Annotated in this window: 52 protein-coding genes (2 of these 52 running past the window's edge); 28 read left to right on the forward strand and 24 right to left on the reverse strand. The window is 54.1% G+C overall.

From position 1 onward, the window contains the following. The 5 genes from VFO10_RS05405 to kynU all read left to right on the forward strand — a co-directional run. Positions 1-3087, forward strand: the 3' portion of a protein-coding gene (locus VFO10_RS05405) for an ATP-binding protein (RefSeq protein ID WP_325137835.1). Its footprint begins 345 nt before the window's first position; only the last 3087 of its 3432 coding nucleotides appear in the window; its start codon lies off the left edge, out of view; its stop codon occupies positions 3085-3087. Between the two features lie 54 nt (positions 3088-3141). Then, positions 3142-5025 (forward strand): 7TM diverse intracellular signaling domain-containing protein, encoded by a 1884-nt coding sequence (locus tag VFO10_RS05410; protein ID WP_325137837.1) that lies wholly within the window; start codon positions 3142-3144, stop codon positions 5023-5025. A 332-nt stretch (positions 5026-5357) separates the two neighbouring features. Beyond that, positions 5358-6323: a hypothetical protein gene (locus VFO10_RS05415; protein ID WP_325137839.1), complete on the forward strand. Its 966-nt coding sequence runs from the start codon at positions 5358-5360 to the stop codon at positions 6321-6323. 544 nt (positions 6324-6867) lie between these two features. Next, a complete protein-coding gene (locus VFO10_RS05420) occupies positions 6868-7992 on the forward strand; it encodes a fatty acid desaturase family protein (protein WP_325137841.1) in 1125 nt (374 codons plus the stop codon). Positions 7993-8147: 155 nt separating this feature from the next. Next, entirely contained in the window at positions 8148-9440 is a 1293-nt protein-coding gene (gene kynU / locus VFO10_RS05425; protein ID WP_325137843.1) for a kynureninase, read from the forward strand. Between the two features lie 40 nt (positions 9441-9480). On the opposite strand, the gene VFO10_RS05430 is transcribed toward kynU, so the two are convergent. From VFO10_RS05430 to VFO10_RS05440, 3 genes are all read right to left on the reverse strand, one after another. Further along, positions 9481-10860: a C1 family peptidase gene (locus tag VFO10_RS05430; protein ID WP_325137845.1), complete on the reverse strand. Its 1380-nt coding sequence runs from the start codon at positions 10858-10860 to the stop codon at positions 9481-9483. A gap of 136 nt (positions 10861-10996) precedes the next feature. Continuing rightward, complete coding sequence (locus tag VFO10_RS05435; protein WP_325137847.1) at positions 10997-12067, reverse strand: amidohydrolase; 1071 nt, start codon at positions 12065-12067, stop codon at positions 10997-10999. Continuing rightward, entirely contained in the window at positions 11982-12359 is a 378-nt protein-coding gene (locus VFO10_RS05440) for a hypothetical protein (RefSeq protein ID WP_325137849.1), read from the reverse strand. The genes VFO10_RS05435 and VFO10_RS05440 overlap by 86 nt, the downstream gene beginning before the upstream one ends. A gap of 478 nt (positions 12360-12837) precedes the next feature. Here VFO10_RS05440 and VFO10_RS05445 point away from each other — a divergent pair, with 478 nt between their 5' ends. Continuing rightward, the gene (locus VFO10_RS05445) at positions 12838-13017 is read left to right on the forward strand and encodes a hypothetical protein (RefSeq protein ID WP_325137851.1); all 180 of its coding nucleotides are present in this window, start codon (positions 12838-12840) and stop codon (positions 13015-13017) included. A 25-nt stretch (positions 13018-13042) separates the two neighbouring features. Here VFO10_RS05445 and VFO10_RS05450 read toward each other — a convergent pair whose 3' ends face one another. Beyond that, on the reverse strand, positions 13043-13240 hold the full coding sequence (locus VFO10_RS05450; RefSeq protein ID WP_325137853.1) for a hypothetical protein: 198 nt from the start codon (positions 13238-13240) through the stop codon (positions 13043-13045). A 280-nt stretch (positions 13241-13520) separates the two neighbouring features. Between VFO10_RS05450 and VFO10_RS05455 the strand changes: the two genes are divergently transcribed. Then, on the forward strand, positions 13521-14561 hold the full coding sequence (locus VFO10_RS05455) for an alkaline phosphatase D family protein (RefSeq protein WP_325137855.1): 1041 nt from the start codon (positions 13521-13523) through the stop codon (positions 14559-14561). Positions 14562-14805: 244 nt separating this feature from the next. Then, entirely contained in the window at positions 14806-15915 is a 1110-nt protein-coding gene (locus VFO10_RS05460) for a hypothetical protein (RefSeq protein WP_325137857.1), read from the forward strand. Between the two features lie 74 nt (positions 15916-15989). Here VFO10_RS05460 and VFO10_RS05465 read toward each other — a convergent pair whose 3' ends face one another. Together VFO10_RS05465 and VFO10_RS05470 are read right to left on the reverse strand one after the other, a co-directional pair. Beyond that, positions 15990-16556 carry a hemerythrin domain-containing protein gene (locus VFO10_RS05465; protein WP_325137860.1) on the reverse strand — a complete coding sequence of 189 codons (567 nt, stop codon included), beginning with the start codon at positions 16554-16556 and terminating at the stop codon, positions 15990-15992. Between the two features lie 106 nt (positions 16557-16662). Continuing rightward, positions 16663-17625, reverse strand: coding sequence for a DUF1853 family protein (locus VFO10_RS05470; protein WP_325137861.1), 963 nt, complete (start codon positions 17623-17625; stop codon positions 16663-16665). Here VFO10_RS05470 and VFO10_RS05475 point away from each other — a divergent pair. From VFO10_RS05475 to VFO10_RS05485, 3 genes are all read left to right on the forward strand, one after another. After that, positions 17624-17815, forward strand: a complete 192-nt coding sequence (locus tag VFO10_RS05475) for a hypothetical protein (RefSeq protein ID WP_325137863.1) — start codon at positions 17624-17626, stop codon at positions 17813-17815. The genes VFO10_RS05470 and VFO10_RS05475 overlap by 2 nt on opposite strands. Positions 17816-17959: 144 nt before the next feature. Then, complete coding sequence (locus tag VFO10_RS05480) at positions 17960-18949, forward strand: DUF4421 family protein (RefSeq protein ID WP_325137865.1); 990 nt, start codon at positions 17960-17962, stop codon at positions 18947-18949. Between the two features lie 121 nt (positions 18950-19070). Then, the gene (locus VFO10_RS05485) at positions 19071-20225 is read left to right on the forward strand and encodes a tetratricopeptide repeat protein (RefSeq protein ID WP_325137867.1); all 1155 of its coding nucleotides are present in this window, start codon (positions 19071-19073) and stop codon (positions 20223-20225) included. Here the strand turns inward: VFO10_RS05485 and VFO10_RS05490 are convergent. Next, positions 20208-20735 (reverse strand): WbuC family cupin fold metalloprotein, encoded by a 528-nt coding sequence (locus VFO10_RS05490; protein WP_325137869.1) that lies wholly within the window; start codon positions 20733-20735, stop codon positions 20208-20210. The genes VFO10_RS05485 and VFO10_RS05490 overlap by 18 nt on opposite strands. Before the next feature lie 25 nt (positions 20736-20760). Beyond that, entirely contained in the window at positions 20761-21219 is a 459-nt protein-coding gene (locus VFO10_RS05495; RefSeq protein ID WP_325137870.1) for a hypothetical protein, read from the reverse strand. A 174-nt stretch (positions 21220-21393) separates the two neighbouring features. Between VFO10_RS05495 and VFO10_RS05500 the strand changes: the two genes are divergently transcribed. Continuing rightward, positions 21394-22170, forward strand: coding sequence for a transporter substrate-binding domain-containing protein (locus tag VFO10_RS05500; RefSeq protein WP_325137872.1), 777 nt, complete (start codon positions 21394-21396; stop codon positions 22168-22170). 3 nt (positions 22171-22173) lie between these two features. Here the strand turns inward: VFO10_RS05500 and VFO10_RS05505 are convergent, their stop codons facing one another. Then, on the reverse strand, positions 22174-22638 hold the full coding sequence (locus VFO10_RS05505) for a GNAT family N-acetyltransferase (RefSeq protein ID WP_325137874.1): 465 nt from the start codon (positions 22636-22638) through the stop codon (positions 22174-22176). 229 nt (positions 22639-22867) lie between these two features. On the opposite strand from VFO10_RS05505, the gene VFO10_RS05510 reads away from it, so the two are divergent. Next, positions 22868-23470, forward strand: coding sequence for a DUF488 domain-containing protein (locus VFO10_RS05510; protein WP_325137876.1), 603 nt, complete (start codon positions 22868-22870; stop codon positions 23468-23470). A 7-nt stretch (positions 23471-23477) separates the two neighbouring features. On the opposite strand, the gene VFO10_RS05515 is transcribed toward VFO10_RS05510, so the two are convergent. After that, positions 23478-25466 (reverse strand): PQQ-binding-like beta-propeller repeat protein, encoded by a 1989-nt coding sequence (locus VFO10_RS05515; RefSeq protein WP_325137878.1) that lies wholly within the window; start codon positions 25464-25466, stop codon positions 23478-23480. 146 nt (positions 25467-25612) lie between these two features. Further along, the gene (locus VFO10_RS05520; protein ID WP_325137879.1) at positions 25613-26884 is read right to left on the reverse strand and encodes a HAMP domain-containing sensor histidine kinase; all 1272 of its coding nucleotides are present in this window, start codon (positions 26882-26884) and stop codon (positions 25613-25615) included. A 178-nt stretch (positions 26885-27062) separates the two neighbouring features. On the opposite strand from VFO10_RS05520, the gene VFO10_RS05525 reads away from it, so the two are divergent. Next, a complete protein-coding gene (locus VFO10_RS05525; RefSeq protein ID WP_325137881.1) occupies positions 27063-27872 on the forward strand; it encodes an SOS response-associated peptidase family protein in 810 nt (269 codons plus the stop codon). On the opposite strand, the gene VFO10_RS05530 is transcribed toward VFO10_RS05525, so the two are convergent. Further along, the gene (locus VFO10_RS05530; RefSeq protein WP_325137883.1) at positions 27869-29806 is read right to left on the reverse strand and encodes a serine protease; all 1938 of its coding nucleotides are present in this window, start codon (positions 29804-29806) and stop codon (positions 27869-27871) included. The two genes, VFO10_RS05525 and VFO10_RS05530, sit on opposite strands and share 4 nt — an antisense overlap. A gap of 376 nt (positions 29807-30182) precedes the next feature. Then, the gene (locus tag VFO10_RS05535; RefSeq protein ID WP_325137885.1) at positions 30183-30392 is read right to left on the reverse strand and encodes a hypothetical protein; all 210 of its coding nucleotides are present in this window, start codon (positions 30390-30392) and stop codon (positions 30183-30185) included. Positions 30393-30534: 142 nt separating this feature from the next. Between VFO10_RS05535 and VFO10_RS05540 the strand changes: the two genes are divergently transcribed. Then, positions 30535-31389 carry a LamG domain-containing protein gene (locus tag VFO10_RS05540; protein WP_325137887.1) on the forward strand — a complete coding sequence of 285 codons (855 nt, stop codon included), beginning with the start codon at positions 30535-30537 and terminating at the stop codon, positions 31387-31389. A gap of 5 nt (positions 31390-31394) precedes the next feature. Here VFO10_RS05540 and VFO10_RS05545 read toward each other — a convergent pair whose 3' ends face one another. Further along, positions 31395-32759 (reverse strand): hypothetical protein, encoded by a 1365-nt coding sequence (locus tag VFO10_RS05545; protein WP_325137889.1) that lies wholly within the window; start codon positions 32757-32759, stop codon positions 31395-31397. Between the two features lie 235 nt (positions 32760-32994). On the opposite strand from VFO10_RS05545, the gene VFO10_RS05550 reads away from it, so the two are divergent. Together VFO10_RS05550 and VFO10_RS05555 are read left to right on the forward strand one after the other, a co-directional pair. Further along, positions 32995-33618, forward strand: coding sequence for a hypothetical protein (locus VFO10_RS05550; protein ID WP_325137891.1), 624 nt, complete (start codon positions 32995-32997; stop codon positions 33616-33618). Between the two features lie 120 nt (positions 33619-33738). Next, a complete protein-coding gene (locus VFO10_RS05555) occupies positions 33739-34524 on the forward strand; it encodes a tetratricopeptide repeat protein (RefSeq protein WP_325137893.1) in 786 nt (261 codons plus the stop codon). Between the two features lie 3 nt (positions 34525-34527). Here VFO10_RS05555 and VFO10_RS05560 read toward each other — a convergent pair whose 3' ends face one another. After that, on the reverse strand, positions 34528-35382 hold the full coding sequence (locus VFO10_RS05560; RefSeq protein ID WP_325137895.1) for a hypothetical protein: 855 nt from the start codon (positions 35380-35382) through the stop codon (positions 34528-34530). A 215-nt stretch (positions 35383-35597) separates the two neighbouring features. Here VFO10_RS05560 and VFO10_RS05565 point away from each other — a divergent pair, with 215 nt between their 5' ends. Genes VFO10_RS05565 through VFO10_RS05575 form a run of 3 tightly spaced genes read left to right on the forward strand, consistent with a single transcriptional unit; the run spans position 35598 to position 38204 of the window. Then, a complete protein-coding gene (locus VFO10_RS05565) occupies positions 35598-36377 on the forward strand; it encodes a hypothetical protein (protein WP_325137897.1) in 780 nt (259 codons plus the stop codon). Next, positions 36355-37047: a hypothetical protein gene (locus tag VFO10_RS05570; RefSeq protein ID WP_325137899.1), complete on the forward strand. Its 693-nt coding sequence runs from the start codon at positions 36355-36357 to the stop codon at positions 37045-37047. The genes VFO10_RS05565 and VFO10_RS05570 overlap by 23 nt, the downstream gene beginning before the upstream one ends. Then, positions 37044-38204, forward strand: a complete 1161-nt coding sequence (locus VFO10_RS05575) for a hypothetical protein (protein WP_325137901.1) — start codon at positions 37044-37046, stop codon at positions 38202-38204. The genes VFO10_RS05570 and VFO10_RS05575 overlap by 4 nt, the downstream gene beginning before the upstream one ends. Here VFO10_RS05575 and lon read toward each other — a convergent pair. The 4 genes from lon to VFO10_RS05595 form a co-directional block, all read right to left on the reverse strand. After that, on the reverse strand, positions 38191-40569 hold the full coding sequence (gene lon, locus VFO10_RS05580) for an endopeptidase La (RefSeq protein ID WP_325137903.1): 2379 nt from the start codon (positions 40567-40569) through the stop codon (positions 38191-38193). The genes VFO10_RS05575 and lon overlap by 14 nt on opposite strands. 24 nt (positions 40570-40593) lie before the next feature. Next, complete coding sequence (locus VFO10_RS05585; protein WP_325137905.1) at positions 40594-42117, reverse strand: Do family serine endopeptidase; 1524 nt, start codon at positions 42115-42117, stop codon at positions 40594-40596. A 73-nt stretch (positions 42118-42190) separates the two neighbouring features. Then, the gene (locus VFO10_RS05590) at positions 42191-42796 is read right to left on the reverse strand and encodes a hypothetical protein (RefSeq protein ID WP_325137907.1); all 606 of its coding nucleotides are present in this window, start codon (positions 42794-42796) and stop codon (positions 42191-42193) included. Next, positions 42720-43628, reverse strand: a complete 909-nt coding sequence (locus VFO10_RS05595; RefSeq protein ID WP_325137909.1) for a metallophosphoesterase family protein — start codon at positions 43626-43628, stop codon at positions 42720-42722. Before VFO10_RS05595 ends, VFO10_RS05590 begins: the two co-directional genes overlap by 77 nt. A gap of 174 nt (positions 43629-43802) precedes the next feature. Here VFO10_RS05595 and VFO10_RS05600 point away from each other — a divergent pair, with 174 nt between their 5' ends. Then, complete coding sequence (locus VFO10_RS05600) at positions 43803-44225, forward strand: secondary thiamine-phosphate synthase enzyme YjbQ (protein WP_325137911.1); 423 nt, start codon at positions 43803-43805, stop codon at positions 44223-44225. Positions 44226-44228: 3 nt separating this feature from the next. Here the strand turns inward: VFO10_RS05600 and VFO10_RS05605 are convergent, their stop codons facing one another. Then, on the reverse strand, positions 44229-45500 hold the full coding sequence (locus VFO10_RS05605; RefSeq protein ID WP_325137914.1) for a DM9 repeat-containing protein: 1272 nt from the start codon (positions 45498-45500) through the stop codon (positions 44229-44231). A 177-nt stretch (positions 45501-45677) separates the two neighbouring features. Then, positions 45678-46070 carry a hypothetical protein gene (locus VFO10_RS05610; RefSeq protein ID WP_325137916.1) on the reverse strand — a complete coding sequence of 131 codons (393 nt, stop codon included), beginning with the start codon at positions 46068-46070 and terminating at the stop codon, positions 45678-45680. 197 nt (positions 46071-46267) lie between these two features. Between VFO10_RS05610 and VFO10_RS05615 the strand changes: the two genes are divergently transcribed. The 7 genes from VFO10_RS05615 (at position 46268) to VFO10_RS05645 (ending at position 54928) form a co-directional block, all read left to right on the forward strand. Next, positions 46268-47884, forward strand: coding sequence for a GMC family oxidoreductase (locus tag VFO10_RS05615; RefSeq protein WP_325137918.1), 1617 nt, complete (start codon positions 46268-46270; stop codon positions 47882-47884). 28 nt (positions 47885-47912) lie between these two features. After that, positions 47913-49328: a flavin-containing monooxygenase gene (locus VFO10_RS05620; protein ID WP_325137920.1), complete on the forward strand. Its 1416-nt coding sequence runs from the start codon at positions 47913-47915 to the stop codon at positions 49326-49328. Between the two features lie 3 nt (positions 49329-49331). Next, positions 49332-50354: an alpha/beta hydrolase gene (locus VFO10_RS05625; RefSeq protein WP_325137922.1), complete on the forward strand. Its 1023-nt coding sequence runs from the start codon at positions 49332-49334 to the stop codon at positions 50352-50354. After that, positions 50308-51033 carry an acetoacetate decarboxylase family protein gene (locus tag VFO10_RS05630; RefSeq protein ID WP_325137924.1) on the forward strand — a complete coding sequence of 242 codons (726 nt, stop codon included), beginning with the start codon at positions 50308-50310 and terminating at the stop codon, positions 51031-51033. Before VFO10_RS05625 ends, VFO10_RS05630 begins: the two co-directional genes overlap by 47 nt. Positions 51034-51109: 76 nt before the next feature. Next, positions 51110-51307, forward strand: coding sequence for a hypothetical protein (locus VFO10_RS05635; protein ID WP_325137926.1), 198 nt, complete (start codon positions 51110-51112; stop codon positions 51305-51307). Next, a complete protein-coding gene (locus tag VFO10_RS05640) occupies positions 51288-54089 on the forward strand; it encodes a 7TM diverse intracellular signaling domain-containing protein (protein WP_325137927.1) in 2802 nt (933 codons plus the stop codon). Before VFO10_RS05635 ends, VFO10_RS05640 begins: the two co-directional genes overlap by 20 nt. An 80-nt stretch (positions 54090-54169) precedes the next feature. After that, entirely contained in the window at positions 54170-54928 is a 759-nt protein-coding gene (locus tag VFO10_RS05645) for a hypothetical protein (RefSeq protein ID WP_325137929.1), read from the forward strand. A 3-nt stretch (positions 54929-54931) separates the two neighbouring features. On the opposite strand, the gene VFO10_RS05650 is transcribed toward VFO10_RS05645, so the two are convergent. The 3 genes from VFO10_RS05650 to VFO10_RS05660 all read right to left on the reverse strand — a co-directional run. After that, positions 54932-55072 carry a hypothetical protein gene (locus tag VFO10_RS05650; RefSeq protein ID WP_325137931.1) on the reverse strand — a complete coding sequence of 47 codons (141 nt, stop codon included), beginning with the start codon at positions 55070-55072 and terminating at the stop codon, positions 54932-54934. Positions 55073-55135: 63 nt separating this feature from the next. Next, positions 55136-56116 (reverse strand): DUF4097 family beta strand repeat-containing protein, encoded by a 981-nt coding sequence (locus VFO10_RS05655; RefSeq protein WP_325137933.1) that lies wholly within the window; start codon positions 56114-56116, stop codon positions 55136-55138. A gap of 42 nt (positions 56117-56158) precedes the next feature. Then, positions 56159-56661, reverse strand: partial view of a DUF1700 domain-containing protein gene (locus VFO10_RS05660; RefSeq protein WP_325137936.1) — the 3' portion only. It continues 91 nt past the right edge of the window; only the last 503 of its 594 coding nucleotides appear in the window; its start codon lies beyond the right edge, outside the window — the gene reads right to left on this strand; its stop codon occupies positions 56159-56161.

The following is a 56661-nucleotide window of genomic DNA, read 5'->3' on the forward strand; positions in this document are numbered from 1 at the left end:
TATGGCAGCTATGTGCTTCAGGTCAGGTCGCCTGCCCCCCGACGGCTGGCGTTTGGTGCCTATAACGTCTATCATCCGGCCCGCTTCTATATTGTTGACAAAAGGAAGGTTCGGGAAATTCGCAGCTTCGGCAATCCAGACCCGGATCCTGATAGGAATCACCAACAAAGCGTGATGTGCTGTCCTCTGAATTTCTTTGATGTTGATACCGACTTTTTTATCATCACTCACGCTTCCACGCCCGTCTCCGACACTTCAAAGACCACCAATTTCTCGGGTTTTTTTATCGGGCCCGAGACCTATCTCTTTCAAGAGATGCGCAATACCTTTGCGCTGATCGGCTGTTTGATCGGTTGCTTCTTTCTTGCGGGAACTTTCTATGGCTTTATCTACTCGTTCCGGCGGCGGGATCGGTCCTCGCTGTACTTGAGTCTGTTTGCCTCACTGGCCTTTCTCCTTGCAGTCCAAACTTTCGTCGATCTGCCGTTGGATCCGAAACACATCGGCAAACTCTGGACCTTTCTAAATCTGCTGGCCATGGCCTGTCTGCAACTCTTCATACTCGAAAAAATCAGGGAGTTCATCCAGCCAAAAACCCAAAGGCTCTGTATCACAGCCATCTTGGGCGGCTGCCTGGCAGGGCAATTGACATCCATTCTCTCTCTGGATGACATCTCTGGCCTCATTTACCTCATACTGATGCTGGGCAATACAGTTCTGATGGGTCTTGTGGTCGCGATGGGCCTTCGGCATCGCATCAATGGAACCCTGTTTTTCGGCGCTGGCGCAGCTGTTTGCAGCCTATTTCAGTACTCGATTATTCACATCAGCATCTTTAAATTGAACGAGGATCCCGGCAATGCCGTAACACTCGCGAACCTCGCCATGGTTTTGGCCCTGGCCCTCGTCAATGCCAAAGACTTTGCCCTGACCTATCAGGCCTCCGAACGGATGCGACAGGACCTGCAGGTGCTCCTGGAGGAAGTCCAGGAGAAGGAGCAGGCTCGTACTCTATTCTTTCAAAACACGTCCCACGAACTCAGGACGCCTCTCAACGGCATCATTGGTTTCATGCAGCTACTGACGCAAGGCCGCTACGGAAAAATACCGGAGGCAGCCGAAGTCCAACTCCAGAAATGTATTCGACTCGCGATCAGCCTGAAGAATCAGGTGAACTCCATTCTCGATCTGGCGAAATCGAAGAAGGGCCGACTCACTCTCAGCAATAGTTCCATAGCCATCAAAGATCTGATCGACGAGACCGAGGATTTGGCTGCGGGACTCTTGCTGAAGCGCAATGATTTCAGCTTTCAATGCAACTGCGAGTGGCAAACTCTCCTCTCGCAATTTATTGGCGATCGGGAGAAGATCGCTACGATCCTCCGCAACCTCGTCGGCAACGCCTTTAAGTTCGCGGATCCTGTTCGTCCCAATGCAGTGGCACTCACCATCACGCGCGATGGCGGATGGCTCCATATTATTGTCAGCGATACGGGCATAGGCATACCCATCGACTATCAGGATAAAATATTCGAGGAATTCAAGCAGGTCGCGGATGATTCCCGCCGGGCTTATGAAGGCAGCGGTCTCGGCCTGGCCATCGTCCGCGAGTTTGTGAAGCTGATGGGCGGAGACATTCGATTGGAATCCGAGCAGGGCAAAGGCAGCCGCTTCTTCGTCTCGCTACCGGAACAAAAAGAGATTCACCTGCAGAAGCCGACCGAGATCGCCTTGGGCCATCTTGAACCTAAAACCAGGATGACCCCGGCAGTTGCCGTCCCCAGCAATCTTCCGGTCAACGCAGTGAAGGGGCACGTCCTGGTCGTGGATGATAACGAAATGAACTGCGATGTGCTAAGGGACGTGCTTCAGCATCAAGGTTTCCAGGTTAGCGCAGTGCTCGACGGTCAGGAAGCTCTCCGTTTTATGCGGCGGGAACACCCCGATCTCCTGCTCCTCGATATGATGATGCCGCTTTTCTCGGGCGAAGATGTGATCAAGGCCATGAAGCAGGATAGCCTGCTTCAGGACATTCCTGTGATCCTCATCACGGCACGGGCCAGTGATGATGATAGGCTCTTCGGCCTTGGTTTGGGTGCCGATGACTATCTTGCCAAACCGATTCATCACGAAGAACTTTTGTTCCGCGTGCAAAACCTTCTACAGCGCCTGGAAACCAGGCGAAAGATGGTCGAAGCAGAAGAAGGCCTAAAACCAAGTCAGCTGGGTCGCCTGATGAATGACTTCAGCCATGAGTTGAAGAATGCCTTTCAGCTTTATAGTTTCACCAGCCACGATATTCCGCGGGCCTGCGAAAAGATTCTGCGCTATCTGCCGATTCCCCTTCCGGAATGGCAGGAAGCAAGTCGGCTGATCGCCAGCGAGCGCATGCTCCTGACTGCATCCACGCAGTTTTCTGATCTGAGTTTCACCGATGCGCACCAGGAACAATCTGCGATCCTCAGGTCGCTGCGAACCAGCCTGGACCTTGTGGATATTCATGCGGCGTCTCGCAGGAAGATCTGGCATCTGATTCTCAGTCTATCAGCCGATCAGCAGGAGGAGTGCGAGCAGGTATTGTATATAGTCCGCAACTTCCTGGTGATGAAGAATCAAACCACCTTTGTCATGGAATTGGTGGAAAACATTCTGGAATATTCCAAAGGCAGTGAAAGCCCCTTGAATGCATCCACCCAGGCAGTCCTGGATGCCATCATCCGCCTCGTGCGTCCTCGCATGCTGCGACTGGGAATCCGCCTGGACGTTATGGGGGACGACTGTACTGTTACCATGAGCCAGGGGCACATGATGCAGGTGATGCTGAATCTGGTTTCCAATGCCATGGATGCCGTAGCAAATCTTGGATCGGATCAAAAGTGGATACGCATCAGCGTGTCGGAAACGGAAGGCAAAGCCGTAATCAGCTGCGCCAGCGGCGGTGGATCAGCCCGCAAGGATTCCTTGGCATTCGAACGCCTGATTCAAAAAGCCCAAGGTTCGCTGGAAATTAACAGTCAATCACCGTATCCAGAAATTGTTTTCAGAATACCATCCATCAGGATGCAAGAATATAAAAGATCCGGCTAGACAAGAAAGCTGAGAATGAGACGGATAGGATCACAAAGCAGAGCCCATAAAGGGATGAGTGGCTTTTGCCGCTCAAGGCCTCTGGTTTGGCCTGTCTGCCTTGTCATACTCCTTCTCTTCAGCACTCATCTTTTGGCGGACGAACCTCCCACCTTCGTCATTGAAAGCGAAACATTTAGCATTCAACAGGCCAACCTCTATAAGCTCGGCATCTTTGATGAGGAGTTGGCAGAGCATGATATTGTCGCGCGTATGCAAAAGCATGAATACGAACTCAAGGACTACTATGAGCTGCAGAATCACAGACGCTCCTACTGGATGTATATAGTCGATAACAAGAGCGGAAAGCCCCAGAGAATCTTTATCAGTTTCTCCTTACAGTTCCCGCAAACCAAAGCCTGGATTTTTGAAGGAGACCATCTTCGGTCCTTTGATCCGGTAAGAACAGTCGCGGATGTTTTATCCACTCAGGTCCCTCCCGGGCGATCATATATTGTAGCCATGAGGCTCAGCGGCGGAGAACTCAAGGGCAAGGCATCCATTGTCAATATCTCTGACTTCAATACCTTCATGCAAAAAGTCAAAATCCAGCAGCATGTATCCGCCGGAGTCTTCGGCGCCGTCGCTATCATGATTCTCTACAATCTGGGCATGCTCTTCTTCTTTCGGCGAACCTATTTTCTTTACTATGCCATCTATAGTGCCGCGGCGCTTCATGCCCTTGCTATTTTTAATGGCTATACTGTTTGGAACTTGTCAGAATTGGGTGTCGTGCTGGGAATATCAGGCTGTGCCCTGCTCCAATTCTGTAACAGCTCGCTCTCACTGCCGACCAGTCATCCGCGCCTCTATCGTGTGTCCCTCGGGTTCATGGCCTACAGCCTTGTCTTCGCAGTCTATGTCTGGTTTACCGCAAGTTGGGCTGTGATCGCGCTGAGCATGCCGATAGTCCTGGCCTACAGTCTTTTCGTTTCACTCAGACGAGCCTTGCGAGGCTATCAGCCAGCCATCTACATGACCATAGGCTGGAGCATATTCCTGGTAACGATCTGTCTGACTGTGCTCAGCATCCAGTTTCCCAGATTTGGCTACTTCTCGCACATGAGCTTTCTGGGCTTTGTTTCTGAACTTTGCTTTTTCTCCTTTGCTATTGGTCAAAAAGTGAGAAACGCGGAACAGATCGCTCTCAAAGAACACAAGCATGCCTTCAATCAGCTGAAGAAGGTTTTCTATCCCCACCAGATCGAACAGATCAAAGCCGGCAGAGAGTTGGAAGACACGATGCCCACCGGCAGGAGCGAGGCCTGCGTGATCAATTTTGATATCATCGGCAGCTCAAAGCTGCCTCCTTCACTGGCCAAGAGCTTCATCGAGGCGTCCATCAAAGGCTGCGTTTCCATCATCAATGAATCGTATAATTCAGAAGATTTGCAGTCCACGGGCTATCGTATTAAAGAAGTGGGCGACGGATTTCTGTGTTCGGTGGGATACCCCTTCAAAACACCCAAGGGCATGGATGCTGTGGAACTATCCATAGACTTGGCCCTGCGTTTTGTCTCCATCTTCCAAAGTCATGTTGATGTTCTGCAGAATCAATACCCGATCTACTGTTCCATAGGCGTAGCGCGGGACTATCTGGAAGGATACTTTCCCAAGGTCGGAACAATCGAATATGATGTTTTTGGCCGAGCGATCATCCTGGCCACTCGTTACCAGTCCTTTCGTAAGCAGCTGTTTCCGAATTCAGTGCCGGGACATATTATTACAGTCCATGAGAGAATTTTCGAACGTCTGCCGCATTCCCTGCAGCAAATTTTCACCAGGCTGGATCTGCGCAAGGAGCATATGAGCATCCGGGATGACCTGAATGCCAACGTCGTCTATTACAGGATTATTAGCGGCTCGGAAGCCTCCGCGGGGCCGAAGCTGGCCATCTGATCCCGTCCCCCTCGGTTTTTCAAAGACTGACTTGAATGAAAAATTCACCCCTTTTTCGGTCCCCGAATATATCCTTCCATACGGTACCTTACCTTTCATGTACGGCTCAATCCAAAGTGGTTTTAGAATGTTCGTTAAAATGCCGCTACGAATAAGCCTTACAATGAAGCTTGAGGAAGGCCTGTTTCGTGAAAATCTGGGTGGACATGAGTCAATTCCTGCCGTTTTTCTACCCGACCTTTCTGGTTGTGGGACTCATTGTCTATTTCTTTCTTCGTGGTCTAACCTTGGCGCTAATCGACCTCGCGAGAAAACCGAATGAAGTAACTTCTATGCAAAGTGATTCGGGACTTTTTCCGGCGTTCTTCGGCACTTTCAGACCCAGTAAGGAGAAGGCCAAAGCCGTCGCAACTGATGACTCTTCAGCCGAGTCTGATGACGAGCCGCGACCATTCCTGGCTGCGGAAAAAATACAAATTTACCGGATGGCGAAAGTCCTTTTTCAACAGAACAAGATCGTCGAAGCCGCCCATATGCTCGAAACGATAGACCTGGCTGAAAAGGCAGTGAGAATCCTGGTGAAGCATGAGAAGGTCGACGAGGCGGCGGCCACGCTTATACGAATGAATGCTCTCGACAGAGCTGCAGCTCTTTTCGAAAAGCATCAGAAGTTTTCCCAGGCCTCCGAGCTGTATATGCAGCTTGAGAACTGGCAGAAGGCTGCACTGAGTTTTGAACAGATGGCGAAGCGGGATGCTCAGTTCTACTATATGGCGAGCGAATGCTATAGAAAGGCCGACCTTTTGAATGAAGCCCTGGCTGCCAGGGCCAGGCTGGGCCTCGTCGAAGACGTATTCCAACTCAGTGTGACTCACAAACAATGGCTCTTCTTAGGGCGCTATCTTGAATTTCCTGCTTATGCCTATCGCATCCTGCCGCTTTTTGAAGCGAACGTGCTTGAGGAATTTTTCATGGATTTGGAACTGGTCCCCCATACGGCGCTGCTGCTGGCTCACTGGCTCAATTATCGCTCCGATGATGCCATGGTCCAGGCGATTCTTCGCAAGTTGGGGGATAATTCGTCTTTAGCCAGCTTGTTCTGGCAGCATCTCGATCATTATGGTTTCGAAACAATGTCGCAGAAGACCCTCGCCATGCGGTCTAAATTGAACCCAGCGGTGGCGAAGACTCATGCCGAGGCACTCCTGGCTGCGGGTCGCGCCGAGCTGGCCCATAAAATTTTGGCAACCGACATAGTTCCTCCTCTGCCCGTCGCGCCTTTGGTCATGAAATTCTAACGGTGCGACGTTAGCTTTCCGTCTTTTCATACTGATCGTCTGTGGACGCATCTCTGGGAAACCAGGACTTCGAAGCCAGGTCGATTTCATAGTGAAAGTTGACCGTCTTGGGATCGTCAATGGAAGCGAGAAGAAGATGAGCAGCCCCACCGCCCTCGGTCACGAATTGCCAGACGGCGCTTAAGCCAAGCCACGTCCCTTCCTGGAGCCTTTATCTATCGGGCTCCCCAAGCTGAGGAAGCGTCGGGCTATAGAATCGTTGAGACATTCTGCCCTGGGACGGAATGACTCTTAAGCCGCCTGGTAAGAATTCAGAGTCCACCCATCAAATGGATGAGCTTTCCGCAAGCGAGGCCTGTGTGAATCTCGTATTGCGCAAGGCAACTCACCCGACTTCAAATGGGGAAGGTTATATAGTTCCGCGAATTCAATAGGTTACAAGGGATGGGCGAACCTGTGCATCTTTTCCTTCAATAGTGCAGACGAAACCTCGATAAGTCAGGAAAGAGTTTAACTGCACGATCCCAAAGTTTCGAGGCTGCCCGTGAACAAGGCGAAAAACAAAAGTTTTGAAGACAGCTTGCGCCAAAGGATAAATGAGCATTTTGCCTCGCGGTATGGTTCGAAAAAGCCAAAGCTCCCCAGGTTATACTCATGGTATTACGCCGTCTGTCTCGCGGCTGGGTTTCTCTTTCCTGCGGCGATCGTCGGCAAATACATGGGCGTCTTTCAATCCGACTTTGACGTCTTTCTCTTCCCGCTTCTTGCCATCGTATCCGCAATAGCTTCGTCGTTGACCTTCATGGGATTCGCCCATGCTCTGTCCCATAACGAATTGTTCGAGCAGGATTCCTGGGCAGGACGTGTTTTCAAGTTTATTTCCTGGGACTGTCTCATCACGATATCCGAATACGTGTGGGACAACGTCCATAATAAATCCCATCATGCCTTTACCAACCTGAAGGTGGGCGACGCAGAAAAAGACCTGGACGTCATCCTCATCACCAACAACCTGAAGCAGCAGCAAAGCGCAGCCAAAGTCCTCTTCTTGATCTCGATCGCCCAGGTTGTTCGCTTCTTCCGCCAGTTCCTCAGCATTATCCGTCTGCACAGGAACTACGAGAAGATTCATTTCAATGAATGGCTCGTTATCCTGGCAGGCAAAGCCTATGCCCTCGCGATCTTCTTTGTCCTTCCTTACCTGGCTTTCGATTCACTGTATGCGCCGGGCCTTGGGCTTCTCTACCTCGTCACGCAGTCGGTTATTCTCGTTCCCATCTTTCTTGTGGCTCATACCACGGCTGACGTAAAGTTCTATGAGGTGCCAGGTCCCAAAGCCTATAAAGAGATTTCATTCCAAAGAGTGCAGATCGAAACTTCGGCCAACTTCGCTATGGATTCACGCTTCATGTTCTGGGTGACCGGGGGGCTGACCTATCAGATCGAACATCATACCTTCCCGGATATTCACCCCCACTTCTATCCCGAGATATCCCTGATTATTCGGGAAGAATGCAAAAAGTATGGCGTATCCTACGTTCGCTACGAAGGCTACTGGGAGGCGGTTCGCGCCGTGATGAAGTTTCTGTGTGACGGAACCACGCACGCCGTGTATCAGAAACCGCCGCAGCAACTCGGGACAAGTGCTGGCAAGCGCAGCGTGGGCTGATGCGTCCCAGCCCAGAAAACGTCAAAGGTTTCTGCACCCTGCATGACCGTATACAGAGGTTCATAAAAAATATTCGGGCCTCTGCTTTCCTTCATTGACATGGAATTCCGAGCGAATCATGTTAAGTCCGCAACACCAACGTTGACGGGAAAAGCATGAATCCTCTGTTTGTACACCCATCACTTTCAGAAGAACGGCAGAACGCCAAACGCCTGGATACGGCTGATCCTCTGGCCCGTTTCCGTGCGGAATTCTTCCAGGGTTCAGGTATCTATCTGGATGGCAATTCCCTGGGACTTTTGAGTCGCAAAGCCGAGAAGGCCGTCGAACGAGTCCTGCGTGAGTGGAAGGAACTGGCGATCGAAGGCTGGCTCGATGCGGAGCAGCCTTGGTTTTTCCTGGCGGAAAAGATCGGCGACATGGCAGCGCCACTGGTGGGTGCGAAAGCTTCTGAGCTGATTGCGAGTGGCACGACCACTTCCAACCTTCATAGCCTCGTCAGTACGCTCTTTCCATCCGACCCCAAACGGTCGCGCATTGTCAGTGACTCGCTTAATTTCTCGTCTGATATTTACGTCCTCCGTGATCAATTGATCCTGCGGGGCCTGAATCCCGAGACGGAGCTTCTGCGCATTTCAAGTGAAGACGGTTACCTGATCGACGAAGATCGCATCATGGCCACGCTGGATGAAACGGTTGCGCTGCTGGTGCTGTCGACCGTCCAGTATCGTTCAGGTCAGCTCTTCGATATCAAAGCCATCACGGAAAAGGCCCACGCTGTCGGCGCCCGGGTGATATGGGACGCGTCTCACTCAGCAGGGTCCGTTCCGCATGAATTTCACGAGTGGGGCGTCGATGGAGCTGTTTTCTGCGGCTACAAATATCTGAATGGTGGTCCTGGCAGTACGGGATTCCTCTATATTCATGAAAAGCATGCGGCGCTGAAACCGGCTCTATCGGGATGGTTCGGACATCGGAAAGACACGCAATTCCAACTGAATCACGATTTTGCAATGGCGGCGGGCGCGGGGCGCTTTCAGATTTCAACGCCTCATGTCTTGAGCCTGATTCCACTCGAAGCGTCACTTGCACTCTTTGCTGAAGCTGATCAGCATGAACTGCGCAGAAAATCTTTGGCGATGACTGAGCTGATGATGGCCATGGGGGATCGCTATCTTGCGCCTCATGGTCTTCGTATAGTAACCCCGCGCAGGGCCGATCAGCGCGGCGGACATGTGGCCTTTGCCGGAGCCGATGCCTTTGCCCTGGCTCAGGCTTTGCGTCAGCAGGGAATCGTTCCCGACTTCAGGCCGCCGAACATCCTGCGCCTCGCGCCGACGGCCTTCTATAATACCTACAGCGACCTTGTCGCCACGATCAGCTGCATTCTCCACATTCTGGAGGACGGTGATCTGGAGCGCTATCAAAAGCCCACCGACATTCCCTGACGCAAACAAAAGGCGGGACCCGCAGGGCGACCCGCCACAACTAACGGGTCAAACCAAAATACTCACGGAACAGTATCTTATACGATTCGCTGTCACTCATTGCGTAGATGCTGGGCCGCAGCACCAGATCTCTGCTATTTTTGACGCCAGCCTTCTCCAGATCCTCATCCGCGATGAAGAGCTGGAAAGGTTTCTCCACGGAATAGATCAAATCCTCAGGTTTTTGCGCCAGCACAAACCGTGTATCCCGAATGATGGTCTGGGCACCATCTTCGCTCACGATATAAACGGGATTATAGGTCGGTGAGGCGGCCGGGTCCTGAGACGAGATGCCTTTGAGCTGTGGGAAGAGACTCACATAGAAGAAAGTTCCAACCGGGGCTTCATAGGTGAATTCCAGATCCACAGCGACCCCGGTGCGGCCCTTGGCGTCAGTGGCAGGACGAACCGTGCTGACGACCGGAGTCAGCTTGAAGGGACTCCCGGCATTGACAAGTTCAGCATCCAGTCGCTTCACTTCGGCAGTATAAAAGCTGCCATAAGACCAGTTTTTGACAAAGTCATAAGGCATGCGCCCATAGCCTTTCACGCCCCAACCTGCGCCCCAGGAATTTTTAAAATAGAAGACCTGGTCTTTTTCATTGTAACCCGTGAGCAAAACGGTGTGACCACCGCAGAGATCGGCCTCCACCTCACACTGATCCTCAAGCTCCTGACTATGGGTCACGAATCCTCCGTCCCCATTCCAACCGTTCTGGTTGACAGGAACCGATATGGTCACCGCAAAACCAGCAGCCAGATTCTCCTGCACGTCCCGAATGCTTCTGAGGCTGCGGACCTTAACATCATAACGATCCGAAGGAATAAGCGCCGCCTGCACCGCAGGGTCGGGACCAAAGTGACTCCGGCAGAACTCGGGCGCTGTCGTATCATCTTCATAAGACGCGCAGGGCATGCCGCTTTCAAACCAGGAATGGGAATAGGGCACGGACTCTTCCAGATGGAGACCACGGGTTGTCATGGTCTGTATGTTCCTGGGCAAATACGAGGCGTCCTCGCGAGTATTGACCTGATCCAACGCCTTGTTTGCGAAGATCAGATACTCTTCGGAAAGATTGATATCATGATGGTCAGGAAAATATTTTTTGAAAGCTTGTTCAAACAGGGCTGTAGTCGTAAAGTAGGCGCAGCTTCCACGATTGGCCTGATCCTTGATAGGAGTCTGCTCGTTCGTAAGATCAACCTCCTCAGGCAGTGGGCTCGTCCCTGCCTCCCGCAAGCTCTCAGAAGAGTCTTTCCAGTAAGGTTCCTGAGGCTTCGGCTGCAGCCTGCGAGGCATGCCATTGATTTTGATTTCCTGCGCAGCGAGCTGCGTCCCTCCCAACAGCATCATCACGGGCAGCACATACCGACTCATCATAGATTCCTACCTTTGTCTGGGTTGATAGGATCCTATTTAGCAAAGCGAAGCGGAAAGCTACACTGCTTTTCGCAAGCCGATAGAGGAAAGCCCAGCTTGCATCCCTGGCTACTTAAGCAAGGCTTATGAATATGCGTTATGAACCTGTGAAGGGTTTCACCAGTCTGCCGTCGACCCAGGTCTCGATGACTTTGATATCCTTGAGCTGCGCAGACGGTATTGTGAAGTCAGGGCTTCCTGCACGGTTAAAGCCTGCGCTGGATACCAGCCTTGAGGCGGCTGCCCATAGAGGGTCTTTCGCGTCACAGCAAAATAAAGGGTTTCCCTGGGTGTCCAGGGCTCGCCTGGCAAGTCGGAGTTGAGCATCAGCCGCACCTTGGCATCGAGCAAGGCCGACTGCGTGTGAAGGCTGCATGCTTGCAATCAGGCCCAGTTGAGAGATCTCACGAATGGCTTTGGCATCGAGGACCTGTGCATGCTCAAGCCGCCAGCGTAAATCACGGGCGGGGAATTTTCGACGAAGCACGCGATAGAGGTCGATGATTTTATGATTGGCAGCATCGCCGATGGTGTGGACAGCCAACTGAAAACCCTGAGGGCTCACCTGCTCGGCAAGTTTGCGGATGGCTTCGATCGAAATGCGTTCGGTCATCTCCGCTTCATGAGGCCGGTCGCTATAAGGGCCGGCAAGCAGGGCCGTCCGGGAACCGAGGGATCCATCGTAGTAAACCTTAAAGCCACGAACTGTAAAGAAATCGCTGTCGAAAGGTCCGCGTTTCACCCAGTTCGCTACGAGTTCTGCATCGTTACCATCCAGCAATCCATAGACGCGGATAGGAAGTCGGCCCTGGCGGGCGAGATTTTCCCAGGCAGGCAAACGCTTTCTGCTGATACCCGCCTCGTGCACCGAGGTGACGCCTTCAGCGGCCATAAGCTGCAGTCCTTTGAGAATGGCTCGCTCCTCCTGATCCTGAGTCAGGGGCGGGATATGAGGTTCAACGAGCTTTTTAGCCAGAGTAAGGAGCACGCCGGTCGCCTCGCCATTGGCCCGGCGCAGGATGGTCCCGCCTTCGGGATGAGGCGTTTTAGCATCAATACCGGCGATGGTGAGCGCGGCGCCATTATTCGCCTGGCTTCGCGCGAGGATAAAAGGCTTTGAGAGCAGCGATCCTATCCGCGACGCTTTGCGCTTCGGTGACATCCGCATAGAGTGACGAGGCTCCCAGCTCGGCTGCATGCACATGAGAATCTATGATCCCAGGAAGCACGCTTCGCCCTTTCAGAGCGACTTCGCGAGCCTGAGGATAAGCCTTTTTGAGGTCCTGGAAGCGACCAAGGGCAACAATAAGGTCCTGCTCTATAATCATTGCTTCATGGCCTGCAGGTTTACCATCAAGCGTGAGTATGGAGCTACCATGAAAAAGCATAGGACTGGCATGAACTGTCGTAGCTGAGAGCATGAGCAACGCCAGGAGTCCGCTCCATATCCTCGAATCCATCAAGGCCTCCTTCATTCAAAATGGGATCATGCCGTTGTAGTTAGCGAAAATTTGCGAGGGTGTCATGGCAAAAGTGGGGGTGTCGCCTGGTGTAATCGACCAGGAAGCTTGCATTTGCCAGTCCGGACGGTCTTTGCTATTCCTTTTGGAGTTATGAAGGAGATTTTCATGGACAAGTCCATCAAGCCGTCCGAGCGTTCTCTTGAAGCATTTATACAGAAGTTTCCCGACCAAGGCCCCCTTGTCATGCTCAATAGGGGCACGCGTGAAATGGATGGGGAACGCCCATGCGGCCGTCATAGCTCCGGACGAGGAAATGTGCGATGAATAAGGACATCGTGATTCATCGACTGGCAGCATTGGATGATTCGCGCCTGATCGCTACCACGCCGACGTCAGAGTTCTGGGGGTGAGCCTTAGGCCATGACCATCGCGCGTCGGTGAAAGGACTTTCATGGATTTCGATGTTGGGTTTTTTATGCTGGCGCTTATTTTCGGCGCTATCGGCTTTGTGTATTTCAGCTATGGGCGGAAGCAGGCCCGCATTTCGATGATAATCTGCGGTCTTCTTCTGATGATCTATCCCTATGTGCTCGACTCGAAAGTCTGGCTCGTGGTGATAGGCCTCATCCTTTCGCTGGTGCCGCGATTCATCTAGATGGACAAGGCCTCACGACTTGGGCTCAAGGCTGGACGAGGCATTGCTCTTCAAGAGGCAAAGTGCCGGTCTGCAGGACAGCTCGATCGAGAGGCGATTCAACAGGCGCGATCGCGCACTCCTGAAAGCCTTGCTGTCCATCGCCTGAAATCACCTGCTTCGCATGCTCTTCTTCAGCACCACAGCCAACCAACACCAGGGCAAGCACGAGACATCTCAACATTCACCTACTCCACCGTAAAAGATCTGATCAACTCGTAGCCAGAGCTGACTTAACATTGAACCATCAGCCTGATATCGAAATATCCAATATTTTAAATACGTTACAGGATTCAACCCGTCCTTCTTCCAGGCTTACCCAGGTATTGAAGCATAAGGCATGCCAGGGATCAGAAGCCTTCCATTCCTTTCAACCGACAAAGCCGAATCTTCATCCAATTTTTTTATCCCTTTGATTTGGCTCGCCTAGACTGTCATCCAAATTACAGATTTGGGAGATCGCCATGGATCGTCGTCGGTTTATCTGCAGCAGTGTGCATGGTGCCTTTGGTCTTTTTCTGGCTCAGACTATCAAGGCTCAGGACTTTCTCCTGGAATCCAGCAATAGTGAAAAGCTGGAGGCCCTCCGGGAACGCCCTTTAACCAGGCTGGCCTTCGGTTCCTGCAACTATTCCGATCGCGACCAGAGCTACTGGAAAAATATAGCGGCCGAGGCTCCCGACCTTTGGATCTGGCTTGGCGATACGATCTACGGTGATGGTTTGAACATGGACCAGCGTCGGGCCCGCTTCCGCGCCTTGAAAGACAATCCCTATTACGCGGCCTTTCGCAGCCAAACCCCCGTGATTGGGACCTGGGATGACCATGATTATGCGTCGGATAATCAGGACGGAAGTTTTCAAGATAAAGTCGCGAGCAAGCAGGCCACCCTGAATTTTCTGGACCTTGCATCGGACGCGGAGGTCTGGGCCAACAGCGGCATCTATCAAAGCTATGAGATCGGTCCCCGCGGTCAACGCACCAAAGTCATCCTGCTTGACCTTCGTTATAACCAGGATCGCAGCCGCACCCAGAAAAAGCTGCTTGGGGATATTCAATGGGCCTGGTTCGAGGACCAAATCGCGAATCTCGATAGCGAATTCCTTATCATCGGCTCCAGCATCAACGTCACCTCGCCCAGCACAGGTTTTGGTCTGGAAGGCTGGAACGCTTTCGGTGAAGAAAGACGTCGGCTTTATGATCTGATCGCAAGGGCCAATGTTCCCACCGTTCTGCTCAGCGGCGATCGCCATCAGGCCGAGTTTTCCCGTATCGTCCTGGGAAATGGGCTTCCCGTGTATGAATTCATGTCGAGCGGGCTCACGCACTCAACCGGCGCGGCGCTGCCGAGTCCCTATCGAATTGGCAAGGTCGTAGGAAATCAAAACTATGGGCTCATCCGCATTGAATGGGATGGGATTGGACCTCAGGTACGTATGGAAATAAGGGCGTCGCAATCCACGAGTGTCTATCGCGAGCTCAATCCTGTTTTTGCGACTGAGTAAAAGATGTCCTGGGCCGAATGTCTATCCTTCCGCTTTTCGTCCTTCTGAGGGGACGGTTCGCGATGAATGTCGCGGCCTACCCATTCACCCCAACATCTGGGATAGAGCGGCATACGCGCCCGCATGTAAGGTTGACAAGGACTTTTCCCCCATCCTATCATAGCAGCCCTGCCGTCCATGCGAGCCAAGCCACGGCATTGTCAGTTGCATGGGTGAACGTCTTCAACTTTTTGGGGGTTTCCGTATGGGTGTTTCAACGGCTCAATTCCTGCGAAAAGGATTTGAGCCCCAACATGTCCTGGCGACGCTTTGCTTTCTGGTCCTGCTCGTGACGCAATCCTTTGCCGAGACCAACTATTGGATTTCCACGATTGCTTCGATTTTTCTGGGAATCGCTGTGATGTCGTCGGTTCACCATGCCGAGGTTATCGCCCATAAGATTGGCGAGGGACTCGGCACGCTGGTGCTTGCCCTTTGCGTCACCATTATCGAAGTGGGCCTCATCATTTCACTCATGGCCCAGGCGGGATCCGATGCTGCGGTGCTGGCGCGTGATACGGTTTTTGCCGCGGTCATGATCATAACGAACGGTATGGTGGCGCTCTGTCTGATTTTGGGTGGACTCAAATATAGAGAGCAGGAATTTCAGGTTCAGGGTTCCAAAAGTTTGTTTGTGGTCCTGATCACGCTGGCAACGCTGGTCTTCATCCTTCCCAACTATACGATAACCACGGCGGGCCCCACCTACAGCACAGCCCAGATGGTTTTTATCGCGGTCATCTGCGTGCTTCTCTATATGCTCTTTATCTTTTTCCAGACGCACACGCATAAGGGTTATTTTGAACCCACTGCCGATGAATCGGGTCTGGACCGTCCTCAGGAAATCCATGAGATTTCGGTCACGGATGCATGGCTCAGTTTTATTTCCCTCTGTGTGAGTCTTGTGGCTGTCATCGGTCTGGCCAAAATCATTTCGCCCTTGATCGAACAGGGGATCAACTCCATCGGAGCCCCGAAATCAACCGTGGGCCTGCTGATCGCTGTCATCGTCCTGCTGCCTGAAACCTGGGCGGCGATCAGCGCAGCGCGCGCCAACCGTTTGCAGACCAGTTTGAATTTGGCGTTGGGCTCGGGCATAGCGAGCATCGCGCTGACGATTCCCGTTGTGATCGCCTTTTCCCTTTACGCGGGACGCGAGATTTCCCTGGGCCTGGATCCCAAGAATATGGTGTTCCTGGCCATGACTTTCCTCGTCGGTATTCTGACTTTGGGGACAGGGAAATCCACTCTTCTGCAGGGGGCTGTTCACGCCGTGATCCTGCTGACGTATTTTGCAATGTCTTTTATTCCCTGACTAGAAACACGGTATGGCGTCCGCGTCCAGGCGCGGGAAATCCCAGGTGATGGACCTGGGCCCTGCGGCTCGGATCAGTGAGTTTTGGAAGCCTGGGATTTTTTCTCCTGAAGGCTGCTGTCTTTCTGAAGTGTCTCAGCGTGCATGATCGCGCCGATCTCTTTCAACTTTTCTTCGGGCATTTTGCTTTTGCATTCAGGGAAAAGTTCCCGCTCTTCTTCGCGTACGTGATGCTCGATGAGTTCCTTGAGCACGGTGACCTTGGCATCAAACGTTGAATCCTCGGCCGCCAGCTCGTCGATCTTGGCCAGCATTTCCTTCAGAACCTGATGCTCCTCTTCAGCTTCACGAACCAGTGCCGCATCCAGGCGCTCGGCGGAAGGATAGAAGTGCTTTTCTTCCAGCTCTGCGTGCAGGCGAAGTTTTTCCGCTATTTTTTCATAGATTTTTTCTTTGGTGCGGAAGGCTTTCTCACCCGCCTCTTCGTAGGCCGCGAACAGGGCATCCACCTCGCGGTGCTGGGCGATCAGAAGCTCCAGGGCATTGAGGTCCCCGACTTCGGCGGTTTCCAAAACGTTTTTGTTACTGAGTGCTCTCTGAACGCTTTCTATGGCATTTTTCGCGCTATCGATAATATCCAAGGTGTGCTCCTTTTGTTGATCCAGAAAGCAGGCGCATAAAGCCTGAGCCTGGGCTAGAGGAGCTATGCATGCGCTGTGCCATGACCTGGAGTGGCGCAGAGTCGAGTCACTTCGGCATAATGAGCGGCCAGCTTTCAGGCAGTAGAAAACCGCGCGTGACCTCGCGCCAAAGGCCTGACTGGCCCGCCGAAGCATAACCAATGGTGAGCAGCGCCCGATTCCGCGTGTGAATGGTCTGCCGACAGTATTCCCAAAAACGCGGAGGATCGAGGAGTTCAGGATCATCATGTTCCCGCGTCTGCCGGGACATCCATTCCAGGCGCGGAAGAAGCGACCATTTTTCCGCCTGTAATAAGCTCCATTCCTGTGGAGCGCGCGGAGTTATCCGCAGCCACCAGCCCAGGGGCGCGGATCGGTTGACTCCGATGGGGACAGGTGGTGCCTGGGATTCCAACCACAGATCAAGCGGGTAAAAGAGCCCGCCTTTCACAAAGGCCCTGGACACAAAGGGACGATGCCGGAGGTCCTGTGGGACAGCGCGTAAGCCATCCTCTGTTTCCAATAATCGGAGCTGCTTTTGAAAGAGCCTCTCAAGTTTCAAATCCAGGCGGTCCTGCGCCCGGGGTCCTACGAAATCGCAAAGTTCAGATCTGTCCCTCGCGGTCTGCAGATAATATTTGATAGCCAATTCAAAGTGCAAGGCCTGTCCCGTATCCCGGTCCAGACCAAGGATATCAAGCTCCCCCACGGTCCTGCCATCCCGTGTCACCGGCCTGTGACGCGAGACCGACGTCTTCTCCATTCGGCTCAACCAGAACGCAAAGAGCTGTTCAAAGTAAAAACCAAGTCGATGAGAGGGCTGGGAGGACAGCCATTCTTTGAGGGGCTCGGGATTCTGCTTGAGCCCCTGAAGCCAGGCCACAGAACGCTGCTGCATCGCGTGAAACCATGCGGCGGACACCGCACGCCCTGCAAAAGCCGGGCAGCTTTCATCAAGAAGAAGAGGGTCCATGATCAAAGCATGAAGATCCTGCCAGGGAAAGCGCGAGGGCGAGGGTTGATAATGCATGCGGCCTTCCTTGGCTAAAACGTCTGGGCCTATTCGAATTCAGTGCCGGCATGAATTCTTTCATCAGCTGGGACTTCTCGTCCGCCGCGGCTCCGGCATTGAATTCATGGGTGGATCGCACGGTGGCCTGAATTCCACCTATGTAAAATACCGAGGCGATCAGGGCACTGGCAAGCCCTGCGCCGCGTAAATTTCTTTGGTAAAGCTCGGCCGAGGCCCAGGCTGACACACCGGTCAGGTTTTGCCCTTCCTTGCAGCCTGCGTGCGAACTAAGATAGACTAATTGGAGAGAATCACTCAATCCACGACCAGTCTACGAGCGTGGTTAATCCCTATGCATCCAAAGCCTATCCTTCAGGCCCTGGTGTTTCCAGGTCTTATGATCAGCTGCGCGAGTCCGTCGGCGAATGCGGGGCGTGATCAGCTTCTGATTCGTCCTTCCCTGACAACGGCCAAAATTCGATTTGAATCAGGGCTGAAGCCGGACGTGGCCGCCCGCACAGCGGCTCAGGGTCTGCCTGTGCCGAAGCATACCATCCTCGAACCCAATACCGATTCGAAACCTGGCCTGTCGCTGGGATATCATGGCTTCAGTCTGGCGATCTCTCAATCCCAGCCCCTTTCCGAAGAAGCCATCGCGACCAAGGGAAACACCAAGGCTGTGGACTATCAATTCCATGGCGCAGTGGGTTGGCTTGGCTTTGACGTCTATTATCAGGAATACCAGGGCATGCATGATACCGAGGCTTCCGCAGCGACGGAACCGAATCCGCCCTCGGCCTACCTGCACGCCTATTACCCTGATCTGCAGTTGGCGCGCAAGGGCTTCAACCTTTTCTATATCAATGATGCCGCGAATTATAAGCACAACGCACACATGCATCAGGCGGAATATCAGGCCGCGAGCGCTGATTCGCTGCTGTTCCTAACCTCCTTTGATTATCTGAAGATTCAGAACATCCCGGGTTTCATCAGGGAACTTTATCAGGACGAAACTCTGTCATCGAGCATGGAAGCCAGCGCCATCAGCTTCATGCTGGGCTATGCCTTTATTCTGAAGAGTGATTTCGGTCCTTGGTTTGCCGCGAATGTTTTCGTGGGCCGATCCTACCAGATTCAAGGGTCGCTCGATCGACTGCCGGAAAAAAATGCGACGCCACTGTCTGCTGATAAGGCCATAGTATCGTCGAGCGTGGGCATCGACCGTAAAAGCTGGTTCTTCGGACTATCGTCCTGGGTGGATAGCCTCATTATTCCCTTGGACCGCATGGAATCCACGTTCAACACCTCGAGCTATGAGATTTTCCTGGGCTGCCGCCTCTAAAATTCCACCCGAACCTTCGGCCTTGCAGCTTCCTCAGCGGCATGTTGCTGCCATTGTGATAATCTCTAACAAAGGGAAGGTTTTCACATGGAAAGTGCTCAAGCACGGAAAGGTGATCGTCATGATAAACGGAAAGGACGTCCGTTTAGCCGTAACCGCACGGGGTCAGGAGGATGCCGCTCGCATTGTACACGTCACGCAGAGTCTTAAATTCCCGAATGTCGACGTATTTTTGAACACCAGGGATACCTACCAGGCTGCGGTCCGGCGTCAGTATCAATTGTTCATCACCTATCAGAACTTTGCGGACATGTCGGGCCTGACGATGATCCAGTCCTTGCGCGAGACGGGGAACTATGGCCTGGAACCTCATATGGTCCTGGTCGATAATCTTGATCGCCTGATCATGGTTGTGCTCGCGGAACACAATATCAAATACGTGATCCCGAAACCCTTCGACAGCTCGCATATACTGCAGAAGCTTCAGAGTCTTTTCCATGAAGAACTGACCCTTTCTGAAGAGGAAAAGGCGTTTCGGGAAGCTCATGCCGCCATGTCCAGCGGGCTGGTGGACATGGCACTTGATTTGGCCACGAAACTGGTCAAGAGTCATAAGCCGCTGGAGAAGAGTCTTCTCTTGCTCGGTGATATTTTTCTGAAACTCGGCCGGCATGATGATGCGCGCAAGGTCTATCAGAAGGCCCGCGAGCTCTTTCCTCAGTCGTATGTTCCGACTCATAAGATCGCCAAGCTGCTCATGAAAGAGAAGCGCTTTGATGAAGCCGTGCCCCTGCTTGATGAGCTGGCCCGTCTGAGCCCTTTGAATCTGGAGATTCTGGCCAATACAGGTCTATCCAACTTTGAGCTGGGGCGCTATGAGGAGGCGAAGGCGGCCATGAAAAAACTGAAAACCCTGGACCGACTGCGCAAGGACGCGAATGAGGTGCTGGCTCGGGTGGCTATGCGGGCGGGTGATTTTCGGGGGAGCCTTGCGGCTTTGCAGGATTCGCATGGCTCCAAGGAACTTTTTGAGGTTTTGCACCGTGAAGTGCAGACCATGCGCGAGCAGAAAGCCTATGTTCGCGTCATAGATTTCTATTTGAAGTTTATTGAGATGATGCAAGACCATCCTTATCTCTATGATCTTTATTATAGGCTAGGGATCGCTTATCAGGACATTTTCGATGAAATGAACGCGAAGCGTTACTTGAAGAAAGCCCTGCAGATGGAGCCTGATTATGAGCCGGCGGCTCTTGCTCTAACGAAGATGGGTTAGCATTGAGTCCAGAATCCGCGCTCGCATGCTTTCGAGCCAGAGGGCGGCATCGCGGGAGTTTTCCCTGGGTGCCCAGCCCGCGAAATCCTTGTCGGTACTGGCTATGTACGGTCCATCCTTGGCTTCCATCACAACCGTACCGCGCTCCAAAGCGATCAGGGAATGCCAATGACCGGCGGGAATATCGACCGCACAGATATCCTGGGGACTCAGGATGATGGTGTTTTCCAGATTTCCTGCGTCATCAAAAATCAGAACCGCACTTTTTCCCCGCAGAATGACAAACATTTCAACCTTGGGCGGGTCTATGTGCCGATGGGGCCTGACATAACTATCTGGTTCCAGGGCATTCAGCATGCGCTGCACCCGGTCTTCCAGCTGATGAAGATTATGATTCATGCGCAGGCGCTGGGAGGCCTGGGCTCTGGCCGACACCTGATCAAGGAGCTTTTGATCCACAATTTGAATCGGCCGTGTTTGCGCTTTGTTGTCTTCGGTCTGCTCGTTCATGATATATGGGCTCGGTCGCAAGGGTTCACAATCTTTGTTTGCCGAAGGTGAACTGCGTGACTTTGGGATTTTCGCCCTGCGCAACCTTAAAGCTCGTTCCGAACTCGGGATGCCTCTGCAAAAAGTTCATCATCGTGGACTGCACATTGCTATCGCCTCGGGCCTCCAGCTCGACCGTGCAGCGATTGTCGGCACATTCCACGGATTGAATCACAGCGGCATCGGTGATCGCCTTATCCGCGTGAAGGGTTTCAACAAGCTTCACAGCGACATCATCTTCCTGTGTGACAGGAGCTTCATCTGAAGGCTGCTCCGCGGCGAGTTCCGCTGTTTCCGGGACAGGATCCAGGCGGTCCTGATCGGTGGTGCTGGACGCGGGCTGGTTGGTATCCACTGAAGCCGGCGTATCACCTTTGGGCTGCAGGGCGAGATAACCCAGGACAATAAGGGCCAAGGCGACGGCGGCTAGAATTTTTTTATTCATAGGACAACCTCTCTGTTTCCTGGAGACTCTTCAGGAGGTATATCCCAAACCTGCCTCCGGCGCGATGGGTGTTCCCACTCCCCACATTAATGACATATCCATTCTCCCTTGAGCCCTCCTTCCCCGAAACGCTAAGATGACCCTTCATAAACTGAGTAAAGGAAACGTCCAGCGATGAAATGGCTCTGGATCACGATGCTGTGCATCCTCTCGGCATCTGTCCGGGCGGGGACTCTGCCTTCAAAAATCACCGTAGGCACGGACGATATGCGGCCCTGGGTGGATCGTGATGCGCCGGAGTTCGGTATCATCGCCCGCATCGTCAGCCGAGCTTTTGGACTGGTTCAAATCCAGCTCCATTTCGAATGGGTGCCTTGGAAACGGCTCTTTCATCCCATCCACGGCCAGGCTTTCGATGCGGTTTTCCCCATGGGATACAATGACGAGCGCGCGCGGATCTTTCTTTACAGCGACGAGCTGATCAAACTCGACCGCGTCGCCTGCCATCGTAAGGATCAGCCCTTTGTCTGGACAGCAGCCGAGGATTTTCGGGGCAAGAAAATAGCTTTCAGACGGGGCGCGCACTTCGGTCCGCTTTACACCCAGCTCCTGGAGCGGAATCTGGCGTCTTTCATTGAAGCGGACAGTGATCTGAGCATGATCAAGATGCTGCTCGCGAAACGCATTGATCTCTTCTTTTGTCAGCCACGGGAAATCAAGCAGAGCATGCAGACTTATGTCAACGCAGGACTGCTGGAGGCAGGCGAGATGAGCCAGGTCGTCACCAAGGGCAAACCCATACTCTCAGCGCCTTTGCATGTGGGCTTTCCACGCCGGACAAGCGGCGGGCAGGACAGCGTCCTCAGCATTCAGCTGCGGGATCGCTTCAATAAGGGTCTTGCAAGACTGAAAGCCGCGGAGCCGCAGCTTTTTCTGTTTGAGCAGTATTAGGATTCACGCGCTCCGCATCGCCGCCATTCCGATTTTCCGCATCAGCTGACCGTCGCTCGTCGCATGCATGATGACAAAGCCGTTCCGCTCGAAGAATGCCACGCCCGAAGGTGAAACCGCTTCCGTGAATATGCAGTTCGCTTCCGGCAGGCAGCTGAGCAGTTCGTAGGCTATGTTTTTTCTTTGATGATGAGGTAGGACGGCGATACCGAAGATGAAAAGGGTCCGGCTCTCAGGACAGTAAAGGTCGATCATGTTCGACTCTTTAAAGTCCGGATCGTCGGAAAACCCGGGGTCGATCGGCAAATAGGTGATGAAGCCGATCGCCTCATGCAGGACGAAACATTGATGGCGGACTATGAATTGCAAATCGTCTGAGCTTATACGCATATCGGAGCGAAAACACTGGGATTCAATCGAGCGAATGATTTCAATCGTCTGACTTAACTGCGGTCTTAAATGTGTCATGCTTCCAACATAAAGGAAATTAGACCCTGCTGTTCAGAACCAGCAGTATATTCCGAAGGTTTTCGGGAACGGATCGGCCCGCAGGTGCCACGGGCATTCACAGACCATTCTTTCAAAATCTTAACATGGAATGTATAAACTGAGGAAGATGACGTATGTTGAAGTTGGAGGTATCCGCAAGCGGTCCGCGTGGGCGTTATCCGAGAGACGTCGTCAGGGGGAAAACCGAATGCAAAGCGTTTTCACAATAGGGCATTCCAATCGTGAGCTGGCGGAATTTCTGGAACTTCTGAAGATTCATGGCATTGACTTGATTGTGGATGTTCGCAAAATGCCGCGCTCGCGCACCAACCCTCAATTCAATGGCCCTGAACTGGCCGAGGTTCTGCAGTCGGAAGGTAGGGCTTATGCGCATCTGGAAAGCCTTACCGGATTTCGCCGGGGAGCAAAGCTCGTGACAGAAAACGCTTGGGAAAATAAATCCTTCCAGGCCTTTGCCAGCTATATGGAAACGCCTGAATTCGCGGCTGGCCTTGAGACCCTGATGGACCTTGCCACCGAAAAAACCGTTGCCGTCATGTGCTCCGAGGCCGTCTGGTGGCGCTGTCATCGGCGTATGATAGCTGATGCCATGCTCGCCAGGGGTTGGGAGGTCCGGCACATCCTCTCGAAAAGCGCAGCCCCGCAGCACGAACTTTCGAAAATTGCCAGAGTTTACGAGGGCCGGGTGACCTATCCCCCCGTTCCAGGGGCTCCGGTTGTACGGGATAAGACCAAGGTAACCCGAGGCGCGCCCAAGAAGAAACGCCCGGATCCATCTTTGAAAGATTAACCCCCGATCAGCGCCGCGGCAAAACCTGCGGCAATGCAATGACCCCTTGGGTGATGGGAAACTTGCTGCCGACTATATACTGAAAAAGAACAAGCCCCTGGGCCTCCGCTCCGCGACTTGCGCCCAGGATGAGCCCGCCTAAATTGGCGCCTGATTGAAAGTTCCAGCGCAGCTCACCACGGGAACGCCCCACCGCAGTAACGCGCGGCGGACGGCTATAGGATCGATCCTGCGTGATGAAGTAGACATTTTTGGAATCCGCCTGCAGCACCTGGGTCGTGTTGGTTCCCGTGAAAGTCCATAGTCCGGCCCCTGTAGAAGGATTCAGAGCGGTGAAGCGATTATCCTCGACCATAAGGTAAGTCTCCCCTTCATTCCAAATCCAAAGCGATTCAGCCGTGCTGCGATGCGACCACAGGACGTCGCCGCTTTCGGGATTGAGGAAAGCAACCTGACGCGAGCTGGGCGTATTCTCCACAAGATAGACATGCTGCGCGTCGATATTCAAAAAGCCGCCGGCCGACACATACTGCCAACGCACAGCACCATTCGGATTCAAAGCCACGACTTTTTCCCGCGAATCCTGCCAGACCCGAACGTAAACGCGTTTTTCCTTATCCTGGGAAAGCGTGAAAAAACCACCGGCATCATAGGACCAGGTTTCCTGACCTGAAGCACGGTCCAAGGCCACCAAAGTCTGCGACATCCTTAAAAGCAGCTGCCGACCCGCAGCAGCAGTCGATTCCAGCGTGAAGGGTTCCCGGCCTTCGTAGATCCAAAGAGGCCGTCCCTTATCACCTTCCATGCGACGAACGTAGGAACGGCTTCCTCCTGCGGCATAGATGTAAAGTTCCCGCGACTCATCCTCGGTCGCATAAAGTCGGAACGAGGACCCGAGACCATCCGAATAACTCCATACCCAGTGCCCTGTGGCTTTATCCACACCCGCCACAGCATGAGTATGCTGCACTGTATCCTCGGCCAGGACCACGACCACACCGTTCTTTGCGTAAAGCGTGCCGGCCTGATCGCTGGCAAGACTGGAAAGCTCAATACCCTCGATGTCCCAAAGCGTTCTTCCATCCCGTTTATCAATCGCATGCAGCTGACGTTCATTGCCATCAAAAACATAAAGGTAAATGCCCTGCTCCTGATCGTTGACCACCTCAACATAAGCCTGGGGTGGAATCGAACGGCTCCACTTCAAAGCTCCGCTTCCACGATCCAAGGCCCACACCGTGCCCTGGCCCACCAGATAAAGCGCTTCGTTAGCATATGTCTTGGGGAAAAATGCGCGCACGCTTTCCGGGAACTTTCGTTCCCAACCGAGAGTCCCATCCTTCGGATTCAGCTGCGCAACGCTTTGGGGGCCCACGGAAAAATAACGTCCGAAACCATCATCCACCGCAGACTGCGGCCATATCCAGGACGGGAATGCTTCCCGGTCTTGTTTCGCTGTCAGGGTCATGTGCCCGACGTAAATCGCGGCCTTGCCCTGGGCCGATGCCCCCGAAAAGAATTGAACGCCGATTTCACGCACATCATTCAGCTGGGGAATTCCAGCGAGATTCAGATCGAGCACCGTATCATGCGCGTAATAGAATTGAGAGAAGGACGGCGCGACCGGAACGGTCACTCCCTCGTGCCATTCCCAGTTCGCACCGGTCTTCACATAGAGCCTTGCGAAAAGACCATCACCAAAATCACCCCACCAGCTGCGGGTGACGACCGCACTGATCCAGCCATAAGCGCTTAGATCCTGCGGACGGCTCAGCTTGATGCTGTAGGAAGCGCCAGGAGCCAGCTGTATATCGGCTTTCAATGAGCTGCGACCAAAGGCGCTCCACTCCGTCACCGACCAGGGCCCCCCGGTCACCGCTTCCCCCGTCCAATTCGATGGGCCATTTTCGAAGCTAGAGAAGAGATCCTGAGCAAGGCCTGGCTTTGCCATCAGGAGCAAAAAAGACAGATAAAAAATACGCAATGATTGCAGCATGGATAACCTCACGGCCCCCGTCGATCGGGGTTTTCCTGTTAACAGACCTCGTCGCGGCTGAACGCGCTGTGTTCTATCTATGCCCACGGGCCGGACAAGACAAGGCGAGGCTTTATCCATGAAGCGGAAGACGACGGGCAGGTGGGCTAGCTGGCGTCCATCGACGCCGGCGCCTCGGCCTTGGGCAGTTCAAGCACGAATTTCGTGTGCGGCGATTTCATATCCAGGTAAAGCTTTCCGTGATGGGACTCGGCTATGCCCTTGGCAATGCTGAGCCCCAGTCCTGTCCCCTCGCCGATGTCTTTGGTCGTAAAGAAGGGTTCCATGATGCGCTCGGCGACCTCGGCAGGTATGCCCTTGCCGCTATCCATGACGATCAGGCTGATCCGGTCGGCATAATCCTGCACTTCGATCTTGATCCACTTCTCACCTGCGTGAAGGATCGCATCGTGGGCGTTGTTGATGAGATGCATCAGAACCTGGGCGATCTGCATCGGCTGCACAGTCACTTCACCTTCCACATCAGGCGGCAGCTGGATTTGGATCTGGCATTTTTCCAGGCGCTGCCGACAAAGGCCCAGGGATTTATCGAGGATGTCCTTGACGCTGATGGTGGCGAACGCTTCTTTGCCGTTTTCCCGCGAATATTCGAGCAGCCCTTTGGTGATGCCCGTTATTCTTTGCACCATGATATCAAGGGTGCCGATCAGCTCTTTCAACTTGTCCTTATCCAAACCCTTTTCGATCATGACCGCGATGCGGCGCTGAATACCGTGAATCACGGCGAGCGGGTTATTGATCTCATGGGCCATCCCCGAGGCCAGCGTGCCCATGGCCACGAATTTCGCGGCTTCGATGAGTTCTGCTTTCTGCTGCGTCACGACCTTGGACAGGGCTTTGATCTCGGAATATTTCTCATTGAGATTGATCAGGCTGCGGTGCAGTTCAAGGTTTCGGCTAACCTGCTTCGCCAGGGTTTTCAAAGCCGCGATCTGCTCGGGGCTCAGGTCGCGAGGCTTCTGATCTATTATGCAGAGGGTGCCGAGGGCATGGCCAAGAGGAGTCACCAATGGAACGCCCGCATAGAATCGCACCAGCCCGGACTCGACGAAAGGATTATTGTGAAAGCGCAGATCCTTTCGGGAATCGCGGATGATGAAGATATCGCTTTGATGAATGGCATGACCGCAGAAGGACGTTTCCCGCGGCAGTTCTTTGTCCGTTATGCCCTTTTTCGACTTGAACCATTGCCGCTCGCGATCCACCAGAGTGACGAGCGCTATGGGGGCCTTGCAAATCATGGAAGCCAGTTCACTCAGTTCATCGTAGGCCGATTCGGGTTCCGTATCCAGAATCCTGTATTCCAGCAGTTCCTTTAAACGTTCCTCGTCATTGCTGGGTATGGGAGCTTTCAGCACAGATGACCTCCTCGCAAGGGACCCTTGGATGCGAAAAACCTCTTAATTTTATGTTCGTGGGCCCCAATACGTCTATAGCCAGTTTGACACTCAGCCCCAAAACTTTTTGCCCTTCGAGCAGCTTTCAGGCTGTTTTTGAGGTATTTTTGCAGAGGAGAACAGTTGGGAGGACTTTAAAATGTGCTACTCCGCCTTGGTAAAACGATGGACTGACAAAAACAGCGGATTGCCCATCATGGTGCGGGATCAGAGCGATCTTTATGAAAGAGCCTCGGCCGAGGATCCTAAGAAATTTCCGCCGCTTCGGGAGCGGATCTACCCAGGTTCCTATGGGCCTGTCGCGCATCATGGCAGCGAAGGCAAACTGCTGTCCGAGCTGATGCGCTACGGGGCCTATCCCCCTCACAATATTCCAAATCCTAAACGATATACGACATTCAATGCGCGGCGCGATAATCTGACGAGCCCTTTCTGGTCGGTCGGATTCATGAAACACCACGGCTTTGTCGTTTTGGAAGCCTTCTATGAATGGGTGGCCGTCAAGGATCTCCTGAAAGCGGGTGTTGTCACCCTGTCCCAGGTCAAAGCGGAATTCGAAAAGCAGGCCGAGGAGCGTAAAGCCCGAATCCTGGCGGCCGGTAAAAAATATAAGCCCACCCCCACCGAGCTTAAGGATCCGCGTCTGAGGCAGATCGTGATCGAGTTCAAGCCGGATGATGGCCAGCTGCTCCTGGTGCCCACCATCTTTTCGTATTCCGAGGAAGGCGAGGGTTTTGATGGCGGACGCGACGTGGGTTTCGCCATGATCACCGATGTTCCGACTCCGGAGATTGAAAATGCGGGGCATGATCGCTGCCCGGTGATTTTGGAAAAGCATGAGATCGAACAGTGGCTCGATCCACGTTCGATGAAGGCTGAGGATTTTCTGGAACTATTGAACAATCGGAAGAAGCCGATGTTCGAACACAGGCTCGCCGAAGCCGCTTAATTGCGATCCACGAGGGCTACGGGTGCATTGACGCGAAATTCAATGCTTTTCCAGAAGCGATTGAGTTTCTTTTCTTCATCCCCATACATATAGCCCATGAAGGCCACGTTGGAATTTTTCTGGTCTATGAGGCGGGCGGCCATGTACTTGCCGCCTTTGGTGCGGAAAATTCCACCGCTGGCCGCCCAGGCGTTCATCTCGGCCGCCGTGCTGCCGGCTTTATAGACTTTCATCGCCGATACGATAATGCGCTCGGCAAGATTCGGAATGTAAGAGACGGCATAAGCTGTCTGCCGCAGAGGATTCATAGGATCGGGACTGAAGGTCATCACGATCGAATCATTGCCCCCCGGCGCGGCGGCGCCCGGTGATGCTATGGAAAGTTCCTGGGCCGCGATCCTGACTTTCCCATCAGCCCGCAGAATCGAAACTCCGGCCATGAACGCTGGCCTTAAACGATTCGCGGGTCCAAGGAACTCGACCCAATCACTGCTGGACCCCGCATAGCTTAAGGTCAGCTCAGAAATATCCACGCGGAACATCGCTGCGACCGTTTCCGGCGTCAGAAGACTTTCATGGGTATGGTAAAAGCAGGCGACATCACTGGGCCTTGGTGTGCAAAGAAGAGCGGCTGTTGTTTCGATCTCATTGAGCTTCCAGCTGTGCATGATCCAATTGCGCCCCTGAAGGTCTGTGATCAGAGTCGAAAGTGAGGGCTGACCGAGCGAGGTATAGAATAGCTCTTCATCCACGATCTTGCGCGAAAGGACACGGCCGGTGGAGAGGACGCTGTTCATCAGCTCCTTGGGATTATTCAAGAGAGCATCGAGTCTCTCCCCCCGATTCCGGCTGATGAAGAACAGCGGTTTTTCGGCGATTCTTTGCAGGATGACCCGGCGCTTGGTCTTCCGGTATTTTTCCAATTCACCCTCATCACCATCCACAAGCGATAGATCCTGGTTCACAAACTTCACCTGGGTGAAGAAGGAGCCCTTGCGCGGATTGCGATAGTAATTCCGTGCCGGCCGCGAGGTCATAACCCCGTTTTTAAGCCAGGAATTTTCATAAGCGCGGGCCATTTTCAGCAAATGATCATTGGTCCCGGCCGCAAGAAGACGCAGCCAGTCCATCAGCGGCATGGGCTGGTTGGAACCGATGGAAAGGTCGCTTTTTGCGTAAAGAGGCTGCACGATCTTGTTCTGAAACCCAAGGTCCTTTTCCACATATTCGAGCCGGGTCTTCAGCTTCGTGAGTTCATTGAAAGGCGTGGCGATGTTCAGATCCTCGCCCTGGATCTTGCGCACGACAATCCCAAGGGCACGGCCGCCCGCGTCGATCAAAGGGCCACCGGAATTGCCGGGGCTGACCGGCGTCGAAAAGAAGATCTCCTTCCATTCGCCATTCCTGGGCTCGGGGGCGAGCGAGGAGATCTGGCCACCGCAGCGAAGGCTGATGCCTTGACCCAGGGCGTTGCCTGGGACGCAGACGTCATCACCGATCGCATAGGTTTTGACCACCGAGATGGGTACGACCCGTTTCGGATAGGCCTTCAGCGTGAAGCTGATGATATCGAAGCGATTGGAATAGAGCGTCACGGCATCAACCGGAAACACCTCGCCAAAGATGGTGCGCACGTAAAAGTTTTGCGTGAAGGGAAGAAAATTCGCCGGAAACACATGAGCGGCCGAGAACAGTTCCTTGTCGTTGATGAACCAGGCCGTGCCGATCGAAATGAATTTATCAGTCCGCTGCTTGAAGGGGATCTTCTGCAGGGGAATCGGCCGATTCAGTTCCGCCTGATCATCCTTGGGGCGATCGATCAGGACCTCGACCACCGAATACTGGAAGGTTTTTTTGATGGGATTCGACTGCGCATGACTCACGCTGCCAAAAGCCAAGGCCAGGGAGATGAACAGTCCGATTTTCTTCCACATGCTCGACCTCCCCACGTTCGGGTGCGACGCAGGCGCAAAAGCCCGCAAACCGCATTCTTGAAATAAGTTCCTCTGCCCTTATGGGATGCAAGTTCCGTGGAACCACCGCGGCCAAGGCCATGGACGGGCTTAAAACCCGAAAAACAGGGCATAAAATGGGGATTTCGTCGTCCTACGCTCGCGCTGGGACGCTGTATAGGAAATCAGTCTTTTGGAAATTTTTGAGGGGAAGGCCGTGAAAACACGGGCGAAAGCCTCCGATACACTGTCACGGCTCTGTCATTTCTGGCGATTTCCGGCGGACTTTTCCGGCAAAAGGTGAAGATCGCAAGGGAAAATGCATACTCCCGCCTGGGGCAGGAGTATGCTCGTTCAGCTATTCATCCGATGGAATCGGATTAAAAAGCCTCGACTCAAATCGGAAAAGATCAGGCTGGGTATCCTGGGAGCGTGGCTGCCCTCCTGCAGGATGAATGGCTTCCACCTGGCCTTCGGGGATATCCTCGACCTGGCCCTGATTTGCGTCTTGCGCGACGACCGGCATGGCAAGCATCAGAAGGCCGATCCCAATTATTTTTTTTGACATAGCAGGACCCTCCGTAATAGCCCTTCAAAACGATTGCAAAATTCGGACCCTGGGAAAGCCCTGCAAAAAAAATCCAACCCGTGCGTACTGAAGGCAGCGGGACTTTTCGATTTCAGTCTTATCACTTGGGAAGGGGACGATCATGCGCAGCCCACTCAGCTTTATTCTGTTGGTTCTCATTGTATTGACTTCACGCGCTCAGGCCTCGGCTTATGATGATTTGATTCTGAGCCATAAACCTCGCCTCTACCTCACGCTGGGATCTTTGACCAGAACCACCTTCGAGCCCGACCTGTCCGGCAATGGGCATCGCGCCTTGCGTTTTCCCCAGAATTGGACCCCGGACGCGCGTCTGCCCAACGGTGATCGCGCTACGGTATTCGATGGGCGTTCGCAGTATTTGGAAGTGGCGAGCCATGCTCATCTTTCGGTGCCGACGACAGGGAGTTTGACTTTGGAAACGTGGATACGTCCGGACACGCTTCAGTTTCCTGCCTCGCAGGATGGCTACGTTCACTTTGCTGGTAAGGGCGAGCCCGGTGCGCAGGAGTATGTTTTCCGCATGTATAACAGGGCGAGCGATCGACCTAGCCGCATCTCCGCCTATGCCTTCAATCCCGATGGCGGCCTTGGTTCAGGTTCCTATTTCCAGGACAGCGTGACCGTAGGGGAATGGATTCATGTGGCGGCCGTGATCAACACGCAGTCATCGGCCGCCTATCCTGATGGCTATGTGAAGATCTATAAAAACGGCCAGCTGCGTGACACGGATTCCCTCCGCGACTATTCCATTGAACCTGTCGCCGGAAACGCGCCGCTGCGCATCGGCACCCGGGATCTGAATTCATTTTTCCAGGGCGCTATCGCGAAATTCGCGGTCTATGGTTATGAACTGAGTGCGGCAGCGCTCGCGCAGCATGTGAAAGCGATGCGATCCAAACCCCGCCCCCCGATCGGTCGGGTGGATGGCCTGGATGAAGTGTTTCAACCGCAGTAAAAGGCTCAGGATGCTTGCAAGAGAGGGCCTGGTCTATTGTCCTGATCGAAGATCGCGACATAAACATGCCGGGCCTCGCTATCATCACGGACTTTAAGACGGATGGACTCAAGTTCCAGTCGGTGAAACTTCCTTTGCAGCTCAGGTGAGCAGCATTCCAGAGTGCGCGCCTGCACGCAGATGATATCCCCATCAGGGATGGGATTCTGCAGGCGGTATTGCTTTCGAAACTCCTCATAGCGCCGGGCCATCAAAAGAGGCTGGCCATAGACATCATAAACCTTGATGCCGACTCTTGTATAAAACGAATGAACCAGTCCCGAGGCGATGCCTATCGAGCAGTAGGCCTCTTTTATGCCCAGTTCCTTGCGCACGGCATCGGTGATGCTCTGGCATTGAAGGGCGACCTGGATGGCCGTTTCATAGGCGGACAGCGGCCCTGGCTGCGGAAAGGGAAAGCCGACGATGGAAATGAAGCCGTCGCCCATTTCCTTCAGCTTAAAGGCTGTGACCTGCAGCGGCATGCGCCGGTAGCCCTTGGAAAACACATCATGGCAGCGCTCCATGATGAGCTGAATGAATGTATTCAGCTCCTCCTGTGGAATTCGCGAGGAATTCTGGATGTCATAGCAAATGACCGTGGCCTCACCCGAACCGACCGGCATTGTTTCTTCCAGAGTAAAGCCCACCTTCATGAGATCGAGCTGATGGGGAAAGACCAGTTTCTGCAGCTGGCTGTAGGCATGCATCAAAGATGAGCTGCCCGTCTCCGTGTGGTAGTAGTAGAACTGAAAGACCTGATTCTTAAGATAGTCGGTAGCCAGGCTGAAGGCGACGCCGAAGATGATTTCCATCTTGAAAATCACCAGGATCTGGGGCTCCACCAGATAAAGGCAAATGACTTCAAAGAAAATGAAGGCCATGGTTTTGAGCATAACCGCCCGCAGGTTGCCGCTGATGGTGATGACGCTCGTCGTCAGAAGTATGATGGCCATCGAGCCGTTGCTTGAAAGTTGAGGCAGGGCTCCCTTTTTCACCACGTTCCAAAGTATGAAGTCAAAGCCGAGGAAGATGCCGAGGATGATGCCGTTGGCCCAAAGGATGGCTCGGGACTTTATTGAATAGCCGAGTTCAAAGATAATCTTGAACAAACCCAGCAGCACAAGGACGGGCGCATAGGCAAGGCCCGCGATCCAGCCATATTTCAGACCGTTCAAGACGGAAAACACGATCAAGGCCAGGGCCACGATCACAGCCACAGGCGACAGCAGAATACGATCCGCGACAAACGCATTCAGATACTGTCGAAAACCCTCCTGGTTACGGCGACAGAAGAACTCCACGGCGGCGCTGCTGCTGATTTTCTCCAAAGTACAGATCTCCTGGATTGATCATCGGTACGAAAAGCGCAAATCTTGACGCCTTATCATAATTGGGCTGTATTACCCATTCTGCCGCCCCGAATTTTTCCCGCCAACACAGCCAAAGAGCAGCGGAAATCCACCGCCTTTCGCTTCTTACCAAATCACGCCGATAAGCTTCCCAATTCAATTGCCTTTTCATCAGAGGATTCCGCCCTTCCTCTGCATTTTCGGGAGCAACACCATGAGCCGCCTTCAATTTCGCACACTCTCCGAAGTCGCCGACATTGATGCTTTCCTGGAACAGTTCAAACATTATGTGAATGTGAAGCTCCCCGAAAGCTACGCGAGAAACGGCAGTGTGGTGGGCGCCTACAATGGACAGGAGCTGATTGGCGGTTACATGCTAATCACGCACGGGCCTTTCCGTGCTTTTGCCTTCGTGCCCGATGAGGTGAAAGATGGCCTGGATATCATCAAGAACGCGTCAGGCTCAGACTTTGTCGAAGTGAATGGCTTTTGGGTCAAGGAAAGTTACCGCGGCAGCGCGAAGTCCGCCGAGATTTGGCTGGAGATTCGCAGAAATGTTTTGGCCAGCAAGGCCTCGCATCTTTTATTGTTCTACAACTCGAAAGCCAAGGGCCTGGCCCAGATGTATCAGGACTTCATGAAACCTGCGACCATCTATCAGGGGCCTCCCGCGGTCCAGCAAGGAGCGGCGACGGCGCATGCCGAGATCACGGTCGGTATGGTCTCGCGCCTGAACATGCGCATGGCCCTTTATCGCGGTCTGGGCAGCGTTATCGCCCGCAAAATACTCGGGTATGTAACGCCATCCCAGCCCTATGCCCCCTCACGCCGGCCCTGACACGAGCGTCTGCGGCCAAGGCAGCTACACAGATTTTGATAGCCGCTACACAGGCTGACTGGAATCATTCTCCGCAGTCCTGCTATCCTCTCCACTGGAATTTCAGGCGGGAGGATTCTCATGAAAAAGTCGACGCTTCCAAACTTTATTCCTCAAATGCTGGGCTTTTTATTTTTGCTGAGTCTATTCGTTGGCGTTCTGCTCTCTTTGAAAAACCCGGAGTTCCAACCTTTTGAGCCTGATCATGTCCAGGCTCAGCTGCCTCAAAAATCCAAGGCGCATCCGATGACCTTGGCTCCTGAACCCGAGCGCCCCCTCGTGTCACACCCTGCATCAGCGCCAGGCAAAGCTGATGAACTTTATCAAAAGGCCGTGATCGCGGCACGGGGCCATGCGGATGATGAGACCGCTCGTCGTCTGCTTCAGGAGGCCCTGCGCGAGAACCCGAACCATATTCAAGCCGCCGACGAGCTTTATGCGAGCTATGAAGCGCGGAAGGATTGGGAAGGGGCTCTGGCCACCTTCCAAAAACTGGAAAGTGAAAACAACGCGGGAACCTCGGCGGGACTTGACTATGGTCTGGGCCGAATCTATTTGGAGCTGGGTCACCCGGATCAGGCGCGGGTCCGCCTGGAGGAGGCCCTTGACTCGGATGCCGATAACCCACTCATCCGCGAGCAGCTGGCCCTGGCCTATAATAGTATGGGCGAAAGGGAATGGGCCCGCCGGGAATGGCAGCGCCTGGCTCAGGATGAGTCCGCTGGCCGTGCGTCCTTGAATGCTAAAATCAAGCTGGCGGAAGATCTTTTTGCGGAAGGGCGCTGGGCCGAGGCGGAAGTTTATGCGAAGGACGTTTTAAAGCAGGATCCCAACAATCGTTTAGGGACCCTGCTGTCTCAGCACTAGGATTTATTTGATCTCGCAGATGTTATTATACGCGGGGTCGGACTTCGCGCATCTGCGGCCGTTGGCACAATCAAAGTCGATACCGTAGCGGGTGCTTCCGCAGTAAGGGTAACCGCTCACGCCCAAAGTGGTGCTGGTTGAACCAGGGGTGGCCGGCTTGGAATTGGCCGTGATTTCACAGGCGTTCTTGTACTCGCTATCCGATTTACCGCATTTCTTGCCGTTGCAATCGTATTCGATTCCATAGTAGACCGCGCCGCAGAATGGATAACCGCTTGTTCCATTCTGAGTCGCGTTGCCCATGGCGGCTTTGGATGTCGGCGTGATTTCGCAGGTATTCAGATACCCGGGATCGGACTTGCCGCATTTTTTGCCATTGCAGTCAAACTCGATGCCATAGAAAAGATCGCCACAGAATGGAAAGCCGCTGGAACCCAGCGTGCCGGCGTTCGGGGCCTGCTTTTTCGCGTCATCCAGCTGCTTCTGGGTGGCTGCCTGCTTTTCGCTCAAGGTTTTCAGCTGGGTATCCAAATCATCGCGTTTCTTCTTCAGCTCGGCGAGTTCGGCCTCCAAAGACTTCTTCTGCTCAGCGGAAAGTTCCTGACTCGACTTCAGCTGGGCCGAGATCTCATTGATCTTCCGCTCCAAACTGCTGATCTGATCTTTATTGGCCTGAGCTTCCTGGTTCAGACGACTCAGTTCAGTCCGACTTTGACTCAAAAGCCGATCGACATCAGCGGACGACTGCATGCCCGCACCCTGCGTGAGTATGGGAACGCCGGTATTGCCACTCTGCTGCTTGCAGGCATAAAAACTTCCCAGCATAATCAAAGTGAGAGCCCAAATCCTCGAATTCATATATCCGTCTCCTGGTTCGAAAGTGCCTCGATAGAGAGCTATCTAGCAATTCATATGCCAAGGAAAGAATTTATTTTCTTAAAAAACACAATTGAATCAGATACTTGTGACACCGAATATGCGAAGCTGCCGGCGATTGATCAGAGAATATGCTCCGCTGTAGCAGCTTTGGACAGCATTTCATATAATGAGGCATCCCCAGAAGGAGATCCGGAATGAAGTGGAGAACTCTCACGGTGCCCCTGCTCGTCCTCTGCTCCTGGACCGAGCTCAAGGCTGCGACTGTGCTCGCCAGCTATGGAGCCTTCGACCAGGACTCCAATCGACAGAACTTCTATACGCTCGAAGCCTCCTCGGCGAAGAAAAGCTTCGAGGATTTCGAACTCACCAGCGTGAATCATATTGATAAGGAAACCATCAACGATTCCATCGAAGTGATCTCCCGGGGCCTCGGATTTGATTTCGAACCGCTGCGGATCAATGTGGATGTCGGCTATTTCTTCTCGCTCGATAAATATGCGCGCGATGAGATTGACTACGCTATATCCCGTTCCATTGCCGGTGCCGGGCTGAGCCTCGATCTGTCCTTTCTGGAGCTGCGGGCCTTTTCGCGCTCCTATATCCCTTATGCATCCGCGAAAACCCGGATCGATTCGTTCGACCTGACCTTCAATCCCTATCCCTATCAGCAAAGCCAGGGTGGAATAAGCCTGCGCATGGGGGCTCTGGAGATTCAGGGTGATGTGGGGCGCTTCGATCGACTGCAAGGGCGCTACGATATCATCGGTGACAATTTCATGCTGACGCTACCGGCTGTCAGTTACGGGAAGGCGGCCATCATTTTGCGAGGCAACAAGCATACTGTCCTGCGTGCCGAGCTTCATAAGATTCTGGATGATCACGACCGGCGTGACGACTTCCACAAGTTGATCGGCACGGCCATGCACCGCGACGCCTATGATGGAGGTTCCCTTGGCATCGGCATCTCATTCTAAAACCGTCCTGTTCGCCCTTTCGCTTCTTGGCCTGGCAGGCTGTTCCAACGAAGAGGATAAAAACGATAGCGTGATAGCCGTCGAGGCCAAGGTCTTTGACATCACAATTCAGAGCGGTCTGCCGGATGCCTATGATTACAGCGCCTCCTCGGCCCTGGTGGGCAAGGCCAGTGATGGAAGCGAGACGCGCATGCTTCTTTCGATTCCGGATATCCTTTCCCTTTTTCGGGAGGAGGTCGTCCTGAGTTCGATCGCTCACATTGAAATTCAGATGGTGGCTACGGATGTCACGGTCAATCCAGATAACATCCGCCTTGGTTTCATGAGCGAGAAAGTCACGCCCTATGCAACCTGGAATTCAAGGTTCTCGCTGACCTCGGGCCAGGAATGGAGGGAGCCGGGTGGGGACCTGATGGATCTGGCGTCCATAGCGCCTGACATCGAAAAGGTGGCAGAGGGTGTCTCTCATAAGAAGCTGATCTTCAATGTCACCGATTCCATCATTGCGGCCATAGATGCCGGAACCAAGATCCAAGGCTTCATGCTGCAGGTGCTGCCAAGCGACGACAACGCGGACAATGCCAGCCGCATCTTCACTTCGAACTATTCCAGTGCCTATGCACCCAAAGCCATCCTCACCTTCAACAATGAGGACATCCTGGTACCATGAATAAAACAGCCCTGGTCTTCTCCTCGCTTCTTCTTTGCGCCTGCACGGGTGAAAAAACTCCCGGCAAGTCGCCCTATTTTAAAGATGACGATATCCTCACCATCAGCGGTCAATTTCTGGATAAGGACCAGGATGGTCTGGCCGCGACAAAGATCGCGCTGCGAAACCTTCGCGTCTTTGCCTACGTGAATCCCAGCCAGACCTATTTCAAGGAAACCCTGAACTGGTTCATCGCCCTAGCCTTTCCCATGTTTCCGACCTATGACACCAAGGCTGTCAAGATCAAGCCCAACTACTTCCTGAAAGACGCCGTCACGGCTCGCGATGGCAGCTTTCGCTTTCAGATTCGGGCCGATCAGACCCTCAGGGATGCGGAAGGCGGCATTAATATCGCCTTGATCAATGACGGGGATGGGACGGCGTCCTCGTACGCGAAATATAATTTCGTGATAAAGCAGCAGGAAACCACGCTGGATCCCATCGCCCTATGCGATCTGGGTGAAACGGTTCAGGAAACGGGCAGCAGCCTCGACTGGAGCTGGCCGCTGCCATCCTATGCCCTGGATCACTATGAAGTGCGTATCGCCGATGCCCAGGATAATTCCCTGCTTTGGGCCACACGCGTTGAATCCGGTTCCCCACAGCTGACCCTGCCGAAGAGCATCTTTCAGGCGGCGAGCATCCGCTACGCTATCGAGGTCTTCTATCACTTTGAAGACGAACTCCATGCCTCGTGCCTGACCCCAAGCCGCACGATTTCCATTGCCAATCCCATGACCAATCTTGCTTCTGGCAAGAAAGCCAGCGCCGAAGGCATCGACTTCACAGTCACCTCGCTCACCAATGGCCGTTTCAATGACGTCAGCTATTTTTCCGCTTATGATACCCGCTCCCTCACCATCGATCTGGAGGAAGACACGCTGGTGACGAGCATCAATCTTCACAACCTTCAATTCACCAGTGATACCGCTCCCCATCAGCTCATCTTCGAAGGTTCGACGAAGGCGGCACCCAACACCTTTGTTTCCATCGGTCTGGATGACGAGACGCCGCTGCGCTTTGGCAACTATCAGCTGCCTGTGCCTGGAAACTATGCCCGACTGAGAATTTCCGCGAGCAATGTGTTCTCGCTCCTGCAGGAAGTCAGCGTTCAGTAGCGGGCCTGAGGAGCAGGGAAGGAATGGCTTCCCTCAGGGCCTCGTTCACATCCTCGACCAGATGGCAGCGGATTTCAGCACGCGTACTGGCAGGCAGCTCATCCAGATCGCGCTCGTTGGCCTTCGGCAGGATCACCTCCCGAATGCCGGCGCGATGTGCAGCCAGTATCTTGTCCTTGATCCCTCCGACCGGCAGCACCAATCCGCTTAACGTAATCTCGCCTGTCATCGCAATATCCTTGCGTGCTGGCCTTTCTGTATAAAGGGAAGCCAGAGCCACCGCCACCGCAAGTCCGGCCGACGGCCCGTCCTTGGGCGTGGCCCCGGCAGGGATATGAATGTGAAGACCCGCCTGGGTATGCCGCGCAGGATCGGACTCCAGCTCATCAGCGCGTGACCAGATATAGCTGATCGCCGTGTGAACTGATTCCCGCATGACCTCACCCAGGTGACCTGTCATACGAAGATCGTCTTTTTTTTGCGGCAGACGACAGGCCTCGATATAAATAAGATCCCCGCCGGCCTCCGTCCATGCAAGGCCTGTGGCCACGCCGTACGACCACTTTTCACGGATATGCTCCAAAAATATAAGGCGCGGGCCGAGGTAGGGATAAAGGAGCGAAGGCTCCAAAGCCACAGGCTCTGTTTCACCTTGGGCCACGCGCACCGCTACCTTGCGGGCGATTTGTGCCAGCCGCCGTTCCAATTCCCGAACACCGGCTTCACGCGTGTAATCATGAATAATGCTCCGCATGCTTTCATCGGGAACGAGAAGCTGTCCGTCCTGAAGGCCCGTGTCCCGAATGCGGCGCGGCAGAAGATAACGCTGCGCGATCTGAATTTTTTCTTCGAGCGTATAACCGGAAAGCCTTAGGACCTCCATGCGATCCAGCAGAGGCTTTGGTATGGGATCCGTGCTGTTGGCTGTCGCGATGAAAAAGACCCGCGAAAGATCAAAAGGCAGGTCCAAATAATTATCATGAAAGGCATGGTTTTGAGCCGGGTCAAGAACTTCCATGAGAGCCGCCGCGGGATCACCGGAAAAATCCGTCCGCATTTTATCGACCTCATCGAGCATCAGCAGGGGATTATTGGTACCGGCGCGGCGAATCGCTTCGATGATTCGACCGGGCATGGCCCCGATATAGGTGCGGCGATGACCACGCAGCTCGGCCTCATCATGCATGCCTCCCAGGCTCATCCGTTCAAATTTCCGTTCCAGAGCGCGGGCAATCGAGACGCCGAGCGAGGTCTTGCCGACCCCAGGCGGGCCCACGAAGCAAAGGATGGGTGCCCTGGCCTTGGGGTTCAGCTTCAGAACAGCGAGCTGCTCCAGAATTCTTTCCTTGATATCCTTCAGTCCGAAATGATCATCATCCAGGATCTTCTGGGCCCTTTGCAGATCAAAGTTATCCGGCGTGCTCTCGGTCCAGGGCAGATCGGCAATCAGTTCAAGGTGCGAGCGGACGATCTGATACTCCGACGCGTTATCGGTCAGTCGACTGAGTCGTTTGACCTGCTTGTCCACTTCGACCTGAACGTCCGGGGGAAAGCTCTTCGCTTCCAGGCGTTCGGTGAGATCCCGCAGTTCCTCGCGGGCCGTCGCCTCATCGCCCAGCTCCTTGCGAATCTCACTCAGCTGACGACGCAAGAGATACTCTTTTTCCTCTTTGCCCAGCTCCACGGAAACTTCGCCGGCGATTTTCTCGCGGAGTTTCTGCACCTTGAATTCATAGGACACATAAGCATGCGCAAGACGGCAAAGTTCCCGCTTGCTGGAGGCTTCCAGAAGCGCCTGCTGCTTATCCATCTCCAGATTCAAAAGGATTGCGATCAGATAGATCTGGGTCACAGGGCTGGAAATGCGATGCACAAGTTCGGCGATCGGCTGACCCGTCTCGGAAACGACATAAAGGTTCATCTGCTCGATGAGCTTCATCGTTTCCCGCATAAGGGCGGTCACCTCGGGATCATCATCACGCTGAAAATCCAGGGCTTTGACCCGCGCCTCGAAGTAGTGTCCATGGTCGATGAGCTTTTCAACGCCCACACGCTGAATGCCGTTCAAAATGATATTCATGCGGCCGTGCTCACGCTGCAGGCGACTGATGACAGCCTGCGTGCCGATCCGCGCGAGGTCGTGGCCACCGAAGGACAGTCCCGATCGGTTGACGTTTTGGAGCGTGAGCGCGATCAGGTTACGATCCGGACGTTCCAAGGCCTGCTCAGCGGCCGCGATCATGCGTTCGTCATCAATGCTCAGAGGCAAAAAGGTGCCGGGAAAAAGCACGCTGTCCACAACCGGCATCACGGGAAACTGCATGGCGGAGGACGAAGGCTGGTCATGCACCTGGGTGGCAGCCATCCGAACCTCCCTTACCGCCTGGGTTCAACTCTGTCCTTTGGAGCGCTCGAGCGGTACGAAAAAGAAAGAGCCCTCGCGCTCGACGCGCAGCAGCACACGATCCTGATTTTTGGTGAGATCAAGGAATTCCTTGGGCTTGCTGATCGCCTGGTTATTAACGGCGAGGATGACATCACCCGCATGCAAACCAGCCTGGTCACCGGCTGATCCTGGCTGCACGGACTGAATGATCAGGCCTGTGCGACTCGCGAGCCCATACTGCCTTGCAAGGCCTTCGTTCATCGGCAAAAGACTCAGACCAAAGACATTATCCAATCGAGGAACCGGCTGAGTCGGAGTGTTCGGGCTTCCCGCTGGTGCCGCCTCATCAGGATAGGTTCCCAGCTGAACCTCCACGTCCCGACTCGAGCCGTTACGAAGGAGAGTGACTTTGATCTTCGAGCCCGGCAGCATCAATCCCACAGTATTCATAAGATCCGCTGCCGTGCGAATAACTGTTTCATTGACACGCGTGATAATATCTCCCACCTGAATGTCCGCAGCGCGCGCGGGACTATTATCCGCGACATGAGCGACCAAAGCTCCTTCTGTGCCGACCGGAACTTTCATCGCATCCAAAAGCCCAGGATCCAAAGGCTGGAGCTGCACACCGAGGTAACCACGCTCCACTTTTCCCGACTTGATCAGCTCATCCGCGATGCGTCGGGCCAGGTTGGAAGGAACGGCGAAGCCGATGCCGTTATAGGCACCGGAGTTCGAGAAGATCGCGGTATTCACGCCAACCACCTGGCCGGCGATGTTCACCAAAGGACCACCGCTATTGCCAGGATTGATCGCTGCATCCGTTTGAATGAAGTCACCCAGCTCGGTGATATTGAGATTGCCACGGCCGATGGCGGAAATCACTCCGAAGGAAACGCTGGCTTCCAAACCAAAAGGCGCGCCGAGCGCCACGACGAAGTCCCCGACCTTGGCCTGCGACGAATCAGCAAAGGCGAGGGCCGCAAGGTTTTCCTTGGCCAGATCAGGCGCATTGATCTTCACAAGGGCGATATCCGTACGCGCATCACGTCCCAGGACCTTGGCCGGATATTTGCGACCGTTTGGAAGTTTGACATTGATTTCATCGGCACTCTCGACCACATGATTGCTGGTCATGATCAAACCCTGCTCCAGATTGATCACAAAACCCGAGCCCAGCCCTTCCTGCTTCATCGGCGGCGCTTCCTGCGGCGTTCGCGGACGACGCCCGGCATTGGGGCCAAACAGAAATTCGAACAGGTCGACCGCTTCAAAGGGAGTGCCGCGGACCGTGCGCGCGGTCGAGATCAGGACCACGCCCTGGTTGACCTTGCTGGCCACAGTGGATACGCCGCGTGATAGTGTTTCAAGTGCATTGAGCGAGGCCGTTTCAGGGGAAATCGCCGGGGCCGGAACCGCGGCTGGCGGCGGGTTGGCAGCCGGCTGGGATTCGGGCACACGATTGCAGGATCCGAGCAAAAGCAGCAAAAAACCATTCAGCAGCGCGAGGCGTAAAGTTAACAGCATGGTGAGCCCTCCCGCTGTTTACTTTATGCCTCCTCCATAAAAAGTCCAGCCAGTGAAAAACCTTACATATTCTTCAGTGCGCGGACTTTGTCGTCAGATCATACTGAAAACCGAAGGACAGAATGCGTCCTCCCATGTTCTGATTACCGTAAATTTTCCGTCCGACGGCCAGATCGGTCATTTTAAGTTCCCACTCGACCTGAGGCAGAAGACGACTCTTCAGTTGCGTTCCGATCTCCCAGGCCGACGACAGTCCATACTTTGTCGTGCCGGCATAGGTTCTATCGGTCAGATCACTGGCCGATTCCACATCCAGTGACACCATTCCCACCCCGGCGCCGAAGAAGGGTTCGATACCAAGAAATTCCTCACTGCCATCGAAAAAGGTCTTCCGAAAACCTGTGTGCAGAGCCATGAGGCGCACATCGCTTTCGAGATTCGCAATCCGGCTCTTGAACTGATGATGCACCAGAGAGGAAGACCAGCTGAGCCCGCTATCACGCGGCACGCCTACCCGCAGGATGTAGCTGGGATTGTCGCTCTGATAAACGCTGTTCACAACGCCATCGAAAGGTTCATACTGCCCGACCGCAAGGCCGAATTCATAGGCCAGAGCGTGATTCGTGAATCCGCTCAGCACGAGGAGCAGAAGGTGTTGAAAGTTGAATCGTAAAGTCATCGCGTACCTTTCCCATATGATCGATCGTTCGCACCTGCAAAGCCGGCTTAAGATAGGAAACCTGAACATAATGATAGAAGGCGGCATCCAGCCCCGCATCGGCATGCAGGGGCGAGCCTGCGCCTCCGCTTACGACGTAGAAGATGCCGTCCTTTTCGATGCGCGCATAGCTGTGCTCATGACCGGCGAACACGGCTGCGACCTTATACTTTTTAAAGAGTTCATGAAGCTCGTCGGTCGGCTGCAGAGGCTTGTCTTTATGATGATGCTGAGGGAAAGGCGGACGATGCACGAAGACGATGCGAAAAGGGGCGTTTTGCGCCGACTCGGAACTCAGCTGCGTTTCCAACCAGGCCATCTGAGTCGGGCCGATCACGCCGGGACGCACTTCGAGATCCTCTGAATTCAGGATAATGCAGAAGCAGTCGCCGATCTTTTCCACTTCATACCCGGGCGTATCGAGCTGAGGGAAGGTCGCCATGAAAAGGTCGTAGCTCCGCGCGTCCTCGACATCGTGATTGCCGATGACAGGATAAAAGCGCTGGTTTTCAAAATACGTTTCCGTGAGCGAGACAAAGGACGGCCACTGCTCCGAACTTTTCGGAGTGGAAATCATGTCGCCGAGATGAATCGCAGCCAGAGGCCGCCCCACCATCACGGAGCGATTCTGCAGCACGGAATAGATATCATTCCCGTCCCGGCTGTCCCCGAAGATGCTGAAGTAGTATGCAGCGCCGTCGGGCAGTTGATCCGGGGTCGACCTTTGCGATGTGCCGCAGGTGGCCAGGAGCAGGAGGCTGCATACATTAAGAAATTTCTGAAAATAGCGCATACCGCCTCCTTTGGCAGAGCGGATGGGAAGAGTGCTGAATCCTGAGGTAAGAAAATTTTACTGGGTGAGAGGGTCACTCGGCAATCTGGAAATACCGGATCCACGGTTGTCCTGCTGCACGGCTTCCTATAAGCTCAGCTGCGACGCACGATCTCAGTCCAGAAGGGGACCTTTATGGAATGGAAACAAAGCACAGTAACCATTGAATCAAGCGGCGGAAAGAGCATCCTGATCACCGATCAAATCATCGCCGCGTGCCCGGATCTTCGGACGATTCAGGTGGGTATCCTTCACCTTTTTTTGCGTCACACCTCGGCATCATTAACCATCAATGAGAATGCCGATGCGGATGTCCGGCGTGATCTTGATATGGCGCTCCATCATATTGTGCCCGATCGTTTGAATTTCCGCCACACGATGGAAGGTCGCGATGATATGCCGGCGCACGTGAAATCGTCCTTGATGGGCGTGAGTTTGCAAATTCCGGTGAGCGAGGGACGCTTGATGCTGGGAACCTGGCAGGGCATTTATCTCTGTGAGCATCGGAGTCTGGGCCATAGTCGTGAAATCGTATGCACGCTCTATGGCCAGACCTGACTGTTATTTGAAGGCGAGGACATCAAAGTTCACGTTCACCGCGGGCGTTCCGTTATTGTTCCCCGCATAGGAGCGGCAGCCGCCCGGCATGTGCGTCCCGGCTTTGCCCGGAATCTGCGCATTCACGATCAGACAGATATAAAGGTTCGGACCGACGGTGGCCCCGGTGTCATCCGTTCCGGCCACGATGGAACCGTTGGGAATTGCCGTCGTCGTCGTGCTCGCTGCGCCGCGCGCCCAGCGGACGAGGTCGGTCGGGTTGCCTTTATTCGCCATAAGGAGTTCATAGTTGATACTGCGATACACGGTCCCGCCATACTCATAAAAGCAGTTGCCGGCTTTCAAATCGTTGTTGGCCGTGATCATGGCGCCAGGCTGCAGACCACGACTCTGGCCCGTGGCAGGATCGGTGTGGCGCGAGCGGCAGATATAGCGTTTGTTATTCGCACGAGCTTCCAAGGCCACCTGCGTGGGTTGGATCAGATTGTTCTGCACCCAAAGGAGTTCCTGTTTGCTCAGCGTCATGCTCTTGGTCAAAGGCAAGGAAAAGCGCCGGGCATTGTTATAGGCCACGAACGTATAGACCCAGCTTTCTTCATTCTTGACCGTCTTATCAATGAATTCGGCCATGGGTCCTGCGACCATGATGGTGCCGTTACCCAAAGGCTGGTTCGCAGCGTATTCCTTGCCGTCCTCGGGCATCGTCGTCAGCACATCGCGACTGCGAATGACGAGCCAGTTGCCGCTCGGAGCTTTGGGTGTGATCTTGATTTCATTGTTGCCTTCGACCATATCAATCTGATCGCTGATGCTCGGAAACTCCGGAGCCCAGACCCAGCTGGCGAGCGTGGCATAAGTCTGTTCTTCGCCGCTCGCGGACTTGCCGATCACACAGAGTGCGACGATAGCAGGGCTCTCGCGACGACTGGCCAGATCGATTTTAATGGGCGACGCTGCCGGCATATAGGCCGAAAATCCAGCTGATATCTGACAGTCCGTGGCCGACTCCACGATCTTCCACTTGTACTCCGCGACACCTGTCACGCTGATATCAAACTGCGAGTTCGGGCTTTTGGCATCGGGATATCCCGAAAGTTTAGCCTGAACAGGGCCTGTGGGTTGCGGTGCTTCCGCTGGCTTCATCACGGCGCCTTCACCTGGCGTAGCCGCTCCGGCCGGAGCCTGGAACGTGGCCGGAGTTTTTTTGGGACCTTGCTGAAGGTCCTTACAGGAACTCCCTAAGAGGAGGCCTCCTATGACCAAAAGAATTTGCATGTACCATCCCATTTTCGTCTCCTGAGTTCGCGTATTTTCCCTACTAGTGCAAGACGAAGGCCACGTTCCGAGCCAGGGATAAGGTCCTGACAGAGCTGCGAAAAAAAACGGCACCATGCAAACGGACTAACGAAAAATCCGTGGGACTGCAAAAATTCTGGTCAAAAATGTAAGAATTCACGAACGAGGACGCGGCTGAAAAACAGCCTGGAAAACCCCTTCGGATCCAGCTTTTTCCTGCAGATTCCAAGGCCCGAGCCACGGGTTTTCGCGCACCAGGTTTTCGATATGAGCACGCAGGGCATCAGGCTCGCCGCTGAGTTCCACGACGCAGCTTGCGTCCTGACAGCTGATATCCTGCACCTGAATCCCTTGCGTCCGACTGGAAAAAAGAGCCGCGATCTGATCACGAGGGGACTCTGCCTCCACGCGAACCGTGGTCCGGGTTGTGCTCTTGCCGAGCGGATTCATGTTCACGATGAGAGGCTTTTTTCCACTTTCGCTGAGCATGGTCCAGGCGGCGCCGATAGCCAGCACAGCCGCAAGGGGAAGAACGGATTTTTTATTCATGCAGAGTCATCCTCATTCTGGTCCTCAAGCCCTTATACTGCAATCGGGTGGGACTTCTGAGTCTTTTCCCACATTCAAAATTATTCAATGCTCAGGCCCATGGACGAGGCGGCTTTGCCTTCGTTCTTTTTCATTTGACACTCGCACCCCGTGCGATAGCATGCATCGTCTTCCCAGAAACAAGCGAGGCCTTCAGGATGAGTCAGGGTGCGGCTTTTGATTTTGTCATAATCGGTTCCGGGTTTGGCGGCAGCGTTTCGGCCCTGCGTTTGGCCGAGAAGGGTTATACGGTCAAAGTCCTGGAGCAGGGACGAAGATTCGAGGCCCGTGATTTTCCGCGAACAAATTGGAATCTGAAACGCTGGCTCTGGATGCCTTTCGTGAACTTCCTGGGCCCATTCAAGATGTCTTTTTTCAAGAATATCACCGTCTATTCCGGAGTGGGTGTCGGCGGCGGCTCTTTGGTTTACGCCAATACTTTGCCCGTTCCCAAGGATGGATTCTTCCGCGCGTCCTCATGGTCTCACCTGGCGAATTGGAAGCAGGAACTTTTGCCTTATTATGACACGGCCAAGCGCATGCTGGGTGTAGCTACCAATAAGCATTTTACGCTGACCGATAAAGTCATGGAGGAGATCGCGGAGGAAATTCATTGCCGCGATCAATTCCAGGCCACGGATGTTGCCGTCTATTTTGGTCAGCCGGGGAAAACTGTCGATGATCCCTATTTTAATGGCGAAGGACCGCGGCGCACAGGCTGCACCTTCTGCGGCGCGTGCATGACTGGCTGTCGCGTCGGAGCCAAGAACACGCTGGATAAGAATTATCTTTACCTGGCGGAAAAACGCGGCGCTTCCATTCAGGCGGATTCCAGGGTCACGGCCGTGCGACCTTTGCCAGACGGAGGTTACGAGCTGACTGTCAAGCGACGCAAAGGCTGGATGCGCGCCTCCAAGGAAAAGATTCGAGCGAAGCAGGTCGTGTTCAGCGGCGGTGTGCTGGGCACGGTCGAACTCCTTTTGAAAATGCGTCAGGATCCCAAAGGCCTGCCCAAACTCTCGCCCACGCTGGGCCAGTTCGTGCGGACGAACAACGAATCCATCATTGGCGTTTGGACGGCCAACCCCCAATATAATTTTTCCAAAGGCATTGCGATCAGCTCGATCATCCACACCGATGAGCACTCGCATATCGAGCCGGTTCGCTACGGCAGTGGATCCGGATTCTTTCGCCTGCTCCTGGCGCCGCATGCTCCAGGACCGAATGTTTGGAGCCGAAGCCTCGCCATGTCGAGCGCCTTTGCCGTGGAGCCGCTGCGCTGGCTGAAGGTCCTTTTGCAGCCTGATTTCAGCAAGCATTCGCAGATCCTTCTTTACATGCGCAGTCTCGATGGAACCCTGAGTTTCGTCATGAAGCGGCGGCCCTGGTTCGGCCTGAAACGCACCATGGGCTCGACGTTGGGAGCGGATGGGCGCAAGCCGGTCGCCTTTATGGAAGAGGCCACGCAGCTGGCCCGTCTTTTCGCAAAAAGAGTCGATGGGCTTTTGGCCAATGTCTTTACCGAGTCTGTTTTCGGTATCGCATCGACCGCGCATATTCTAGGCGGCTGCTGCATGGGGCAGGATGCCAGCGAAGGCGTCATTGATCATCAGCACCGGGTCTTTGGTTACGATGGGCTCTATGTGATCGATGGAGCTGCTGTCTCGGCCAATCCTGGCGTGAATCCTTCGCTGACGATCACGGCGCTTGCGGAAAGGGCCATGAGTTTCATACCGCCGAAAAGACAAGAGCTGATGCTCGATCATCAGCCATGAAATAGCCATTTTTATTGGGGTGCAGAACATGACCAAGACCTTACCCAAAGTTGCCATCATCGGTGCCGGTTCCAGCGGGATGATCGCCTGTCGCGAGCTTAAGGTGCGCGGCATTCCCTTTGACTGCTTTGAAAAGGGCAGTAAAGCCGGAGGCAACTGGATCTTTAAAAACGACAACGGGATGTCGGCCGCGTATCGGTCCCTGCACATCAACACTTCAAGGCAGCAGATGGAATTTCAGTGCTATCCCATGCCGCAGCACTTCCCGACCTTTCCGCATCATTCGCAGATCGCGGAATACTTCGATGGCTTTCTGAATCATTTTCGCCTGAAGGAAGACATCACCTTCAACACCGAAGTGAAGAAAGCCGAGCCCCTGGCCGATGGCAGATGGCAGCTGACGCTGTCGAACGGCAAGCAGCCGACCTATGACGCCGTGATCGTAGCCAACGGCCACCACTGGGATCCCAGGTGGCCAGAGCCGGCATTTCCAGGCGAATTCAAGGGCCTCGTGATGCATTCGCACGCTTATATGGATCCCACCGATCCGCATAACCTTATTGACAAGAACGTGCTGGTCGTCGGCATGGGGAACTCGGCCATGGACATTGCCTGTGAACTCGGCAATCGCGGAGTGGCGCGCAATGTCTTCCTATCGGTGCGCTCGGGTGCCCATATCATGCCGAAGTTTTTCGGCAGCAAGCCCTCGGATGGATTTTTACGGCATCCTGGTGCGACGCCGCGTTGGTGGGAGCACCTCGTTCCCTATCGCTTTTTTGAAAAGTTGGCGTTTCCCGTCATCGGCTGGAAAATAAAAAACGCCGTGGGCAAGCCTGAAGCCTATGGTCTGCCGAAGCCGAAACACCCCTTCGGTATGCAGCATCCGACGATATCGAGCGAGATTCACATTCGCCTTGGCAGTGGTGATGTGAAACCGAAGCCGAATATCAAAGAGCTGCAGGGTGATCGGATTCAGTTCGTCGATGGTTCGGTGGAGCCTATTGATGCCATCATCTATGCGACCGGCTATAAGATCAGTTTTCCCTTCTTTGAAAAAAACGTTCTGCCCTACGAGAACAACGATCTTCCACTGTTCAAGCGCATGATCAGCCCACGCTATGATAATCTTCTGTTCCTGGGCCTTGTGCAGCCGCTCTGCTCGATCATGCCGATCGCCGAGCTGCAGTCGTCCTTCATGGGCGACTATCTGCTCGGGAAATATCGTTTGCCGGACAAGGAGACGATGAAGAAGGTGATGCTGGACGAGCATGAGATGATGAAGTCGCGCTATACGAAGTCGGAGCGCCACACGATTCAGATCAACTGTCTGGAATATACCTACGACCTGCGGAAGGAAATCAAGGCTGGCGAGAAGCGGGCCCGGCGCTTTGCGGAAAAACCTCAGGCGCTGCCCTCCACCTTCCCTACTACTGTCAGGGCTTGACCCATGGCAAAGGATGCATGGACATACCATGCGCCCGAGAATCTGGCGCCAGGCATCAAGCGGATCCTGCGGATGCAGGCCTGGGCTCCGCGTTTTGAACGCCTGCCCGTCCCGGTGAGCCGAACCCTCATGGATCTGACGTCGCGGTTTGCCAATCCCCGGCGCAACAAAAAACTCATCGAGACCGTCCATGCGCCTTTTCCCGGTTCTCCGGTGCGACTGCGCAGCTGGGAACCTGTTGCACTCAAGGGGTCGCGGCCTCTTGTCCTTTATATGCACGGCGGTGGTTTTGTGCTGGGGAGCAGTCGTTCGCACCGCGCATTCTGTGAGCTTTTGGCTGATGAAGCGCAGTGCTCGGTCTATTCCATCGACTATCGTCTGGCGCCGGAGCATCCCTATCCGGCGGCAATCGAGGATGTTGATCGCGCCTATGAATGGCTGTTGAAACTCAGGGACGTGCGAGGCTGGACAGCTCAGCCGATCGCAGTCGCTGGGGACAGCGCGGGAGGCAACCTTGCGACCATTCTGTGCCGCCGCCTGCGCGATCGGGGCGAGACGCTGCCGGACGCTCAGCTGCTCATTTATCCTGTCACGGATTTTGCGCGGAATACCCCATCTCATGATAAATATGCGGAAGGCCTCGTCCTGACCCGATCGTTGATCGACTGGTTTTTTCTGCATTACAAGGCGAACCCCATTGACCATCACGATGTCTCGCCGCTGGGCTGCAAGGATCTGCGGGGCCTCCCCAAAACCTTTGTCGCATTGGCCGGCTGCGATGTGCTCCTGGATGAAGGGCGCGCCTATGCGGAGCGTCTGAAAGAGGCCGGCGTTCCCGTCACCGTTCGCGTCTTTCCCGATATGATTCATGCGTTTGTGAATCTTTTGCTGGTTCCTGAAGCGCATGCCGCGGCCCTTGAATGCATTGATTTTCTGAAGAATCATTTTGAAAAGCATCAAACAGGCAAGGAAAAAACGGATGGAAAAGAACAAGCCCCAGATCGTGCCCGCGCCCTGGCAACTTAAAGGCACAGGTTATATGTTCCTCTATAATTTCCCGAAAAATTGGGCGGAAAAAGCCAATTTTCTGCCGGTCGAGCAGCGCGGGGAATTCAAAGGGGGCCTCGGCACCCTGATGCTCGTCGATTATGAAAGTTCGGATGCCGGCCCCTATCGCGAGCTGCTTTTCATTCCGGGGAAATTCTCCTGGTTTCACTATCGCAACTATGCGATCAGCCGCATCTGGGTCTCGTCCGAATCGAGCGTCGTGAGTGGACGCGAAAACTGGGGCATCCCCAAGAATCTGGCTCATTTTCGCATCAATGCGTCGAGCGAGCGGCGGCAGAGCTGGGAGGTGATCACACCGGAAGGCCAGACCTTCTTCAAGGCCGATCTGAGTCACGGCCGCCTGCCCCTGCCCGTGCATACCGCCTTTGTTCCCTTTCCTTTGCTGCAAACCTGGGAAGGGCGTGACTACCTGACAAAATTCAGCGGCTATGGCCTGGGTCGTTTTGCAAGGTTGGAGCGCCTGGAAATCAATCAGGAGCTGTTTCCAGATATCACAGCGAAAAAACCTTTGCTTGGCCTGCGGGTGGATCCCTTCCATATAAGGTTCCCCGTACCGCAGATGATCGAGGCCCCGGCGGGACGCCTGCAGCCCTCGGCCGCGGCTGGGGTTTTCGGATCCTCCGGGCATTCCGCTTAAAAAGTAAGAATGCCCAGCCACACCTTTCGTGCCTTCTGCCGAAGAGAACGCAGAATTCCACCTTCAGGAGGCACGTATGGGTCCTGCAAAAATCAAACGTTGGTTCGAAAAACGCGGTGTGCGCATCAATGCGGTCACGACCATGAAAATCTCTGGCACACCCATTGTGATGGGCTATGAGATCGCCGCAAAGAATGGCCGTAACGGCAAGCTTGGCCCCAATGCCCGCGCGCACGATCTTGAGAACTTGCGTCGTGAATTTATCAAAGCCTAAGGCATTCCTCCTGCTTTTTTTATGGATGCTCCTGCCCGGGTCACTCCTCGCCGAGTCGCCCGAGGCACGGCAGGGTCTATTGGATCTTCGCAAGGTCGATCTCCTTGCAGTGACTCCTCTGCGTTTGGAAGGCGAATGGGCCTTCTACTGGAATCAGCTTGTTTCCCCGGCTGCGATCGACCAGAATTCAGACTTCACCTTTCAGGATGGTCCCAAGGATTGGATGCGTTACCAGCTCAAGGGGGAAAAGCTTCCCTGGAGCGGGGCAGCCACGTTCCGCCTGAAGGTCCTTTTGCCTCCACTCACCGATGAGCTTGTGCTCCGCGCCGGCCCCATGGTGATGGCCGGTCGCATCTTTGTGAACGGTCGGCTTGTTCATGAAGCCGGCACGCCGGGACTCGATCGTGAGCTTTCCGGTCACAGCTATCAAACCCAGCTGATTTTTTTAGGCCGGGATCTGCAGGAGATGGACATCGTGATCCAGGTCTCCAATCATATGATTGCGCGCTCGGGCTATGCGGCTCTCGATCTGGGACTGCGTGCGCCCATGCTGCGGGATGAAATCAATACCTATAATAAAACGCTCTTTCTTCTGGGCGGTATTTTTTTGATGGCCATCTATCATCTGTGCCTTTTTATGATGCGGCGCACAGAGATATCCAACCTTTGCTTTTCCGCCCTTTGCCTTGCAAACGGCGTCTTTCACTATGCGGCGGCCGGTATCGCGGCCCTGCATTTTCCGGGCATCAGTTCGGAACGCGTCTGGGATCTTTTCTTCTGGGGCTGGTACCTGGGCGGCGCGTTTTTCTCATGGTTCGCGCACAGCGTCTTCCCGCGGCACTTTCATAGAAATTTCGCCTACGGCTTCAGCATTCTTTCAGCTGTGAGCTTTTTCACTGTTCTTTTCGGCACAACCGATCAGTTTCACATCATCCCGACCTTGCATAAGATGGGCAATACGCTGACCTTCTTTTATATCGCGTATGCCTGCTATCGGGCCCTGCGGGATCAGGTGAAGGATGCCCTCGTCTTTCTGATCGCAAGCTCGATCTTTTTTGCCTCCGCAGTCAATGACATGCTGGTGACAACAGGCGATATGAAGGGCGAGCTTTTGTCTTCGACCGGTCTTTTCATATTCCTCTTCTTTCAGTCCATTCTGCTTTCCAAGCGTTTTTCCGCAGCCTTTCATAAGCTGGAGATCGCGGAAACCGAGATTCGTGGCCTGAATGAAAGCCTGGAGCAGAAGGTTCAGCAGAAAACCCGCGAGATTCGAGCCATCCTCACGCATATTCAGCAGGGAATTTTCACGCTGCGACTGAATGAGAAATCCGATATCGTCATGGGTGAAGATTATTCCCTGCATCTGGAGGAAATACTCGAAACCCGTGACCTGACAGTCAGCCAGTTTCAGGACGTCCTTCTGAATCGCACCGATCTGTCGAATGATCAGAAGAGCCAGATTCGCAGCACGCTCATCGCCTCGCTGGGGGAGGACGAGATCGCCTTTATGAGCAATCGCGATAATCTCGTGAAAGAACTGCGCCTGCTTACGAATGAGCAGGAAAAGATTCTGGAGATGGATTGGGATGCGATGCTCGACGACAAGGGTCTGATCGAGCAGATTCTGGTCTGCCTGCGCGATGTGACCCAGGTTCGTCAGCTGCAGCAGCAGTCCATCAACCAGCAGCGGGAGCTGGAGTATATCAGCGAGATTGTGAACACGACGCCCGATCAGTTTGCCAAGTTCATAACCATGTCAGTGGCCTTCCTGGACGAGAATGAGCGCCTCATTCGGCAGAATCAGAAGAAGAATCTTGAGGTCGTGAAAATCCTCTTTATCAATATGCATACCATCAAAGGCACCGCACGGACCTATTACTTCCATAAGATGACCGGGATCCTGCACGATACCGAGCAGCATTACGCGGACCTTCTGCGGAAGGACGAGGAAGCCTGGAATCAGAAGAAGCTTTTGGATGACCTGGACAGCGCAAGGTCCATCATCCTGCTCTATGATCAGATCAATACCGTGAAGCTCGGTCGCAAGCGGGACCGGAGTCTGATCGAAGTGAACCGCAAGGTGGTCGAGGACAAGGTCAATTCCCTGAATCTGATCGACACGAGTCCCATGGATCCTGCGACGCGGCATATAATTGAAGATACCCGCAGGACATTCAACGAGGTCTTCTATAGCCGATCCATAGATGTGCTGCAGGATATTCTATCCGGTGCGGAACGGGTGGCGCGTGATCTGGGCAAGGAAATTCCCATCATCAGGATCAAGGAGTCCGGGACGTCGATCAGCCAGGAAGCTTTGGAACTTTTCCATCAGGTCTTCCACCACATCATCAGAAACTCACTGGATCATGGGATAGAAACCGCCGAGGAGCGGCTGAAGGCCGGCAAGCGGCCGACGGGAACGCTCTATCTGGATCTGGACGAGAACGCGGACGGGTCCATGCATCTTGTTTATCATGATGATGGCCGCGGTTTGAATCTGGCAAGGCTCGAAGAGCTGGGCTATGCGCGTGGTTTTCTGATCCGCGGGCAAGCGTATACGCCACAGCACATCGCGGATCTGATCTTTGAAAATGGTCTGTCCACCAGCAATCGGCTGACCGAGATTTCCGGTCGCGGCGTGGGGATGGAGGCCGTGCGGCAGTATCTCGATCGCGCCGGCGGCCGCATTCATGTAGTCCTGAATGGCCAGCCCCAGGGCGGCTTCTGCGCCTTTGCCTTTCACATCCATGTCCCGAAAAACCTTCACACGCTCGCGGCGTGAGGGTGACACCGATCTTTTCTTTCTGTTGTCCCTCACCGTGAAGTATGGCAGCCTTGGCCTGCATTCTGAAGGGAGCTTTCATGCGCATTATACTTTCAGCTTGTCTTTGTTTCGGCAGTCTTTTCGCGTCTTCTGCCGTGCAGGCTTTTCAGCTCCAATACCGTGCTTTTCAAAGCCAGGCGAAGCTGTCCCACAATCGGGCCCAGGTTCCGACCCTTTGGAACGGCGCCTACTTGAATGGCGCGCCGCAAGTGACCAGTGACTCCCGTGCATCGGAGCAGGCCGTCTGGAACAGCCTCGGCCACGAGATCAGTCTCGGCAGCGAGCTTTTCTATCCCTATGTCTATGTGGATGTGGGCCTGGCGCAGACGTACTATTTCCCCGGTCCCGATCAAAGGGTCGAAGACCTCGCCCCCAAGGCCGGCATTCAGATCCTGACCAATGTCCAGGACCGCTGGATGCCCTTCGCCCGGCTTGGGCTTTCGCAGCATCATCTGAAACTGGTGTCGCGTCGGGTGGAAACCCGATCTCTGCCGGAATCCGTGCTGGGACTCAAGGGAGTGGCCGAGGATCGCTTTGCCGTCGAACGCGAGTGGCAGGATAATCCGCGGCTTTGGAACGGTGACCTGAGTCTGGGCTGTAAACTCTATCCCGTCCCCACGACCGCCATCGTCGTGGAGTATCGCTACAGTCAAAGTCTCGGCGGCATCACCATCCGCGAGAAGGAAACCGGCACCAATTCTTTCGTCAATGATGCGGGTTTTTCGAGTGAGACCGAACTGCCAGGCGTTCGCCTTGTTTCGCAGGAACTCAGCCTGGCCATTGAAGTCGAACTCTAAGCATCAGCGCTTCCGAATCCGCACTTTAGCGGGCCGACGCAGGGCCCGCGGCTTGGACGACACGGACTTCAGATAATCAGAAAACAGGATCATTCCGTAAAGAATCACCAGCTGAATCACGAAACCGAGCAAAAAGAGGTTCATACTGTCACTCCTTGTGAGAATCAGTGAAAGACGATCAGTTTTTTGGAACAGGGGACCGGGTTCTTAGTCGAGCGGCCTCAGGTTGAAATCACCGCTTACGCTATTGAATTTGAGCCTGCCTTTGGGATTCGCGCCGAAGGAACCCGTGGCGCTGCGATTGCCGAAGCCTTCCTTCTGCCGCGTATCGTCGGGAAGACCATCGAAGGACGCGCTGATCCCTTCCATTTCAAAATCAAAGCCCACGCTTTTTGCGACTTTCAGATCCACGTTGCCCGAGACCGACTGAGCTTCGAATTCCTTGATCGGACTTACGAGCGTGGCTTTCAGATCGCCCGAGACGCTGTTGGTGGCGATGTCCAGATCCTTGTTCAGACTCGCCGGCACGAAGTCCACATCGCCGCTGACGGTGTTGATGCTCAGGATTTTGGATGGAGCCGCCTTCACATTCAGATCGCCGGACACCGACATCAGGTGAAACTCAGAGGTCGCGGCCAGTTTTTCGATGGTGATATCACCCGAGATATTGGTCAGGGTGAGTTCCCCGGCGAAGTTTTTAGGGAGCTGCAGTTCCCCGAAGCTCGGACCCTTTTTGGTGACTTCGACTTCGAGCTTGCCGCCGCTGTTTTTCACGGTCCATTCCTTGGGCGGCAGATAGCCTTTGAAGACGAAGTGGATCTGATCATCCGCGCTCTCGACCACTTTCCAATCCGTGACATAGGACTTGAGTTCCAGTTCCTTGATGTCCTTGGCCGGTATGGATTCCGTGATGGCCTTGTCCGTACGCGCAGGATTATCGGCGTCACCGCCCAGGGTATCGCTGTCCCCCGTGCTGATATGAATGTTGGGACCGTCGCCCTTTTTGATCATGATCCGATCGTCTTTATCGAAGATGATGTTGAAGTTGCCGAGTCCATCCAGACCGTCCTTGGTATTGGCCGCGAAGGCCTCACCGATGCAGCTGGATTCGCAGCGGGTGTCAAAGAATTTGCCAAGGATGAGCGTGATAAGGGTGAAAGCGCCCAGACCGATTACGATATTTTTCATGCGTTTGTTATCCATGCTTAAAACCTTTCTCAGAGCGAATGTTTAGTCGGGTTGAATCACTTTGGCATTCAATTTGATGTACTTCATTAAACCCAGAAGAAACCAGCGGCTCAAAAGATAGAGCACCACGCAGGCCAGAAGAGATGCACCGAAAAGAGATAAACTATAAAAACTGAGGGCGAGCTTGGCCGAAAGTCCGACCGCCACGGGGGTCGCGATGTTACCGACCAGGACCGCGATCGCGAAAATGATGCCGACAAAGACCGCGATGGTGGCGACCACCCAGGACATCCCCAGGACGATGGCAAGGCCCAGGATCGGCCAGAGCATAAAGAAGAAGTTGAAGGCAATGATCGAAAGCACGACCAGCGTCGCCCGAGCCATATGATAAAGACTTGTGGTAAACTTCTGGCCTTCATACGGATTGGTAATCCGGGTCAGGTGGTAATCGGCAACGAAGGTCCGTGCCAGAGTCCGGGCATCGCCAAGCGAAGCGCTGATTTCGTCATCTGACTTGCCGCGTTCCCGGGCTTCGAAGATGTGTG

Source organism: Oligoflexus sp. (genome assembly GCF_035712445.1).
In the GTDB taxonomy this organism is placed as follows: Bacteria; Bdellovibrionota_B; Oligoflexia; order Oligoflexales; family Oligoflexaceae; genus Oligoflexus.

What these genes read in the sequence shown, in the direction of transcription:
- VFO10_RS05410 (WP_325137837.1), top strand. Translation starts at nt 3,142, where the DNA reads ATGAGTGGCTTTTGCCGCTCAAGGCCTCTGGTTTGGCCTGTCTGCCTT.
- VFO10_RS05415 (WP_325137839.1), top strand. Translation starts at nt 5,358, where the DNA reads ATGCAAAGTGATTCGGGACTTTTTCCGGCGTTCTTCGGCACTTTCAGA.
- kynU (WP_325137843.1), top strand. Translation starts at nt 8,148, where the DNA reads ATGAATCCTCTGTTTGTACACCCATCACTTTCAGAAGAACGGCAGAAC.
- VFO10_RS05430 (WP_325137845.1), bottom strand. Translation starts at nt 10,860, where the DNA reads ATGATGAGTCGGTATGTGCTGCCCGTGATGATGCTGTTGGGAGGGACG.
- VFO10_RS05435 (WP_325137847.1), bottom strand. Translation starts at nt 12,067, where the DNA reads ATGCGGATGTCACCGAAGCGCAAAGCGTCGCGGATAGGATCGCTGCTC.
- VFO10_RS05440 (WP_325137849.1), bottom strand. Translation starts at nt 12,359, where the DNA reads ATGGATTCGAGGATATGGAGCGGACTCCTGGCGTTGCTCATGCTCTCA.
- VFO10_RS05445 (WP_325137851.1), top strand. Translation starts at nt 12,838, where the DNA reads ATGCTGGCGCTTATTTTCGGCGCTATCGGCTTTGTGTATTTCAGCTAT.
- VFO10_RS05450 (WP_325137853.1), bottom strand. Translation starts at nt 13,240, where the DNA reads ATGTTGAGATGTCTCGTGCTTGCCCTGGTGTTGGTTGGCTGTGGTGCT.
- VFO10_RS05455 (WP_325137855.1), top strand. Translation starts at nt 13,521, where the DNA reads ATGGATCGTCGTCGGTTTATCTGCAGCAGTGTGCATGGTGCCTTTGGT.
- VFO10_RS05460 (WP_325137857.1), top strand. Translation starts at nt 14,806, where the DNA reads ATGGGTGTTTCAACGGCTCAATTCCTGCGAAAAGGATTTGAGCCCCAA.
- VFO10_RS05475 (WP_325137863.1), top strand. Translation starts at nt 17,624, where the DNA reads ATGCGGCCTTCCTTGGCTAAAACGTCTGGGCCTATTCGAATTCAGTGC.
- VFO10_RS05470 (WP_325137861.1), bottom strand. Translation starts at nt 17,625, where the DNA reads ATGCATTATCAACCCTCGCCCTCGCGCTTTCCCTGGCAGGATCTTCAT.
- VFO10_RS05480 (WP_325137865.1), top strand. Translation starts at nt 17,960, where the DNA reads ATGCATCCAAAGCCTATCCTTCAGGCCCTGGTGTTTCCAGGTCTTATG.
- VFO10_RS05485 (WP_325137867.1), top strand. Translation starts at nt 19,071, where the DNA reads ATGATAAACGGAAAGGACGTCCGTTTAGCCGTAACCGCACGGGGTCAG.
- VFO10_RS05490 (WP_325137869.1), bottom strand. Translation starts at nt 20,735, where the DNA reads ATGAACGAGCAGACCGAAGACAACAAAGCGCAAACACGGCCGATTCAA.
- VFO10_RS05495 (WP_325137870.1), bottom strand. Translation starts at nt 21,219, where the DNA reads ATGAATAAAAAAATTCTAGCCGCCGTCGCCTTGGCCCTTATTGTCCTG.
- VFO10_RS05500 (WP_325137872.1), top strand. Translation starts at nt 21,394, where the DNA reads ATGAAATGGCTCTGGATCACGATGCTGTGCATCCTCTCGGCATCTGTC.
- VFO10_RS05505 (WP_325137874.1), bottom strand. Translation starts at nt 22,638, where the DNA reads ATGACACATTTAAGACCGCAGTTAAGTCAGACGATTGAAATCATTCGC.
- VFO10_RS05510 (WP_325137876.1), top strand. Translation starts at nt 22,868, where the DNA reads ATGCAAAGCGTTTTCACAATAGGGCATTCCAATCGTGAGCTGGCGGAA.
- VFO10_RS05515 (WP_325137878.1), bottom strand. Translation starts at nt 25,466, where the DNA reads ATGCTGCAATCATTGCGTATTTTTTATCTGTCTTTTTTGCTCCTGATG.
- VFO10_RS05525 (WP_325137881.1), top strand. Translation starts at nt 27,063, where the DNA reads ATGTGCTACTCCGCCTTGGTAAAACGATGGACTGACAAAAACAGCGGA.
- VFO10_RS05530 (WP_325137883.1), bottom strand. Translation starts at nt 29,806, where the DNA reads ATGTGGAAGAAAATCGGACTGTTCATCTCCCTGGCCTTGGCTTTTGGC.
- VFO10_RS05535 (WP_325137885.1), bottom strand. Translation starts at nt 30,392, where the DNA reads ATGTCAAAAAAAATAATTGGGATCGGCCTTCTGATGCTTGCCATGCCG.
- VFO10_RS05540 (WP_325137887.1), top strand. Translation starts at nt 30,535, where the DNA reads ATGCGCAGCCCACTCAGCTTTATTCTGTTGGTTCTCATTGTATTGACT.
- VFO10_RS05550 (WP_325137891.1), top strand. Translation starts at nt 32,995, where the DNA reads ATGAGCCGCCTTCAATTTCGCACACTCTCCGAAGTCGCCGACATTGAT.
- VFO10_RS05555 (WP_325137893.1), top strand. Translation starts at nt 33,739, where the DNA reads ATGAAAAAGTCGACGCTTCCAAACTTTATTCCTCAAATGCTGGGCTTT.
- VFO10_RS05560 (WP_325137895.1), bottom strand. Translation starts at nt 35,382, where the DNA reads ATGAATTCGAGGATTTGGGCTCTCACTTTGATTATGCTGGGAAGTTTT.
- VFO10_RS05565 (WP_325137897.1), top strand. Translation starts at nt 35,598, where the DNA reads ATGAAGTGGAGAACTCTCACGGTGCCCCTGCTCGTCCTCTGCTCCTGG.
- VFO10_RS05575 (WP_325137901.1), top strand. Translation starts at nt 37,044, where the DNA reads ATGAATAAAACAGCCCTGGTCTTCTCCTCGCTTCTTCTTTGCGCCTGC.
- lon (WP_325137903.1), bottom strand. Translation starts at nt 40,569, where the DNA reads ATGGCTGCCACCCAGGTGCATGACCAGCCTTCGTCCTCCGCCATGCAG.
- VFO10_RS05585 (WP_325137905.1), bottom strand. Translation starts at nt 42,117, where the DNA reads ATGCTGTTAACTTTACGCCTCGCGCTGCTGAATGGTTTTTTGCTGCTT.
- VFO10_RS05590 (WP_325137907.1), bottom strand. Translation starts at nt 42,796, where the DNA reads ATGACTTTACGATTCAACTTTCAACACCTTCTGCTCCTCGTGCTGAGC.
- VFO10_RS05595 (WP_325137909.1), bottom strand. Translation starts at nt 43,628, where the DNA reads ATGCGCTATTTTCAGAAATTTCTTAATGTATGCAGCCTCCTGCTCCTG.
- VFO10_RS05600 (WP_325137911.1), top strand. Translation starts at nt 43,803, where the DNA reads ATGGAATGGAAACAAAGCACAGTAACCATTGAATCAAGCGGCGGAAAG.
- VFO10_RS05605 (WP_325137914.1), bottom strand. Translation starts at nt 45,500, where the DNA reads ATGCAAATTCTTTTGGTCATAGGAGGCCTCCTCTTAGGGAGTTCCTGT.
- VFO10_RS05610 (WP_325137916.1), bottom strand. Translation starts at nt 46,070, where the DNA reads ATGAATAAAAAATCCGTTCTTCCCCTTGCGGCTGTGCTGGCTATCGGC.
- VFO10_RS05615 (WP_325137918.1), top strand. Translation starts at nt 46,268, where the DNA reads ATGAGTCAGGGTGCGGCTTTTGATTTTGTCATAATCGGTTCCGGGTTT.
- VFO10_RS05620 (WP_325137920.1), top strand. Translation starts at nt 47,913, where the DNA reads ATGACCAAGACCTTACCCAAAGTTGCCATCATCGGTGCCGGTTCCAGC.
- VFO10_RS05625 (WP_325137922.1), top strand. Translation starts at nt 49,332, where the DNA reads ATGGCAAAGGATGCATGGACATACCATGCGCCCGAGAATCTGGCGCCA.
- VFO10_RS05630 (WP_325137924.1), top strand. Translation starts at nt 50,308, where the DNA reads ATGGAAAAGAACAAGCCCCAGATCGTGCCCGCGCCCTGGCAACTTAAA.
- VFO10_RS05635 (WP_325137926.1), top strand. Translation starts at nt 51,110, where the DNA reads ATGGGTCCTGCAAAAATCAAACGTTGGTTCGAAAAACGCGGTGTGCGC.
- VFO10_RS05645 (WP_325137929.1), top strand. Translation starts at nt 54,170, where the DNA reads ATGCGCATTATACTTTCAGCTTGTCTTTGTTTCGGCAGTCTTTTCGCG.
- VFO10_RS05650 (WP_325137931.1), bottom strand. Translation starts at nt 55,072, where the DNA reads ATGAACCTCTTTTTGCTCGGTTTCGTGATTCAGCTGGTGATTCTTTAC.
- VFO10_RS05655 (WP_325137933.1), bottom strand. Translation starts at nt 56,116, where the DNA reads ATGAAAAATATCGTAATCGGTCTGGGCGCTTTCACCCTTATCACGCTC.